Genomic DNA, 56,876 nt, shown 5'->3' with positions numbered 1-56,876 from the left:
CACACCACGGTATTGGTGGTGGCCATCACCAGATGCAGGTCATGCGACACCATCAATACCCCGCAGCCGTAACGGTCGCGCAGCCGGGTAATCAGCTGATAAAGCTCAATCTGACCGTTTACATCCACGCCCTGCACAGGCTCATCCAGCACCAGCAGATCAGGTTCACGCAATAGCGCGCGGGCCAGCAAAATACGCTGCAATTCACCGCCCGATACCTGCTGCAACGGCCGCTCCAACAGATGCTCTGCGCCTACCTCAACCAGTGCCGCGTGGGCCGCGGCTTTCTTCGCACCGGGCGCCAATAGCAGAAAACGTTGCACGGTCAGCGGTAGCGACGCATCAATCTGCAGCTTCTGCGGCATATAACCGATGCGTAACTTCGGCTGTCGGCTGACCTGCCCGGAGGAGGCCTTCAACAGCCCCAGAACAATTCGCACCAAGCTGGTTTTACCGGCGCCGTTGGGGCCGATCAGCGTAACAATCTCACCGCGCTTAACCTGCAAACTAACGCGTTCCAGCACATCGGTGCCGTGTAATCGCAGGCTGACGTCCTGTAGCGACAGCAGTGGTTTACTCACGCTGCCTCCTGGCACTGAGCGCACAGGCCGCTGATTTCGACCGTCTCGCCTTGCACGGTAAAACCGTGGGCATTCGCTTCACCGGCAATCGCCTGGGTAATCGCAGAGGCGTCCAGCTCGATAGCGATGTGACAGTTGAGGCAAATCAGAAACTGGCCTTCGTGCCTGTGTTCCGGGCTGGCGCAGCCAATAAAAGCATTAAGCGATGCAATCCGGTGCACCAGGCCTTGCTCCTGCAAGAAATCCAGCGCCCGGTACACCGTGGGTGGCGCGGCACGGCGGCCATCGTCACGCGAGAGGGTTTCTAAAATATCGTAGGCGCCCAACGGCTTATGGCTTTGCCATACCAGCTCCAAAACCCGTTTGCGCAGCACCGTAAAGCGCGCACCTTCACGTGCGCAGACCTGCTCGGCAGCATCCAGGGCGTGACTCACACAGCGGCTGTGGTCGTGCGGCTGCTGCGCTTCTTGTGGGGAGAGAAACTCGGTCATGGCGTAATCCTGTCTGGCATCACTGCGAAAACGTTAGCTATGCAGCGTCAATTGAGCTGTTATCATATAACACTTTACTGTTCAGAGGTATGTCCCACCATGTCGTCATTTCGCCTGTTTGCTGCCTTGTGCGGGCTGCTGCTCACTTGCACCGCCCACGCCGACCAGGTGCGCGTACTCGCTTCTATCAAGCCAGTACAACAGATTGCCGCCGCCGTACTTGACGGCATAGACACGCCCGCCGCGCTGCTCCCCGCCGGCGCCTCCCCGCATTCCTTTGCGCTACGGCCATCAGACCGGCGTGCTCTGGCCAGTGCCGAGCGCATTTATTGGGTCGGCCCCTCGCTGGAGCTGTTTCTTGAAAGCACACTGCACGATCTGCCTAGCGCGCGGCAGTTGGCCGAGATACCCAGCCTGCCATTGCGTCACTATGACGAAGATAACGAGGTGCACGCAGATGAGCATGGGCACGAAGACCATGATCACGGTCCCGGCAGCATCGACCCACACATCTGGTTATCTCCGGCAAACGCCATCATCATCGCCCGCTGGATGAAAGACGACCTTGCACCGCTATACCCCCAGCAGCAAAGCAAACTGGAAGCGAATCTCGCCGTCTTTGAACAGCGCATCCAAGCGCTTGAGCAACAATTGAATAGCCGCTTCGCACCGCTCAAGAGCAAGCCCTACTTCGTATTTCACGACGGTTACGGCTATCTGGAAAGCTACCTGGGATTGCAGCACAGCGGTGTTTTCAGCCTGGCCCACGAGATTCAACCCGGCGCACGTCACGTCAATGAGTTACGCACCACCCTAAGCGAAGCTGCGCCCGCCTGTGTATTCAGCGAGCCGCAGTTTGCACCCCGCTTGGTCAACAGCTTGACTGTCGACCTGCCAATACAAAGCGCTCAGCTGGACCCCATGGGAGCCGCAGTGCCAGTCGGCCCACGGGGTTACGAACAGCAGCTTACCGCCATGACCGATGTGTGGGCCGGCTGCTTGGAAAAACTCTAATCGCGGCGTATTAAGCAGCAGAGACTAGCGCCTGCCTGCGCCGCCAAAAGCGCAGGCAGGCCCAAGCGCAGATCGAGAGTTCTATTACAAAGGTCCAGTGCGCCATGTAGTTGAGCCACCAAGGCTTGAAGCGCGCAGGCACAGTGACCAGGGCATAACGTTGGTCCACAAAAGGTGCCAGCCACCAGATGTCACCCGCCAGCGTATCCAGAATCACGTGCAGCAAACCGCCCAGACTGAATACCAGCAGCAACCAGCCGACCACCGACGTACGCGCCAACCAACACCAGCCCAGCGACACCGCAGTGAGGCATAGCCACAACAACGGCCAGTGGCTTATGTAGCGGTGATGATGCACCTGCCCATGATCCACAAAGAAGAAATACAGCATGTCGAAATCCGGAGCCACCGCTCCCAGCATGCCGGCGGCAATCACCCACGACGCCTTCACAGGCACATTACGCACTCGCTCCAGCAAGTAGGTAGAGAGAATATAGCCGGAGGGCAGGTGTGCAATCAGCATCGGGATCTAGCGCCTATTCAACAAGGGGGCTTACGGGCAATAAATACTGCCACGTCAGCCTCTGACTACGCCGCTTGGCAGTGGTTCTCAACAGCCAAACAGAAAATGCAGCGCTTACCAACAACCAAGTGATAGGCACAGCAACTAGATTCATAAGCCTTGGATAACAATGGAAGGGGCCACCCGAAGGGCCACTGCGGAGTGCTAAACACTCTCTCCCATACCGGTATCTTTGCCATCCAGACTCCGCAGGTTTTTCTCCGACCAATAAGCTTCCACGCCGTCTTTGCCACGGCCATCGGCCCATTTGGTAAGCGTGTCGCGCTCGGCTTTGAACTCATAGAAGGGCACGGCAAAACCGCAGGAGATTTGCACCAGATCGATATCCAGATCGAACAGCTGTCGTGCACCCGTGTACTGCGGGAACTGTTGAATCAGCTCAGGCCATTTGGGGTGATCAGGGTAAACAACCTCGGCCTTACCATATACCCGCAGAATCAGCGGTTGCTTATCAAACGAGCAAAACATGATGGTCAAACGCGGCAACTCAAGCACATGCGCGGCGGTTTCATTGCCGCTACCCGTCAGGTTTAGCCATACCAACCGGTTAGGCCCCAGCACTCGTAAACTGTCCATCCCCTTGGGCGATACATTGACTAGGCCGTCTGCCGCAGCAGAGCCGACAAAAAACAGATGCTGCTCTGCAATGAAATCCCGATGCTCTGCCTGCAACTCAGCGTATTTCTGTGACACCGCAATCACTCCTGTGCAAATTACTCCGCGCGCTGGCGCCGCGCTTACCGCGCCTTCAGATGCCGCAGTCAGGCACGACCAAAGCCCAAAAACGATTTGAGCTTGGCGCCCCACTTCTTTTCATAGAACGGCGTAGTCTCGTTAATAAAATACTCACTAAGGCCCTCTTCACCGGGCGTAACGCGGCAGAGATCAACCGGCTCTCCCTCGGCAGCCAGATCACCCGCAACATTGCCGGCAGCGTTAATCACTTTCTCGGCATCGCCGTCAGCTTCAACCCCAATAATCAGGTGGGCTTTTTCGTCTACAGAGGGGTCATGCATCAAGGCCAGATACGCACGTTGCACGTTGCTATTAAGGGCAAACAGCTGCGTGAGTGAGTCCACCAGCTTGCTCGGATACTCGGCAGGCTGGCCCAACAGCACCTGAGTCTCCTTTTCGACAACCCGCTGCTCTGGCATGCGGCTAACGCCGTGGTTCAGCAGCTGCTCCACCTCGGCGGGCACGAACTCCTTGCCGTAATCCGATTTGGGGTTAAGCATAAGGGTAGCGCCAAGAGTCATCTCAAACAGCGAACGCACCGGCAGCTCCATATAGGTCTGCTCTTCATCGATGGATTGCTGGAGTACCGCTAGCGAGGTGAAAAAAGGAATCACCGGCGAACCATCAGTCCTCTCCCAATGCTGAATCTGCACCTCGCTGCCGGCCTCGAGATTCACTTGGCCTTCGCCCTCTACCTGCCCGGTCGTACCCAGCAGAAAAACCTGTGCCTCTAGCAACGCGTCACAAAACGCCGGCCGGTGCGCCGGCTCGTCTGCGGCCAGCCGCAAGAGCTCTTCGAGTGGGTTTTCTTCCTGTGCTTGCATTGTTGGCCCTTCCGGTGAAGCTGACTGGAGAGGAAATAATAGCGGTTCTGCGGTCGTAATGGAGCGGCAAGAATCACACAACATCACAAGAAAGCGGCAAACGCCCATGCGCACGACCATCAGCTAAGCGGCAGCGCCGCTCATCAACGCCACAAGCCAGGTTAGCCAAATACCTAAAGCGATCAGTGACACCAAGCCAACCATGGAGACCACGAAATGCGTCAGCAACCCAGCGTCCTCATGCTGGCTGATACTTTCCCGAGGATAAGAGCCCAAGGTCAAAACACGGCAAACGGGCCAGCCCGCATACCAGCCAATCACGTGAACGAACACCTCCCAGATCAGCCAGATAAGCGCGCGAACCACAAAGCCCAGCGTCCGGAGGATTGTTTTTGCGGCGGCTTCTGCTAGCTCTTCCAAGGGGGCCGGTCTCGGGTAAGTATGAATTTCACTCTGAGTAAAAGGTAAATGTTGGTGGCACAAAAATAACGATCGCGCGTTATCTTCCGACAAGGGCCAGCTCGTAATACTTACGATTGAATCTTTGCCGGTGCGGGCTACGTGATGCTGCCCAGACTAATGCGCTGTTTAACGAGGCTGTAGAAAAACTATCAAACCTCTTTACCAAGCTTTCCCTACGAGAAATCTAAGAATATATTTGATGCCGAATGCCTCAAATTTCAAAAATAGACGCTATTTTTAGATCATTTATTGCTCAATTTTAGGTCAGAATTATCTTCTGAGCTTTTTCTACAGCCTCAACGCCTCAATAACCTGCGCAGCCTTGCAGAGTCCGGGGCCGAAGACGCGTAGTTAATTGATTTGTTAGTTGTCGATTTACTCACTTCAAGGTCGACAAGCACCTATTCAATACCTGCTGATTACCAATTATTATCAGTTTTAACTTCTTTCTAGTGCGAGTAATATTCTGGAACAGCATTTTCACTGAGTCATAATAAGTTATTGAGTTATATGTTAATAACCCACTAGAGTCATAAGAAAAATGCTGATCAATAACGACAGCAACATTATCGAACTCCTGACCAATCACTCGGTGAGAATTTTGGCTGCAAACCTGAGAGTATGATTCGTGATGTTCGGTGTTGAATCGAGAAGGGGTTAGCCTAAGAACTTCCCATCCTTCACTTGCAACTAATTCAAGATAGTTTTTAACATTTGAAGAGTCAGTAAAGTACTCAAAATCAATATTTTCACTATTTGAAACTGAAATATTATTTCTCTTGCTATTGAAGAGGATCTTTATGAAATTAGCAATTTCTTTGTTTGTTCTTATTTTTTCTGACAATTTGTATTTTTTTAAACTTCCGATGGCATTAATTTTGGTTCATCACGTATGTCCGGGGAACGCGGCCTTGATCTTCAGGAAGAAGTAATCGGTGTCGCGGTACCCATAGGCCATGCGCTTGATCACTTTGATCTTATTGTTGATCCCCTCAAGCTGGCCGGTATGCATCGGCCAACGCACCCTAGCCAGAATCCCTCTCCAGTAAGGCTTAAGCACTTCAGCGAAGTGCATCAAAGCCGGAATGCCGCTCTCAGCAGCATGGGCATGCCATTGCTGCCACCGTCTTCGCCATTCCCAAGCGTCAGGTGCTGTCCAGAGCGAGCGTAGACTTTCCTTCATCACGTGAACCGTCATGATGGGCTGGTTCGCTTGCAGCACTTCATCAAGCCGAACCTGCTCGCGCTCGTTGAGCGAGGCTGGATTACGAAGCAGCAGCCAGTGAGCCTGCTTCACCACCCGTCGTGCGGGGCGGTCGTGGCGTAGCTGATTGGCGGCGTCCACTCGCACGCGACTGATGACCTCCCGGCCATACTTGGCAATGACATGGAACAGATCGTAAACCACACGTGCGCGGGGGCATCGAGCTCGAACCTCGAGATCGAAAGCGGTATTCATATCCATGGCCACCGCTTCGATACGGGCGCAGCCTTCTGGTCCAAGCTGTTCAAAAAAGGGCCGAATGGCCCGGCGGCTGCGGTCCTGGGCCACGTATAGAACCCGACGTGTATCGGCATCGAGGATCACACTGGCGTAGCGATGCCCCTTAAATAGGGCGAACTCATCCATGATTAGGCGGCGCGGTTGGGCCGTCGGAAGTGATGCCACAAGGGACTGGAGACGCTGATGATCCAGGCGTCTGACCGTGCTCCAATGCAGACCAAACATGTCTGCCACGTGCGCCACCGGTAACCGAGCGCAGCATTCTGCAGCCGCCTGAGCCAGCCGCTTAGTCAGGCGCGCGTGTTTATCAAGCCAGCTCACCTGTTGCAGGCAGTGCCCGCAGTCAGGGCATTCCAGGCGATACAGAATCAGATCGAGAATAACGGGATGACCGAGCATGGGAAGGTCGCGTACGCGACGTCTAACTCGCTCATGTATCTGGCGGCAAGGCTTGGCGCAGCCACCGCAGGTAAGTGATGAGTCATCAGGAGTCAGCGAAACGCAGACGTGGCCGTCGAGAAGTTGTAAATCGAGGACGTAGAAGTCCTTCCAGAACGGCAGCCAATCGGTATGATCAAGCATGAGACGGTGCTCTCGGATTATGGTGTTGGTCGCACAACCATCATGACCGAGATGTCACCGCCTCACCTCATTCCAGAAACGAAAAGTCCGGGTTGCCCCGGACTTCCGTGAAGAACCTTAATTTTACCCTCCACATCCATTTTTGATTCAGATGAATGCAATGTTTGCTGCTTATCATAGGAAAACACACAGTGGGTATTTGTTGATGCCGCCTCCGTAATTAGCTTATCAAGCTGATTAGCATAAATTCTTTGAGTCTCATCAACCAAAACCAAGTCAACAGTAGAGAGATCATAATTCTTAAAATCTCGTATAGCGATGATATTCCAGCCAAACTTTTTTAGTCTCAAATGGCCATCATTGAGCTGCCCGCAATGGACAATTACAGTTCTCAATGAATTTCTGACAGACTTAACGATATCGTATGTTAATAATGTTTTTCCCGTACGGCGTTTTGCAAGGTAGTTGTCGCGTCAGCCGTGTTTTTAAGCTGCTATTTTCACTGCCGGCTGCTCCCTCTCTGGGTTGAGTGTGACGGCGCCGATAGGTTGCCAATTTCGCGTTGCACCTGACCAGCGATGAGGGTGTCTATGACGGGCTTGCTGGTACAGCACATGACGCTTGGCCAGTACTTCTTGATCCTCGCCGCGATGGCGCTGTGCCGGGGTCACGAAGCGGATGCGGCTATGGCGGTGTTCATGGTTGTACCAGCGGATAAAGTCGCGCACCCAGCTGCGTGCGGCTTCCAAATCGGCAAAGCCATCCTGCGGCCATTGCGGGCAGTATTTCAGGGTTCTAAACAGCGATTCCGAGTAGGGATTGTCATTGCTTACACGGGGTCGTCCGCGCGACGGGGTGATGCCAAGGTCGTACAGCTTGCTCAGCAGCGTCACTGATTTCATTGGCGCACCGTTATCCGAGTGCAGCACCAGGGGTTGGCCCGCGCAGCGCTCGCCGAGCACGGTACGCTGCATCAGTCCGGCCGCCCGCTCGCCGCTTTCTTGCTCGTAAACCTCCCAGCCCACGGCCTTGCGGCTGTAGATATCCTCGATCAAGTACAGGTAGTAATACTGCCCGCGCACTGGCGATGGCAGGTAGGTGATGTCCCATGACCAGACCTGATTGCTCTTCGTTGCACTGTGCGTGGTCGGTGCGGCGTGCTTGTGCGGCGCATGACTGCGACCGCGGCGATGCTGCTGATCAGCGGCTTTCAGCACGCGGTAAAAGGTCGCCTCTGAAGCCAGGTAGCGGCCTTGATCGGCCAGCCTTGGCACGATCTGACTCGGCGGCAAGCTGGCAAATGGCGGGCTGTTACAGACCTCCAGGATGGTGCGACGCTCCTCAGCACTCAGGGCATTGCTCGGGCGCGGACGTGGCGTGGTCGTACGCACATCGGCCTGTATAACCGGTGTCAGCGCCCAGCGTTGCAGGCTGCGTAACGACAGGCCGATCTCTGCGCAGGCCACCGCCTTGCGCGCGCCAGAGGCGACGGCGTGGTTAAAGCGTTCAACGAGTTGTTGCCGTTCTGGCAGCGAGGTCAAACGTCCTCGCTGTCGTTTCCCCAGAAGGCATTCATCTTTTTTCTCAGTACCAATATGGCGGCGGTTTCCGCCAGCGCCTTGTCCTTGCGCCGCAACTCGCGCTCCAGTTCGGTAATGCGTTTCTTGTCGGCACGTGCTTGATCTCGCTCTGCCTTGAGCTGCGCTTTAGCGGACATCTGGCCCGTAATGCAGGCTTGACGCCACGCGCTGATTTGCTCGGGGTACAAACCTTTGCTGCGGCAGTATTCGCTGAGCTCGATCTCGCTCAGGGTGGCCGCATGCAATACCGCTGCGAACTTGGCTTCAGCGGGCCAGTCATCGGTGTTGTTCTTGTCTCCAGGCACTACCGCGCCTCCTGCTTTGAGCTTGGTGCGCCAAGCATACAGCGTCGCTTCGGGGACACCTTCTTGGCGAGCGAGCTCAGCTACGGAGTGGTTGAGTGGCGGGAGTAACTTGTTCAGCAGGGCAGCTTTACGCTCAGGTGAATAGCTCGACATTACAGCTCTCTTTGACGCCCCCGATCTATCGTTTTGATAAATCAGCTCAGGCGACAACTAGCCTGACACCGGGGGCGTACCAGGCCCTCCAGTCAATGATATAAAAGCGGATGCACCTGTGCTCATATCTGCCAAAATTGAATTTCTTATACTCTCTTGATTTCCCGTTAGAAAGTATTGATCAGCAATAAACTTAGGTGTGGAGTTGAAAGGTGAAACCAAATAGTCAGATGGATTGAAAAGGGAATCTGGATTTTCTAATTTAGATAAATTTTGGCCAGTTAAAAGTTGCACTAAATAAGTTATGGGTAGAACATCCAAGCCTCCCATGCCATTCAATTGGTACAATTTTTTAGTTTTAGCGACGAAACAAACATTGTGAATAACTTTGTTGATATGGCTAAGGTAGTATTGGTTTCTAATTAGCTGCTTCTTGATCTTATCTTCACTGCTCTCACTCTTAACTTCTATATTAACTATGTAATTAGTACCAAAGCGCAGAAGATCGAACTCTTTACTTATGTGCTGTATTTTATAGCCAACATAAAAGTCATTGAAAATATTAACAAACGAAAACAGGGCGAACATTTCGTCTATCAGTAATTTTAAGCCGCCTACTTCATGGTTATTTAGACCAATTCCATAGTAATCAATAAATAAATTGTATTCACTGGTTCCCAAAGAATTATGCGCTTGAGCTAGCGATAATAAATTTATGCTTTTCATTGATAAAACTCTGCACCAAATTTTGTAATAAAAACCCACCAACTAGACTGAGATGGTCTAGGTGAGATTTGCTAGAAACTAACGCTTGTATAAGCAGCGCCCTGTCAAGGGCGTCCGGTGGAGGCCCGAAGGGCCGGAACGAACTTGATACACTTGTTAGCCATGCTTTAGTACAGATACTTGCGGCGGTATATACCGCTCTGAAGTGATATAGCTCTTGATAAAATCGTCATAGATTTCGTGGATTCCATCTTCACCCCTAGATGAAATGACTGCAAAGCGCACCCTAGAAAGCTTTTCTTTATAAATTGAAGAGCCTTTTAGTAAGTTCAAAAAAGCTAAGCGCTTAGACATCCTCATGCTGTCGAAAGATATAAATGTCTTTAGTACCATTCGACCAGAAGAATTGCTGCTGTCTAATGCCACATAGAACACACCTTGCTCTGTGACAATTCCGATATCTTTAACACCAGACATTAAAAGATCTTCCGCCAAATTTTTCGTATCTAGTCTGACTATCCCAGCCATCACGACCTTAATTAGAATTGAAAAATCAGATTTGGACCTAAAATCATTCCTCTCTAAAAATCTTTCGATGAAATGCTCGGAAATAGACAGCCCTTCAAAGAGCCCAAGATTATCCGTTTGGCTCATTGGGTTCTTTGATTCAACGAACTCCATTCTAGTCACTGCCCAGGTTTTGGTGCGTTCTCGAATATCTTTTTCATACCCGGTCTCATGTGTTACATCCAGAAACCACATTGTTTTTCTTTTGTTTCTAATATCCAAGCCAACAATCATAGGGCCGTAAATATAAGTCATGTTTTCAAATATTAGATTTTTGCTGTTCATTTTAACGCTAGGTGGAAATACTCCAATTTTAGAGGCTTCTGATTTTTCGCGAACCTTGTGAATCCAATCATTCCAATCATTTAGGTTTAACTTAGATGCTTGCGACACCATCATGCCCCCTTCTATGGCTAACAACTTACTGGAACGCCGGCTTTATGATTGCATATCAGCGACTTCCGCATGATCACGCTCCCTGCCGCCGGGCATTAAAGAGAAAACTGATACAAATCAGCCTGTTAACGTAAAGCACCCAAGTACCTAACGTATTCGCGTGACTTCCGCATTTTGTGAATTCAGTCGTACTGGATGAAATGCCAAGCGTCATGCATTCGCCCCCATCGTTACCCCTCAACTGGCGCGAGCGTGCGACTGTCTTGGCTATTAGCTGAATATCGATAGAGGATGCGCATGATGGCCAGCGGTCTGCCGGGATGGCGACACTCTGGTCAATTGCGGTAGGTGTGTGCGCCATCCTTGGGCTCCTGTGAACTGGCGTATTGCCATAGCTCAAAAGTAGCTCCATATCGGGGCGGGGTAAAGCGCAGGTTGTTTATGTGCTCGCGACTACCCCGTAAAGCTCGCCTGTTGCCTGATTTGCACTGCCATAGCGCAAGCCGTCCCACGTTTTGTAGCGATTAATTAGCATTCACTACATTTATTGAATACAAAGCCGCTACATTTTTGTACACAATGTGCGACCTTTTCACGCACTGGGCTTTGTTTAGCCTGGGTTCTAGCCCTGATTTTGGCCTGTAGCGGCCAGTTGGCCGGCGCAGCGAAGGCGGAACAGAACGTGCAAGCGCAACCTGTAGGGCTGTGAGTTTCAGCTCTGCTTGGCAAATCCAACAAGACGCAAGGAACGGCCCATGGCTAACGACGACTTCAAGATTCGCGAAATCGACCCGTCGCTTTACAACGACGATCTCGCACCGCTACCGCCGAGCAAGCGCACCTGGGGCTGGTTCGAGATATTCAATGTGTGGTCCAACGATATTCAGAGCCTGTTTGGCTACACCTTGGCCGCTACGCTATTTATCTCTTACGGCCTGAGTGGTTGGGCAGTACTAGGCGGTATCGTATTGGCAGGGTGTATCGTGATGGGACTGGTGCAATTGACCGGTAAACCCAGCGTTAAGTACGGCATTCCTTTTCCGGTGATGGCGCGCTCCAGCATGGGTGTGCGTGGCGCTAACTTTCCGGCGGTGGTTCGCGGGATTGTGGCTATCTTCTGGTATGGCGTGCAGACCTATTTTGCCTCTACCGCCGTTGCCCTGCTGCTGAACGCGGTGCTGGAGTCGCCGGCAGATGCGGCTACCTTTTTGGGTATGACGCTGATCGGCTGGGTGTCCTACTGCCTGGTGTGTGCCTTTCAGGTTATGTTGTTTGTGCGCGGCATGGCGTGGATCACGCGCTTCCTGAATTGGGCAGGCCCACTGGTATATGTGGTGATGATCGCGCTGATGCTGATCATCTGGTATCAAGCCGGCCCGAGTCTGTGGAACGAGCTAGGCAGCATTTTTAGCGGCAGTGGTGATTACGAGACTGGCCCGGTGGCGGCCTTCTTCGCGGTGGTAGGTACCATGGTCGCGTACTTCGCGGCGGTGGTGATTAACTACGGCGACTTTGCCCGCTTTGTAAAAGACGAGAAGCAGATGACCAAGGGCAACTTTCTTGGTTTGCCAGTCAGCCTGGCAATCTTCTCGCTGATTGCTTTGGTCATTACCGCAGGCACCGTGGTGGTGTTTGGCGAGACCTTGACCAACCCGACCGACATCATCGCGCGCGTCGATAACCTGACGCTAACCATCATCGCGGCGCTGACTTTCTTCGCTGCGACTGTGGGTATTAACCTGGTGGCCAACTTCATTCCACCGGCCTACGACATTGCCAACCTGGCGCCCTCACGCATCAGCGCGCGTACCGGTGGCTTTATCACTGCGGCTATTGCCTTCTTTATTGGTGCGCTCTGGGTGTCGTTTATCAGTCAGGTAGGCATCGCGGCTTTCGTTGACACCTTGGGTGCGATTCTGGCGCCGCTGTACGGCATTATCGTGGCGGACTACTACCTGGTGCGTAAGCAACAGCTGAATCTGCAGGATCTGTTCAGCGCCAAGGCGGGTTCAACCTACTACTTTGATGGCGGCTGGAACCGCAAGGCGATGATCTCGTTCGCCGTGGCCTCGGTGTTCTCGGTCGCCTCGGTTTGGGTGCCTGCCGTTAGCCAGCTGCACGGTTACGCCTGGTTGCTGGGCGCCTTGTTAGGTGCGGTGCTGCATTACGCGCTGATGCACAATGCGGCCGCGTTGCACAAAGCCACGACCGCTGAAAACCAAGGTTAAGTGGTTGCTGCTGCACCTGGCCATGCAGGTTAGGTGCAGCCCTAGCAACGCGCTTGGCTTTGCAACGACCGGTTAAATGCTCCGGAACACGGCACCGATGGAGTCGAATGCCTTGCGTAGCCACACCTTGGTGCGCTGGCGTTCCATCATGCTGAGGTGCGCACCATTACTGCTCTTGACGTTAATGGCAGACCAGAAACCCAGTGACAGTTTGTCGATGCGGTGTAACGTGGCCGTATGCAGTTCCGGAATATCTACTACACCCAGCAGACGAGCCGCACGGCCCTTGGCTAATACGGCGTCAATATCGCTAAAGTCGTTACCGCGGCCGTGGTTTTTCACCACTACGAAGGGCATCACGCCGCCGTATTTCTGCTGGAACTCTTCAAGCAGGCTGATCGAATCACGGCCGCCGTCTACCACGTACCAGAACACCGTCTTGAGCCCTAATTCATCACACATTTCCAGCACGCCGCTGTCTTCCAGCCAACGATCAAGAAAGCGCTGGCTCTGGGACGGCAGGTCGATCAGCAGTTGCTTTTGCTCTTCGTCAGTCGCTATTTCAACGATCTGATCGATACTCTCGAAATCATCCAGCACGATGGGCTGAGTGAATTCGGGGTAATAATGGGTGAGCGTAGCGTGGGATTGATCCGCATCAAAGCCCGCGTACAAAAGGCCGTATTCGAGAAAGTACTGCGATAACACGCGCGAGACGACGGACTTACCAACGCCGCCCTTCTCGCCACCTACAAAGTGAATGGTGCTCATGCAAATATCCTGTGCTGCGCTGAAAAGTGAGGGTAATGCGAAATATAGGCCAATAATGCGAAAAATCTGTGACGCTAATACACAGCTGATGCACCGCGCCTGATGCGAGATTACCAGCAAAACACCCTGCAGCCATTGCTTACGCTTAGACCCATCTTTCAGTCACGCAGTGCCGCCCAAGTTTTCTGACCAACAATACCGTCAGCCAACAAACCCTGTGACAACTGAAAGTTCATCACTGCCAGTTCGGTTGCCGGACCAAAGTCGCGATCAATCGCCAGGGGCACACCATTGGCAGCCAAAAGCTCCTGCAACTCTCCCACTGCATCGCCAAAAGAACCGCGACGTAGCGCAGCGGTGCTGCCACCTTGGCGTTGCGAAACGCCAATGGCTTCAATAGCCGCTATCGCGGTTTTTGCCTTTTGCAGATAATTACGTCGGTCTTCAAGGCCGTTAAGGCCGCCATTGACCAGCCGCGTGGCCTTAATCAGATCATCCCGATCTGCGACCGGGTTAATGTTGCGCATGGCCCAGTACTCGCAAGCGATGCGCAGCGACGTCAGCGGGTCGGCTGCCAGCTCGGGGTTGTCTTCCAACGGCAGCTCAAGGCGCCCCGACATGCTGCGATAGTTCGCCCGCCCGGTCAGCTGGATTAGCCCCCGACCCTTGTAACGTCTGCCGTCACCTCGCTGGGTATTACCCAAGTCTCGCCGGCCTTCATACGCCGCGCCTGAGGCAAACTCCTCAGTGGTACGAAAGCCCGCGCACTCATGCGTTACCTGGCCCATGAAATGCGCAATGCGCAGCCGGGTGTTGATTTGATAATGGTTCAGAGTGGGGGCAAAAGCGGCAGAAATGTCGCCCACGATGCGCATTTGCGCCTGTGCCAACGAGCCGGAAAAACGCGGTGCTACCGCGAGAATGAAATTACCATCGACAGGAATCATGCGGCTAGCCTCGAGAGTTAGACGTGCGGATCAGTGATCTTCAGATCACAAAACGGCACTGCTCTACTACGCCGCGGCTCAGCGCTTAACCGGTAACCAGGAAGCTACCGCCAACCCATTAATAGGAGGTAACCAAGCGCCAAAGAAAGCTTAGCTGGATTGCGCTGGCGCGCCAGTCAACTGGTACAGCCGCCCCGCAACCCGCCCACCAAAACAGCCGCCAATGGAGCCTCTTCAAAACAACACTAAAGCGCCAATGGCAGACCGGTCTGGACGCTCTCGCACTGTTGTAATACCCGCATAAAGTGATCCGGGTCTTTGATCAGTACGCCGCTCTGGCCACTGTGTTGGTCTACCGCCAGTTGGCGAGACAGCCAGAAACGCAGGGCGGCGATTCGCAGCATATTCGGCCAGCATTCATGCTCCGCAGGCGTAAAGGAACGCTGGCTGGCGTAACCGGCGAGCAACGCCTTGGCGCGGCGCGGGTCCAGGCTGGCATCAGGATTAAGGCACCAATCATTAACTGCGATGGCAACGTCGTAAAGCGTCCAGCCGCTGGCGGCGTTGTAGAAGTCGATCACGCCGCTAAGATGGTGGCCATCAAACATGACGTTGTCGCGGAACAGGTCTGCATGCAGCACCGCGCGCGGTAAGCCTGGATCCTCACGCTGCCATTGGGCGAGCAAGCAGAGCATCGCGTCTAACTGCTCTGCTTGAGCACCGCTACTGAGTGCGAGCTGCTGACGCGTTTCGCTAAGCATCCATTCCAGGCCTCGCTCGCTGGGTCGCGCTAATGCCGTGTCGACCGTGGCATTGTGAAGCTGCGCAAGCCAACGACCCAGGGCCTCGCAATGTGCGGGGTCTGGGTGTTCAATATGCTTGCCTGGCAAGCGTGGCTGTATCAACGCCGGCTTACCGTTGAGCTGCTGCAAGCAAATCCCTTGACGGTCGGCGATAGCGTAGGGCACCGAAAGCCCCGCCTGATGCAGGCATTCCAGCAACTCGATAAAGAACGGCAAGGCCTCAACATCGCCGCGCTCAACCAACGTCAGTACATAATCGCCAGAGCTGCAGCTGACGAAGAAGTTACTGTTTTCGCTACCACCGGCAATGCCGGAAAACTCAACCAGCCGGCCCAACTCAAAACCTTGCAGGAAGGCCTCTAGCTGAGCACGACTGACTTCTGTAAATACCGACATAACTCAGCTCACCACTCAAAGATTTTCCAGGACGGGATGCGCAAGCCTTCGGGCTGATCCGAGCGCACATAGTTGCCGTCTTCATCTACCGCAACCAGATAGTAGGGCGCACCGCTCTTGGGAGTGACCTTGATAGCGTAGAGAAAGCCGTTCAAGCGGTACTCTTCAACCGTGCGGTCACCCTCTTCACGGATAGTTACATCAGGCTCGGCGGTGATGGCATCTTGCGCCATTACCGAGAAGCTGCACGCCAGCAGTAGCACGGCCAAGCCACGGCCAAATAGTCGAATCATGGTAGTCTTGTCCTATTGTTTGACGACACATCTATTCTAGCTCCATTACCTCCGGAAATGTTGACCTGACGCATGACTGACACAGCCCCCCTCGTTTTAGTCGATGGCTCCTCCTATCTTTACCGAGCCTTCCACGCACTGCCGCCCTTGATGACATCCAAAGGCCTGCCCACGGGCGCGGTCAAAGGCGTGCTCAACATGCTCAAGAGCCTGCGCAAACAGTATCCGGATAGCCCGATAGCGGTGGTGTTTGACGCCAAAGGCCCGACCTTTCGCGACACCATGTTTGAGGAATACAAATCCCATCGCCCTCCCATGCCTGACGACTTGCGCGTGCAAATCGCGCCGCTGCACGCCAGCGTCAAGGCATTGGGTTTGCCGCTGCTATGCGTCGAGGGCGTCGAAGCCGACGATGTGATTGGCACGCTGGCCTGCGAAAGCGCTGCGAATGGTCGCGCGGTGGTAATTTCTACCGGCGATAAGGACATGGCGCAGCTGGTTGACGGTCACGTCACCTTGGTCAACACCATGACCAATACCGTGATGGACATTGAGGGCGTAAAAGAAAAGTTTGGTATCGGCCCGGAGCTGATTATCGACTATCTGGCCCTCATGGGTGACAAGGTCGATAACATTCCCGGCGTACCGGGCGTAGGCGAGAAGACGGCGCTAGGCCTACTGACCGGGCTCGGCGGCGGGCTGGATGTGATTTACGCCAATCTCGACAAGATCGCTGAGCTGCCGATTCGCGGCGCAAAGAAACTCGCCGAGAAGCTCACCGAGCATAAAGACATGGCTTACATGTCTTACGCGTTGGCGACCATCAAACTGGATGTGGAGCTGGAGATTCGCGCTGATGCCCTGATGCCCACCAAAGCTAACCGCGAAGCGCTGGCCGAGCTGTATCAAGAGCTGGAATTCAGGACCTGGCTGGTCGACCTAGAGCGTGACGCCAAGGCCGAGGCCATCAACGGTGATGCTGCCCCGGTCAGCGAGCCCGAGCAGGAAAATAACTACGAGACTATTACCGAGCAAGCCGACTTCGAGCGCTGGCTGGATAAACTCAAAGCTGCGGATCTGTTCGCCTTTGATACCGAGACCACCAGCATTCATGCGCAACTCGCAGAGCTGGTCGGCGTGTCGCTCGCAGTCAGCCCGCACGAAGCGGCTTACATCCCGGTCGCCCACAGCTACATGGGCGTGCCTGACCAGTTGGACCGCAATGCGGTATTGGCTGCACTCAAGCCCTATCTGGAAGATCCGAAAAAAGCCAAGGTCGCGCAGCACGCCAAGTACGACATCAACGTATTGGCCCACTACGACATTCATGTGCAGGGCGTGGCCTTCGACACCATGCTGGAATCTTACATACTCGACGCCACCGCTACCCGTCACGACATGGACAGCCTGGCGCTCAAGTATCTGGGCCAAGGCACCATCAAGTTTCAGGACATCGCCGGCAAAGGCGCCAAACAGCTGACCTTTGACCAGATTGCGCTGGAGCAGGCCGGGCCTTATGCGGCAGAAGATGCCGACGTAACCCTGCGCCTGCATCAAACCCTGTGGGCCAAACTACAGCCGCAGGAGCGCGTCGCCAAGGTACTGCAAGAGATCGAAATGCCGCTGATGCCGGTGCTGGCGCGTATCGAGCGCTGCGGCGCGCTGGTCGATGCCAAGCTGCTCGGCGAACAAAGCATTGAACTGGGCACCAAAATGGTCGCCTTGGAACGCGAGGCGTTTGCACTGGCCGGACAAGAGTTCAACCTCGGCTCACCCAAACAACTGGGTGCCATTCTGTATGAGAAGCAGGGCTTGCCGGTGCTATCGAAAACCGCCAAGGGCCAGCCATCCACCGCAGAATCGGTACTTGCCGAGCTAGCGGAGCAAGGTTACGAGTTGCCGCAAGTGATCATGCAGTATCGCAGCGTCAGCAAGCTGAAGAGCACATACACCGATCGCCTGCCGGAACAGATCAACCCGCGTACGGGGCGTATCCACACCTCTTACCACCAAGCGGTAACGGCAACCGGGCGTCTCTCATCGTCTGATCCAAACCTGCAGAACATCCCGATTCGCAGCGCGGAAGGCCGTCGCATTCGTCAGGCGTTTATTGCACCTAAGGGCTACAAGCTGCTGGCAGCGGACTATTCCCAGATTGAGCTACGCATCATGGCGCACCTGGCGCAGGACGTGGGTCTGCTGCACGCATTCAAACATAACCTCGACGTGCACAAGGCCACCGCGGCTGAAGTATTCGGGGTAGAGCTTGATGAAGTCACTACCGATCAGCGCCGCAGCGCCAAGGCGATTAACTTTGGTCTGATTTATGGCATGAGCGCGTTTGGCCTGGCCAAGCAGATCGACGTCGACCGCAAACAGGCTCAGGCCTATATCGACCGTTACTTCGCCCGTTACCCCGGCGTATTGGCTTATATGGAGCGCACCCGCGAACAGGCCAGCGAGCAAGGCTATGTTGAGACGCTGTTTGGTCGTCGCCTCTACTTGCCAGAAATTAACGCCAAGAACCCGGCCATGCGCAAGGGCGCCGAGCGCACTGCAATCAACGCCCCTATGCAAGGCACTGCGGCCGATATCATCAAGCGCGCCATGATCAAGGTCGACCAGTGGCTGACCGACAGCAAACTAGACGCCCGCGTGATCATGCAGGTACACGATGAATTGGTACTGGAAGTGCGCGAAGATCAAATAGATGCGGTCAGCAAAGGCTTGCAGGATCGCATGGGGCAAGCCGCTGAACTGGATGTGCCGCTGCTAGTGGAAGTGGGCGTGGGTAATAACTGGGATGAGGCGCACTAAGGCGCGCCTGCTGGCGGCGCGCAGCGGCAAACCTGAAGCTATATCAGCAGGCCTTGCTTGCGCTTGTAGGTTGGCATTCAAGACGGAAACTCCAGCAGCTAAGCGACGGGGTTTTCATAACCAACCGATCTAAATGTTTTTTTGAACTTAGCTGCAACTCACTCGTCAGATATTACATGGACGGCTTAACAGCCATTCATGCTCCTTAGATGTGATTTAGTGTTGGCAGAAAACCGGGCTCTCCCTTTCCTAGCACAGCCCGGTAGTTAGCCCCGAGCCTCCCTCCCCATAGATGCTCGGGGTTTTTTTTGCCTGCGATTTACTGCCGACGATTAGTCAGCAGAATCATCGCCCCACTCGTCATCACTCAGCTCTTCCGGCTCGTCTTCATCCAGATCGTCGCCTACCAGAAGCTCTTCCTCTGGCGGGAACAACCACTGCTCCAAACGCGCGTAGGCTTCGTCTATGCCCTGACGCTTGGGCGCCGAGAACAACTGCACGGTGGACAGTTCGCCGAAGGTTTTGCGCATAGTGGTCTGAATTTTCAGCAGCGCATTTTTTGCCGCGCCGAATGCCAGCTTGTCAGACTTGCTTAACAAGACATGGACAGGAATCTGACTCATTTGCGCCCAATCGAGCATCATGCAGTCAAATTCTGACAGCGGATGCCGAATATCCATCACCAGCACCACACCAGCGAGGCTATTGCGCTGAGTGAGATAAGCATCCAAATGCTTTTTCCAATGCTCTTTTAGTTCCAAAGGCACCTTGGCATAGCCGTAACCCGGCAGATCCACCAAGCGGCGGTCTTCGTCCAGCTGGAAAAAGTTGATCAGCTGAGTACGACCCGGCGTCTTGGACGTGCGCGCCAGACGGGCGTGGGTGAGCGTATTGAGCGCGCTGGACTTACCGGCGTTGGAGCGCCCGGCAAAAGCCACTTCCAAGCCAATATCGGCCGGGCATTGCTCTACCAGGCTAGCGCTCTTAATGAAAGTAGACTGCTGGCAGAGAGATATAAGGGGAGATGTAGACGACATGGGGAACCTTTGATTCCGCCCAACGGGCTGGAAAGCTGATGACATTCACGCTTGCGGCGTGCTTAGTATATAATGCCGCGGTTGTGGGAAGCACTGAACAATTCCCTAGACGTTCATCGTCCAGGCGATTTTTCAGTGTTACTCGCTCAGATTCGTGCACCTGCGGCAGTTCGGCCATTGCGCCGGGCGAAGGCGGCAGCTAGCATGAACGAAATAAAGGCAACCTGTGAAGAAAACGCGGTCATTAAGGCCGGACAACAGGTAAAGCCACCATTTTTCTTTTAGCCGTAATTGGATTAGCTGATGAATAAACTACTCGTTAGTCTGGTATTGACTCTGGGCTTTGCTACCTCTGCGCACGCCGTTTCAGGTGATGCCGAAGCAGGCCAAGCCAATGCAGCCGTTTGTGGAGCTTGTCACGGAGCGGATGGTAACAGCCCCGCGCCCAACTTTCCTAAGCTGGCTGGTCAAGGTGAGCGTTATTTGCTCAAACAGATGACCGATATCAAGGAAGGCCGTCGTAACGTAGTAGAGATGACCGGCATGCTTACAAACCTGAATGAGCAAGACTTGGCTGACCTTGCCGCCTATTTCTCATCGCAAACCCAAGCCATGGGCGCCGCAGACCCAACGCTGGCCGAACGTGGCGAAGCTATCTACCGTGGCGGTGATCTGGCCACTGGCCTGCCATCGTGCACCGGCTGTCACTCTCCTACCGGCAAGGGCAACCCACCTGCGGGCTTCCCGCATCTGGCTGGCCAACATGCTACCTATACCGCCAAGCAGCTGACTGACTTCCGCGAAGGCAATCGTACCAATGACGGCGACGCCGCCATCATGCAAACAGTCGCTAGCCGTCTGAGCAACAAAGACATCGCAGCGGTTGCCGCCTACATTCAAGGCCTGCGTTAATTACCCAGCCCTGCGTTACAAAAAAGGATGGCTTAGGCCATCCTTTTTTTATCCCCATTTTATGCAAAAAAAAGTCTTTGCTAGCAACATAGTGCGACAGCTTTGCATCTAGCAATCAGGGAATCTTTGCTCTACTGTCGGGTCTGAAAATCGACAATCTTTTATTAACTACCTGATTACCTGCTTTGGAGAACTACATGCGCGCGTTGTTAACCGTTGGTCTGATCTGGCTGCTCGGCAGCTTCGGCATGGTTCAGGCGGAGGATGCCCCTTATCAGGCTGGCGTGCATTACGCCGTACTGCCTACACCAGCGCCTACTCTTGATCCGAACAAAATCGAAGTGTCAGAACTCTTCTGGTATGGCTGCCCACACTGCTTCTCCTTCCAGCCGACCCTGCACGAATGGTCAAAGACACTACCTGACGACGTTAACTTCCGTCCGGTGCCTGCTATGTTTGGCGGCGAGTGGAACACCCACGCTCAGTTGTTTTACACCCTGGAAAGCCTAGGCAAGCTGGACGAAACCCACGATGCCGTATTCAACGCTATCCACAAGCAGAACAATCGCCTGAAAGACGAAGATGCAATGGTTGAGTTTCTTGAGCCCTACGGCATCAGCAAAGACGACTTTGTTAAAGCCTGGGATTCATTTGGCGTGAAGAGCAAAATGAACCAAGCAGAGCAACTAGCTCGTGCCTATCGCGCTAGCGGCGTGCCTTGCCTGATCGTGAACGGCAAGTACCGTATTGAAGGCAAGATGGCTGGCAGCTTCGAGAACATGCTGAAAATCGCCGAATATCTGGTTGAGCAGGAACGTCAGGCTCAGTAAACGGGAGCCATCGCATGCTATCGACTGGCAACATTGCGGGTTTCCGCAACACTCGCGGCTCAATGTCGTCAGCCGAGTTGCGCACCAATACCCACTGCCAACCAGCCGAGCAGTCGCTGCCAGATGTGCTGCGACTGCTCAGTTTCAACATTCAGGTAGGCAACAATACTCAGCGATATCACCACTACCTTACGCGCAGCTGGCAGCACTTATTGCCGCACGCCGGTCGTCAGGTACAGCTGGGCAAAGTCGCCCAGCTGCTCGGTGATTTCGACCTGGTGGCACTGCAGGAAGTGGACGGTGGCAGCCTGCGCTCAGGCTTCGTAAACCAGGTTGAACATCTGGCACGCGAAAGCGGCTTTCCTTACTGGTATCAGCAGCTGAATCGCAACCTCGGGCGCTTTGCACAGCACTCCAACGGGCTGCTCAGCCGTTACGCTCCCGATCTGCTGGAAGATCACAAACTGCCGGGCATACTGCCAGGCCGAGGCGCTATTCTCACCCAGTTTGGCCAGGGTGAAGAGTCGCTGCTGGTGGTCATGATGCACCTGGCGCTCAGCCCCAAGGGGCGTGCCAACCAACTGGCTTACATTCGTGAGCGGATTGCCGACCACCGTCACGTGGTGCTGATGGGCGACATGAACACCCACGCCGAAGACCTGCTGGAGAAGTCTCCGTTAAAGGGTAGCGAGCTACACACGGCCACCCTGCCCGGAACCTATCCAAGCTGGAAGCCAGCTAAAGTGTTGGATCATATTCTGATCAGTCCTAGCTTGAGCATTGAGCAAGTAGACGTGCTGCCGCTGGCCGTTTCCGACCATTTACCGGTCGCCATGCATATCCGCCTTCCGGCCACGCTATGTCAGCCACACGGTAAGAGCTAGCCAGAAGCTCAAGTTCACCTATAATCTCTGGAAAAACCTTCTGGAGCCTCCATGTCTGACATTCACCCATTCGCGCCCGATTCTGCGTCATCAAGAGGGCCAAGCGAACAGGAAGAGCTGCTCAAGCGCGGCTTGGTGAGGGTGAGTATCGCGGCAGATGGCATCGACCCATTGCTGGATCGCCGACTGAAGGAGTTGCGTAACGCCCTGCGTAGCGATGCACCACCAAAGATGCTCAGCGCACTATTACCCGATCTGGAGCGCGCCGTACTGGCCGCCGATCAGACGCGTCAGCAGCGTAGCGACGACGTCCGGGCTCTGCTGAAGAAGCTGATCCGTCAATTGCAGGATCAGGAGCCGCCAACAGACACTGACAAGGCGCTGCGTGCCCTCAGCAAACAGTTGGATGCGCCTGAGAATCTAGCTCTGAGCATGCCCCGCCTGCTGCGAGACCTAACGCAGTTGCAAGCAGCTACCTTTAACGGCACCCCGGAAAGAGCCCCAGCCGGACTCTGGTCACGCTTGTTTAACAAGTCGAGCGAAGCAACCGACCCGCCAACCGAGATAAACGAACTGCCTGAGGCCCCGGCAGATTCACCGGCCGAGCAACCAACTGCCGAGGAACCGCCGTTTAACCTGCAGGCGCAACCCGCACAAGCTGATGCCGACATAGCCTGCGAAGCGCCAGCAAAGGTTAGCGGCAATATCAGTGGCGAAGAACAGAGCTACTCCAAAGTCGCTGCGCATATCGAATCTATCCTGCTCAACCTGCTTAGCGAAATCCAATTACTCGATCAACAGGAAGCAGAATCTCAGCGCCTGCGTGATCAGGTTGGAAAAGGCTTGAACTGGTATGAACTAACAGTCGCGCTGGAAGCACTGTCCGCGCTGGTACTGAACGCGCAGCAGAGCCGGCAGGTCGAATTTGAGCGCTACCTGAAACAGCTCAACCAGCGCCTCAGCCAGTTTCAGGGCAATCTTGAGGAGGCTCAAAACTCCTACATTGACTCGCTGGAAGAGGGCCGCTCCCTCGAAGGTGCCATCCGTGGCGAAGTTGAAGTGCTCCACGAAGACGTGCGCGAAGCCGATGACCTGAATACGCTCAAGGCCAACGTCGAGGCCAAGCTGAGTGCGCTATTGAGCAAGGTCGATCAGGCCAGGGAGCTACGCGACAAGCGCGACGATCAAGTATCGGACCGACTGAAAACCATGGTTGAACGCATTCAGGTCATGGAAGTTGAGGCACAAACCTTCCGCTCGCACCTTGAAGAGCAGCGCCAGCAAGCACTCATCGACAGCCTCACCGGACTTCCCAACCGCGCAGGCTTACAAAAGCGCATGAACGAAGAGTATGAACGCTGGCATCGCTACGGCGGACAACTGCTGCTAGTCGTGCTGGATGTGGACCACTTCAAGTCGATCAACGACCGTTTTGGTCATTTGGCTGGCGACAAGGTGTTGCGCCTTATCTCCATGCAAGTATCACGACGCCTGCGTAAAACCGACTACATAGGTCGCTTTGGCGGTGAAGAGTTTGTTGTGCTGATGCCCGGCACAACGCTGGACCAAGGCGCGATTGCTCTTGAAGAGCTGCGCTCAGGCATTGAAGGCAGCCCCTTCCATTTCAAAAATGAACGCGTTCCCGTCACCATCTCCATCGGCTATACCCAGTTCTGCACAGGCGACACCTTGGACAACGTGTTCGAGCGCGCGGATCAAGCCATGTACCAGGCCAAGGAGCAGGGCCGCAACCGCGTAGTGCAGGATACACACACCGCCGTCGCCTGAGCCCATCGTGTTAACCTGCGTTTTTTCGGCCGCAACAGGTATATCTCTGTGAGCTATTGGAAAGGGTTGCTGCCGGCGTTGGCGTTACTCGCTGGTTGTAGTGAACAACTGGTGATCGATGATCGCTACCGCGCCAGCGGGCAGGACAACCGCGTGCAGTACATAGTGCTGCACTACACTTCGTCCGGTTTTGAACGTTCCTTCAATGTGCTGACTCAGGGCGACGTCAGCAGCCACTATTTAATCAGTGACCACGACCCGGTGATTTACCGCCTGGTCGATGAAAACCGTCGCGCTTGGCATGCAGGTGACAGTAGCTGGCAAGGCCGGACCTGGCTCAACGCCAGTTCCATCGGCATTGAAATGGTCAACGACGGTTATGTGGATAACGCCGACTGCCGCCAATGGCAGGCCTGGGATCAACCCCAGATAGATGCTCTGATCAAACTGCTGCGCGATATTCAGCAGCGTCAGGGACTAGGACCGGAGTCCGTTGTGGGTCACAGCGATGTGGCACCGCAACGCAAAGTCGACCCGGGCCCGCTTTTTCCATGGCAGCAGCTGGTCGCTGCCGGGGTCGCCAGCGGGCCTGATGCAGAGCGTGTACGGGTAATGCAAAACTGGCTGGCTGGCCGGACTCCGCCTGTTAGTTGGTTCCAGCGAAGCCTTGCGGCTTGGGGTTATAGCGTGCCGCAGAACGGCGAGCTGGATAAGGCTACCCGCAACGTTATCGCCGCCTTTCAGATGCGCTTCCGACAAACCCATTACGACGGGCAACCGGACAGTGAGACAGCTGCACTGCTCGCTGCACTGGTGCCCGCGCAAGGAAAAGTACTGCTGAATTCACCTACGCCTCAGTGGTACACACCAATCGCGAATCCATCAGCGCAGCCGTCCGGTGCACCGCTGCCTCCTTGTACTGCTCGTCCTCCAGCAAGCTGAGAAAGGCGGCCAGCGACGGAAACTCAAACACTAGCACCTCATCCCACTGCTCGCCCTGCGGCGCAATGAGGGTGTGTAGCACGCGACTCTGCAACCTGATATGCGCGCCTACCGCCGCCATGCTGTCGGCCACCGCACGCAGATACCGGGCGTAGGCATCGCGTCCGGAGCAGGGATGAGCGTCGGTCCCGGAAGGGTATTCGCCGTGCGCGTTGAAGCGCAGCAGATTGAGCATCTGAATTGCGGCATCGGCAGGCACCTTGTCACTCAAGGTCTTAATTTGACTGGCACTGCTGTCAAGACTGGGCATGGCGCTTCCTTTACGGCAAGACTGGACTAACTGTCAGCAAAGCAGGCAAGCTCGGCCTACGCCAGCGGCGCGCGACATAAATGTCGGCATTATTGATCAGCATCACAGGACACCCGCACTACATGCTCAATTGGATCTGGCTTGGATTCTTCCTCAGCGCCTTCGCCGCCGCCCTCTGGCAATGGCTGGGAATGGGTGACGCCGAGGTGTTCAGCCGGCTGGTCAGCGCCTTGTTCGAGATGGCCCGGCTGAGCGTTGAGATCACGCTGGTGCTGGTGGGCACCATGACGCTTTGGCTGGGTTTTCTGAACATCGCCGAGAAAGCCGGGCTGATTAACCTGATGGCACGTTTACTTGATCCGCTGTTTCGCCGGCTGATGCCCGAAGTACCCAGCGGCCATCCGGCGCTCGGGCATATCACCATGAATTTTGCCGCCAACGTGCTAGGGCTGGACAACGCCGCCACGCCCATCGGCATCAAGGCGATGCATTCGCTGCAGACCTTGAACCCGAGCAAGGATACCGCCAGCAACGCGCAGATCCTGTTCATGGTGCTCAACACCTCCTCGCTCACGCTTCTGCCGGTGACGGTATTTATGTATCGCGCGCAACAAGGCGCCAGCGATCCTACTGAGGTCTTCCTGCCTATCCTGCTAGCCACTACCGCTTCCAGCCTGGTGGGCTTGCTCAGCGTTGCGTTGATGCAACGCTTGAAGCTTTGGGACCCGGTAGTGCTGGGGTATCTGGCTGGCGGTGCGGCGCTGCTTGGCCTGCTCTTGACCGCTCTCGCGGGGCTATCCGCCGAGGCGTTAGCAGCCACTTCGACGCTGGTGGGTAATCTGACCCTGTTCGGCATCATCATCACCTTTTTGCTAGTGGCTGCTCTGCGCAAAGTGAACGTTTACGACAGCTTTATTGAAGGCGCCAAGCAGGGCTTCGAAGTCACCATTTCGCTACTGCCGTTTCTCGTCGCCATGCTGGTGGCAGTTGGCGTGCTGCGCGCCAGCGGTGTGCTGGATGCCGGGCTGGACGGCATCCGCTGGCTGGCCGAGACCTTTGGTTGGGATACCCGCTTTGTCGATGCGCTACCCACTGCCTTTATCAAACCGCTATCTGGCAGCGGCTCGCGGGCAATGATGATCGAAACCATGAACACCTTCGGCGTGGACAGTTTTCCGGCGAAAATGGCCGCCACCTTCCAGGCCAGTACCGAGACCACCTTCTATGTGTTGGCTGTGTACTTCGGCGCCATCGGCATCAGTCGTGTACGCCACGCGCTGGGCTGCGCGCTGCTGGCCGACTTGGCAGGCATGTTGACCGCGATTGGGGTTTGCTACTGGTTTTTCGGCTGAGGTCGGAGCCAGCGTAGCGGCATCATCTGCTAAGCTGGCCGCATCTACCGATGGAAGGACCGCATGCCCGCTCCGCGTTTTGAACAACTACACCGCCAGCCCGGCCCCCTGTTTGTCGCCCTCGGCGGTGCCGGGATGTTTGGCGCCAACTTCTATCTCTATGGCTCCGCTGGCGAATGGATTGCGATTGATTGTGGCTTTGCGCTGAACGCTACACCCAGCGGGCGCAACGCCGTGTCAGTTCCTAGTCTGTCGGCGCTCGAACGCCATGACATCAAGCTCTCCGCGATCCTTATCACCCACGGCCACGAAGACCACATTGGCGCGATTCCGCATATCTGGCGCGCCATGGATTGCCCCATTTACGCCAGCCCCTTTGCCGCACGGCTGATTCGCGCCAAGCTCGATCCCGGCCTCACCTGGCCGCGCATCCATGAGATACAACCCCTGGAGCCGATTGGCATCGGTGCCTTTCAGGCCGAATGGATTCCTGTCACACACTCCATCCCTGAATCCCACGCCATCATGCTCGAGGTTGCCGGTAAGCGGCTCTACCACAGCGGTGACTGGAAACTCGACCCAGAGCCCCTGGTCGGTGGTTTAACCGCGCAGGGTCGCTTGCAGGTGCTTGGCCGGCAGGGTGTAGACGTCATCATCGGCGACTCAACCAATGCGCCAGTGGTTGGCGCCAGCCGCTCGGAAGCCGCAGTACAAAATGGTCTGCAGGATGCCATTCGCCCGTGTCGCGAGCGGGTGATTGTCACGTGTTTTGCCAGCAACCTCGCGCGCTTGCACAGCCTGGCCGAGATCGCTTTTGATTGCGGACGCTACGCTGCACTGCTTGGCCGCAGCCTGGTGAACATGCACGGCTTTGGTCGCGCCCAAGGCTACCTGAACAGCCGCCCCGGTTTTATTGGCCCTTGGGAATTGGGCCATCTGCCACGTGAGCAACAAATGTGGATCTGTACCGGCAGCCAAGGCGAGCCCGCCGCTGCGCTGGGTAGACTGGCCAGCGGCAATCACCCACAACTGAGCCTGGAGCCCGGCGACACTGTGGTGTTCTCCTCGCGCCTGATTCCCGGCAACGAAGAGGCGCTCGCGCGCATCAAACAGGGACTGAAAGAACAGGGCGTTGCCATCATCGACGACGACATGGCGCCGATCCACGCCTCTGGCCATCCACCGCAAGAAGACCTGCGCGAGCTTTATGGCTGGTTGAAAGCGCGTTACCTACTGCCGGTACACGGTGAGCTATATCATCAGAAGGCGCACATGCAATTTGGCCGCAGCCTTGGTCTTGGCGGGCTAGTGCCGAATAACGGCGACCTGATCGACCTGAGTGCCCAGCCCTGCAAAGTAGCCGAGCTACCCCACGGGCTGGTCGAGCTGGAGCAGCGCTAAGACCCGCTCCCGCTCTCTTGCTCAAAGCTTACCAAGGCTCGTGAAACGGCCGTACTTCTGCCAGAAAAGACCAGGCATCACGCGCCTGATGCGCCAAATGGAACACCTCATCGGCTATCGACTTGGGATGAATAAAGAAATCATCCGGCGCGTCCGGCAGGCGCTCGCGTTGCCAGGGCACATCAATCACCGCATCGATTATCAAATAGGCGACATGCACGCCCTTGGGGCCTAGGTCCCGCGCCATGGATTCGGCCAGAATCCGCTGCGCCGCTTTGCTCGGCGCGAAACCGGCGAAGTGTGCTTTACCGCGCTGCGCCGAGGTATTGCCGGTCACGATCAACGCCCCTTCACCTGCGGCCACCATCGCCGGCGTGGTCAGGCGCGCCAGGTTCAGCAGCGCCATGGTGTTGATCTCAAAGTTCTGACGCAGCACTTCAGGGTCAATATCCATAAAGCTGCCGAACGCGCCGCCCACTGCGTTATGCACCACCACGTTGGGCGCGCCTACTTGAGCAACGATAGCTTCCAGCGCCTTTACATCAGTCACATCACACGGCAGTGCGATGGCGTCCGGAATTTCTGCCGCCAGCGCTGCCAGACGATCAGCATCACGCGCCAGCATGGCCACCCGATAACCCCCTTCGGCGAAACGACGCACCACGAAAGCACCCGTTCCAGGGCCAACGCCGGTTACCAGCGCGAGCGGTTTGGATTGGTTTTGCATGAGGTCTACTCCGCTTGCAGCGCGAGTTCTTCGCGCAAAAAGTCCATACGGTCATTGCCGAAGAACATCTGCTCCCCGACAAACATGGTGGGGGAACCGAAGATACCCCGCGTGGCTGCTTCGTTAGTGCTGCTCTCAAGCGCGGCCACCACCGCAGGATCATCCATACGCTCGCCAATCGCGTCGGCATCGACACCCGCAGCGGCGATCACCGCCATAATGTCTTGCTTGTTGGTCAGCGGCTTGGCTTCCCCCCAACAGGCGAGGTACAAGGCGCTGGTTATAGTCGCAGCGTCCTTGGCTGAGCTGCCAGCCAGTACCGCACGCAAACAGGCCTCACCGTCGTTTGCCTTCATGTCAGACGGATTCAGCGGTACGCCGTAGCGCTTTGCCCAGCGGCCCAGATCAACCCGCGCGTACTTGGCTTTAACGCCACAGATCAGGGTGGTGGGCACGTTGCCGACCTGCTCCATGACCTGCAACACCACCATCGGCTTCAAAATGATCTCGACATCCATGTTCGAGAGTTGGCTGTACGCCATATAGCTGTAGGGACTACGAAAATCAAAGAAGAACTCAACTGTGTGCTGCATTCGTCAGTACCTTTTCAGGGTTGCACGCCCGGTCTCAACGGCCTTGGACGTTTGTTGCGGGAAGGGGGTTAGTGAGTTTTTTTGCGTCAGCCGTTTGCAAGCCGCTGAACCAACTGCGTCGCCAAACAGCCAAGGCAATCAGCAGGCCGTATACCAGCATGGCCAACGCCAGCGCGTAGAAAACCGCGTTGATTGAATCGCTCAGATAAAGCACCAGCCAGCCACCGCCCAACGCAATACCCAGCCGAATGAAACCGGCAATCAGCGGCCAGCGCAGACGCCCTGCGCCCTGCGAGGCGAAATACAGCGCCAACCCCAGCCCGAAGAACCCGTACGTTGGCCCAACAATGCGCAGATAGCTCGAACCGGTAGCCAGCGCAATCGGATCCGCGGTGAACAGGCGCAGCCAGTGCTCGGGCCAGATGGCGGCGCTCAAGCCAATGGCTTCGGTGGCGATAAACGCGACCAGGCCGCCCATAAGGCCTATCTGCAATGCACGCTCGCGCTGCCCGGCGCCCAGATTGGTACCCACCAACACCACCAGCGGCGCACCTATACCGAAAGCCAGCGGCACCAACAGGTACTCAAGACGTACGCCGGTGCCAAATCCCGCCACCGCCTGCATACCCGCACCAAAAGCGACCAACGCGGTGGCTCCGGCGATGATGATATTGGTCAGTAAAGTAGTCACAGATGAGAGAAAGCCCACACGCAGAATGTCCCGCATGTAGCGCCAGCCAAGGGCGGTACGCGTTAGCCTGACCACGCTCCGACCGGAAAGAATGAACCACAGCATCGCCGCCGCGCCACCCACAAAAAACATCACCATGGCCACGCCGCCGCCAGCAATACCAAGGCCAGGCAGCGGGCCAAAGCCAAAAATCAGCAACGGAGACAAAGGAATGAGCACAACCACACCAGCGCAGGTAACCAGCGCGGGAAACAGCATATTGCCGGTGCCGCGAATCACGCTGGCCAGCGCGTTCATGGCCCAAAGCGCGATATTGCCGGCGAAGACAATGTTGGAATATTGCAAGGCGGCGTCCAGTTCCGGCCCTTCTCCGCCCATCAATCGATACAGCGGTGCACCAAAAAGCAGAAACAACAGCGAGAAAACCAGCCCGATGCTGCAGTTGATCACCAGCGCATGCAGCACCAGCGCGTTGGCGTCGGCACGCCTGCCAGCCCCCAAAGTACGCGCCACCGCAGATGAAATACCGCCTCCCATGGCTCCAGCCGACATCATTTGCATCAGCATTACGCCGGGAAATACCAAGGCCATACCGGCCAGTGCATCCGTGCCCAGCTTGGCCACCCACCAGGTCTCGATCAGCCCCGTGGATGCCTGCGTGCACATAATCAGCACATTCGGCCAAGCGAGCATAAGCAACAACGGCAGTACGGGCGCCTGCAGCAAGCGCGTGGTACGGGTATCGGTTTCGCTCAGCGACGCGGTATTCGACTTCATGCTGGATTACTCGAAAGGTGATTAGCCATATTAGATGTCAATCGACATATAAAGCAAACGCCTTAATGATTACTGTGCGAAATCAGTCTACAAACCATTGTTCCGTTTTAACTCGAAACTGCTTACCCAAGGCCGGCGCGAGCAAGAATCTGGCTAGGAAAAAGAGACGTACCTTGGAGTAAATGCGGATGCATATTACGGAATCAAAAAAGGGCAGCCCTGCGCTAGCGGCTGCCCTTTTTCGACGACCGTTTCGGGCTGCTAAAACAGCTCTTTGGTCTGTTCCCACAACATGCCCATCGCCAGCAGCGGTGCACGGAACCGCTGCCCGCCGGGGAACGCCATGTGCGGCACCTTGGCAAACAGATCAAACCCGCTACTGGCCTGACCGCTGATAGCCTCGGCAAGCAACCTGGCAGACAAGTGTGTGGCGTTTACGCCATGGCCGGAATAGGCCTGCGCGTAAAATACATTGGGTTGATCCGGCAGCTTGCCAATCTGCGGCAGGCGGTTAGCGCCGATGCCGATCATGCCGCCCCACTGATAGTCGATCTTTACGCCAGCCAGCTGCGGGAACACCTTCAGCATTTTGGGCTGCATATAGGCGGCAATATCTGCCGGATCACGGCCCGAGTAATGACAGGCGCCGCCAAACAGCAGCCGGTGGTCGGCAGAAAGCCGATAGTAATCCAGCGCCACCCGTTGATCGCAGAGCGCCATATTTTGCGGAATCAACGCACGTGCCCGCTCTTCACCCAGCGGTTCGGTGGCGATCACATAGCTGCCTGCCGGGATTACGCTGCCACTCAATTTGGGATTCAGGCGACCCAGATACGCATTGCAGCCGATCACCAGTTGCTTGGCTTTAACCTTGCCGGTTGAGGTGTGCACAGTGAGGTTGGGGCCGTAATCAATCTGCGTTACCGCTGAATGCTCGAACAGGCGTGCACCCAGTTGCTGCGCGGCGGCGGCTTCACCCAGCGCTAGATTCAGCGGATGCAGATGACCTGAACCCATGTCAGTCATACCGCCGATATAGCGATCGGAGTTGACTACCGTATGCAGCTGATCGCGTTCAATCATGCGCATTTCGTGGCTGTAACCGAGCGATTCCAGATCTGCTTTGTCAGCCAGAAAGCTTTCCATATGCGCCGGCTTATTCGCCAGATCGCAGTAGCCCATGGTCAGGTCGCAATCGATACCGAATTCGGTAACACGCCGTTTGACGATATCCACGGCTTCGATGCCCATCAGCTTGAGATTACGTACGCCTTCTGCGCCAATCTGCTTCTCAAACTGATCCACATCATGACCAACACCGCGAATGATCTGCCCGCCGTTGCGGCCGCTAGCGCCCCAGCCAATTTGATGCGCTTCCAACAACACCACCGACATACCTTTCTGCGCCAGTTCTATTGCGGTATTGAGCCCAGTAAAGCCGCCGCCGATGATGCACACATCGGCCTGTTCTTCACCTTGCAGGACCGGCAGGGATAGCTGACGATTGGCGCTGGCCGCGTAATAAGAAGGAGCATGCTCATGGGTATGCGTGGCGCTGGCTGACATGGGATATCCGTTTGAAATAGGCGCATTAGTGTCAATAAAAATTTACAGCAGCATAAACACTAAACTTCGGCAGAACAACGCCAGGCGTCAATCCGGCTCCGGGATCGGAATGGCGAGCGTCTCTTTTAATTCTTCCATCACAATATAGCTCTTGGATTCCCGCACCCCCGGCAACCGTAAAAGAATGTCGCCGAGCAGCTTGCGATATGACGCCATCTCGGAAATGCGCGCCTTGATCAGATAATCGAAGTCTCCGGATACCAAATGGCACTCCAATACGTGCGGCAACTTGGTGGCGGCACGGCGAAAATCGTCAAAGATGTCGGCCGATTTGGAATACAGACTGATCTCGACGAACACCAGCAAATTGGCCTGCAGTTTTTGTGGGTTCAAACGCGCGCCGTAGCTGAGGATAAATTTCTCCCGCTCCAGCCGCTTTACTCGCTCCATGCAAGGCGTAGTAGAGAGGCCGACCCTGTCTCCCAGTTCGACATAGGACATGCGCCCTTCATCCTGCAGCAATTGCAGAATGTGGCGATCAATCTTGTCCAGCTCGCGGCTGGAGGCTTTTTTGGTTTTCATAAAAAACCTCTGAATATTTAATATCGAGAAGAATCTTTCGTCATTAAATACAAAATAAACGAAAAATTAGACCAGATCACTTGCCATAGAATAGTGATATCGCCCATAGGGCAATATTCTACTTCTGTGGAGCAGTGCCATGCAGGTTCTTATTCTTGGTAGCGGCGTCATCGGCATCACCAGCGCCTGGTATCTAGCCAAGGCTGGACATCAAGTGACCGTGGTCGATCGCCAAAGCGGCCCAGCGCTGGAAACCAGCTTCGGCAACGCGGGCATGATCTCCCCAGGCTACTCTGCGCCTTGGGCTGCACCCGGCGTGCCGTTCAAAGCGGTCAAATGGATGATAGCCAAGCACGCACCGCTGGCTATCAAACCTACGACCGATCCACTGCAATATCGCTGGATGGTGCAAATGCTCCGTAACTGCACTGCAGCCCGTTACGCGGTCAACAAGGAGCGCATGATGCGCCTGGCCGAGTACAGCCGCGACTGCCTGATGGCACTGCGCACCGACAGCGGCGTGGATTATGAGCACCGCGAGCTTGGTACCTTGCAACTGTTTCGCACTCAACAGCAGATGGACGCTGCCGCGAAAGATATCGCTGTATTGGAACGTTGCGGCGTGCCCTATGAGCTGCTCGACCGGGCAGGCTGCGTTGCCGCCGAACCGGGCCTGGCACCGAGCGCGCACAAGATTGTTGGCGGTCTGCGACTGCCCAATGACGAAACTGGCGACTGTCATCTGTTCACCACCCGCTTGGCCGACAAGGCTGCCGAGTTGGGCGTGCAGTTCCGCTTCAATTGCGAGATCGACGAGTTGCTCAGTGATGGCGCCCAAATCACCGGCGTAAAGCTGGCCAACGGCGAAACCCTGCAAGCCGACCGCTACGTGCTGGCGCTCGGTAGCTTCTCACCCAAGCTCGCCCGACCGCTGGGTATGGAGCTGCCGATCTATCCGATCAAGGGCTATTCGCTAACCCTGCCAGTAACCAACGATGCGATGGCACCGGTTTCGACCATCATGGACGAGACCTATAAGGTCGCCATGACGCGCTTTGCCGATCGTATCCGCGTGGGCGGCATGGCTGAACTGACAGGCTTTGACAATAGCCTTAGTGAGAAGCGTCGCGCCACCCTGGAGATGGTCGTTTCCGACCTGTTCCCGAAGGCAGGTGCGGTTAGCGAGGCAACGTTCTGGACCGGCTTCCGCCCCAATACACCGGATGGCACGCCCATTATTGGCGCCAGCAAGTTACGCAATTTGTATTTTAATACCGGTCACGGCACGCTGGGCTGGACTATGTCCTGCGGTTCCAGCCAACTGCTGGCAGACCTGATTGATGGCAAAAAAACCGCCATCGACGCCGGCGACTACAATCTCAACCGTTACGATCAACACAAGGAATCCGCGCACCATGGCCATCCAGCGACTGCTCACTAATGAGCGCATGAGTCAGATTGTGATTCATCAAAATACCGTCTACCTGTCAGGTCAAGTGGCCGCTGATGAGGATCTGGATAAGGACGCGGCAACGCAGACGCGCAGTACTCTTAACGAAATCGAAACGCTGCTGGCCCAAGCGGGCAGCGATAAGACGCGGATCCTCTCGGTCACTATCTATCTGAAAGACATCGATGCGGATTTCGCCGCCATGAACAGCGTGTGGGATCAGTGGTTACCCGCTGGCACCGCACCGGCACGCGCGACCGTGGAAGCCAAGCTGTGCGAGCCCGAGATTCTGGTCGAGATGTCAGTGGTCGCTGCAATTTAAACCTACCCCCTCATCAGTCGCGCATTCCCGCCAAGGAACCGCGTCTGATAATCTTGGGACGTGCTGAGCAATTCCACAGACTCTCTGCACGCTTGAGCGCTCGGCCTTCAGGCCAGAGGTTGCGGAATTGTTCAGCACGTCCCTTAGCTTAGCGGGGCATTCAGCCCGCATTTTTTCAAGACCCTATTCATGCGCCCAGCCCACGCCCTGATTGACCTCAACGCTTTGCGCCAGAACTATTTTCTGGCTAAATCCCTGTCCGGCCAGCGCGCGTTGGCGGTGATCAAGGCCAACGCCTATGGGCATGGCGCGGTGCAATGCGCCGAAGCGTTGGCAGACATAGCCGATGGTTTTGCCGTCGCTTGTATAGAAGAAGCGCTGGAGCTGCGCGCCGCTGGCGTCAGCAAGCCGATTTTGCTGCTGGAAGGCTGGTTTGAAGCCGATGAGTTGCCGCTACTGGCGGAGCACAACCTCTGGGCCGTACTGCATCATGCGGAACAATTAAATCAGCTGGAGCAGACCGAACTAGCCGCGCCGCTGCACATCTGGCTCAAGTTGGATACCGGCATGCATCGCGTCGGCTTTAGCCCCACCGAGTACGCCGATACGTGGCGCAGGCTGGAGCGCAACAACAAGGTCGCCAGCTTGACCAAGATGACTCACTTCGCCCGAGCGGACGAGCCCGATACGGGCCGCACGGAAGAGCAACTCGCCGTATTTGCCCAGGCGACTGAAGGGCTCAATGGCCCCGCTAGCCTATGCAACTCGCCGGGCATATTGGCCTGGCCTAGCGCCCACGGTGATTGGCTGCGCCCCGGCATCATGCTGTACGGCGCCACACCCTTCAGCTTCGTTCAACCACAGGCTGAGCAGCTGCAGCCGGTGATGCAGTTGGAATCGAAGATCATCGCGGTACGCGAATTGCCGGCTGGCGAGCCAGTTGGCTACGGCTCGCGCTTTATCACCCAGCGCCCCACCCGCGTCGGCGTGGTCGCCATGGGCTATGCCGATGGTTATCCGCGTCACGCCAAAGATGGCACCCCGGTACTGGTCGACGGTCAGCGCAGCCAATTGATTGGCCGCGTCTCCATGGACATGCTCACGGTTGATTTGAGCGACCTGCCCAGCAGCGGTATGGACAGTACAATCCGGCTCTGGGGCACAGGCCTCAACGCCAGTGAAGTCGCAGCCTGGGCAGACAGCATTCCCTATCAGCTGTTCTGCAACCTGAACCGCGTACCGCGCCGATATCTAGGCTAAGCGACACAACGCACAGAGCGGACTGTTCATTCCGTGATCTGTTGAAAATTCTGAACGCCCGTGCAATGATTCGCCTCATTGTGCACACCTGCCTGTGTAACCTGTCTGACTATTCCCTGGAGGAATCTGCCTTTGGACGTTGGTGCTCGCCTAAAAACCATCCGTAAGCTCAAGGCTTTATCACAACGAGAACTGGCCAAAAGAGCCGGCGTTACCAACAGCACCATCTCGATGATCGAGAAAAACAGCGTCAGCCCCTCGGTCAGCTCGCTGAAGAAAGTGCTCTCCGGCATTCCGATTTCACTGGTCGATTTCTTTTCGTTGGAAGTAGAGGAAGACGCCCAACGTAAAGTGATCTACCGCGCTGACGAACTGCTGGATATCGGCACCAGTGGCGTAACAATGAAGCTAGTCGGCAAGGGCCACCCCAACCGCGCTTTTTCCTTCCTGAATGAAACTTACCCACCCGGCACTGATACCGGTCCGGATATGCTCAACCATGAAGGCGAAGAAGCCGGCACCGTAGTCAAAGGTCAGCTGGAAGTCACCGTGGGCAACGAGGTTTACATTCTGGCCAGCGGCGACAGCTATTACTTCGACAGCAACCAGCCACACCGTTTCCGCAATCCGTCCGACAAAGAAGACTGCCTGCTGATCAGCGCCACCACCCCAGCTAATTTCTGAGGCGGCGGCGCAACTTCAGCGTCGCGCCAGCGCCGGGCTTTCTTCTGCCGGCGCTCCCGCTATGGCCTGATAAACCGACACCATAGCCACCGCCGATTCAATGCGGCTTTGCACCAGATCACTGCGCACCGCCGTTAACGCCTGCTCGGCATCGAGCACCTCAAAATACTCAATGTAACCCTGCTCATAGCGCAGGCGCGCTTGCTCAACAGCCTGCTCGGCAGCCTCACTGGCGCTTTGCAGCCAACCGCTACGCCGCTGTGACTGGCGCACATTAACCAGCCCATTTTCGGTTTCTTCCAGTGCGCTTAATACCGCCTGCTGATATTGCGCCAAACCTTCCGCACCGCGTGCATCTGCGGCAGCAATACGCGCACGCACACCTTCAACGTCCAGAAAGGTCCAATCAATACCCAGCGTGACGCTGCGTGACTCTGCGCCCGCACTGAACAGGTCGCTGCCGTTGCCAGCAACGGAGCCCAACAAACCGCCCAGGGTAAACCGTGGGAACAGATCGGCAGTCGCCACCCCGATGCGCGCAGTGGCGGCAGCCAGTCGGCGCTCTGCTGCCTGAATATCCGGACGACGACGCAGCACATCAGCGGGCGTACCCACGGGTATTTCAGCGACTACCGACGGCATTGGCTTAGCCTCACTCAACAGCGCATTCAACGCCGCCGGTGGCTGCCCGGTAAGTACCGCCAAACGGTGCATGCTCAACTGCAGGGCGGCCTTGCGCTGCGGCACCAGGGCGCGCAATGAATCCAGTTCAGCCTGTGCTCGCAACTGATCGAATTGGGTGCCGCGCCCGGCCTCAAGCCGCGCGCTAACGATGTCCAGCGATTCTTGCTGCAAAGCCACGTTCTGCTCAGCGACTGCCAGCAATTGTTGCTGGCCTCGTAACGAGAAGTAGCTACTCGCCAGTTGCCCGGTTAGTGCCACCTGCAACGCCTGAAAATCCGCAGCGGAGGCCTGTAGCTCTGCCTCGCTAGCTTCCACTCCGCGTGCCAGCCGACCGTACAGATCAAGCTCCCAGCTGGCGACCAGCCCAGCGGAATACTGCTCAACCCGCTCCTGGCCTGGCGTAATGCGTTCGACCTCAGCCAGGTGCTGTTTTGATGCGCCACCCTCAGCGCGCAAGCTAGGCCAGCGATCCCTGCGGGCACCGCGCAACAGTGCCTCAGAACCCTGATAACGCGCTAACAAAGTTTGCAGATCGAGGTTTCCAGACAGAGTCCGCTCAACCAATCGCTCCAATACCGGATCATTGAAGCCAGCCCAAAAGCGCTGCTCGGCTGCCTCATCAAAGCGGCTATTGGCGGCTTGGCTGAAGCTATCTACTTGCACTGGTTGCGGAGCCTTATAGTCCGGCCCTACCGCGCAGGCGGTCACCAGCAGACTCAGCGCAAAGGGTGCTAGCTTATGCAGTGGCCTAAACATGGGAATTCTCCTCTTGCTGCGCCGCATTGCTCGGTTGTGGCGCCAGCGATTTACCTGACAGCTTGCGCAGGGATACATAGAAGACTGGCGTGAGCAGCAAGCCGAACAAGGTCACCCCGAGCATCCCGGTAAATACCGTAATCCCCATGGCGTTGCGTACTTCACTGCCCGCACCTGTGGCCAACACCAGGGGCACTACGCCGGCAATGAAAGCCACCGAGGTCATTATGATCGGACGCAACCGCAGGCGACTCGATTCCAATGCTGCTTTCACGGTGTCCATGCCATCCATTTCCAACTCGCGGGCAAACTCGACAATCAGGATCGCGTTCTTGCAGGCCAAGCCCATCAACACCACTAAACCTACCTGCACGAAGACGTTGTTATCGCCGCCGCTGAGCCAAACGCCAAACAGGGCAGCAAGCAAACACATTGGCACGATCAGGATTACCGCCAGCGGCATTACCCAACTTTCATAGAGGGCAGCCAGCACCAAAAATACCAACAGCAGCGCTAGCGGAAACACCACCATCGCGGCGTTGCCCTGAGTGATCTGCTGAAAGCTGAGATCGGTCCATTCCACACTCATACCTGCCGGCAAGGTCTGCCCGGCTACTTTGGCAACCGTCGCCAGGGTTTCACCGGACGACAGCATGCTCGGATCGGACTGGCCGATCAGGTCCGACGCGGGGTAACCGTTGTAACGGATCACCGGGTCCGGGCCGAAGCTCGGTTTCAGGCTGACCATGGTATTCAGCGGCACCATGTCACCGCTGGCGTTACGCGTGTAAAGGTGGTCGATGTCGCTGGCTTCATCACGGAACTGTGAATCCGCCTGCGCTTTGACCTGATAAGTGCGGCCGAACAGGTTGAAGTCGTTGATGTACTGCGAGCCAAAGTACATTTGTAACGTGCCGAACAGATCATCCAGCCGCACGCCTTGCGCCTTGGCCTGCAGGCGATCTACCTCGGCATCCAGCTGCGGCACATTGGCCTGATAAGACGTGATCGGAAAGCCCAGCCCCGGTGTTTGACTCAGCGCCATGGCCAGGCTGTCGGTAGATTGCTGCAGCGCGCCATAACCCGCGCCACTGCGATCCTGAATGTACAGCGAGTAACCGGAGCCAGCACCCAAGCCGAAAACCGGCGGCGGCATAAAGGTAATCGCAAAGCCTTCATTGATACCGCCCAGCTTGCCGTTCAGCTCATCGGCAATTTCCTGCGCGGTACGATCACGAATAGCAAAGTCGTCGAACAACACAAACACTGTGGCAATATTCGGGGTATTGGTGCCCTGTAGCGCATTGAAGCCAACAAAGGCGGCGGCGTTCGCCACCCCTTCGGTGTTCAGCGCCAGTTCACTAACCTGCCGCGCAACGGCTTCGGTGCGGTCCAGGGTCGAGCCTTCGGGCAGGCGGATGCTACCAATCAGATAGGTCTTATCCTGAGTGGGAATAAAGCCGCCCGGCACCTTGTTGAACATGAACGCGGTGCCCGCCAACAACACCAGATAGACGCCCAGTACCAAACCACGACGACTAAAACTGCGACCCACAAACCGCTCATAACGCAACGCATTGCGCTGAAAGAACCGATTGAACGGGCGGAACAGCCAGCCAAAACCACGATCCAGCAACCGAGCTGGAAGGTCTGGCGCAGCGCCATGCGGCTTAAGTAGCGTGGCAGCCAACGCAGGCGACAGAGTCAGCGAGTTGATCGCAGAGATCACGGTAGTAATCGCGATGGTGACCGCGAACTGCCGATAGAACTGGCCAGTAATGCCATCCAGAAACGCCATTGGTACGAAGACCGCACAGAGCACCAGACTGATCGCAATGATCGGCCCGCTCACTTCGCGCATCGCCTGATGGGCCGCCGCCAAGGGCGCCAATCCCGCCTCGATGTTGCGCTCGACGTTCTCCACCACCACGATGGCGTCATCCACCACGATGCCAATCGCCAATACCATGGCGAACAACGTCAGGGTATTGATAGAAAAGCCCAGCAGCAGCAAGACCGCAAAGCTGCCGACAATCGATACTGGTACCGCCAGCAATGGAATCAGTGAGGCGCGCCAGGTCTGCAGGAACAGAATCACCACCAGCACCACCAGTGCCACCGCTTCCAGCAGGGTAGTGATCACCGAGCTGATGGATGTACTAACAAACACCGTGGGGTCGTAGGCGACCTCCCACTTCAAGCCTTTCGGGAAGCTGTCATCCAGCTCATCCATTTTGGCGCGAACCGCTGCCGACACATCCAGTGCGTTAGAGCCCGGCGCCTGAAAGATGGGTAATGCCACCGCCTGACGCCCATTAAGCAGCGCTCGCAGGGAATCCTCTTGAGCCGCTAGCTCAATGCGCGCGACATCACTCAGCCGGGTAATCTGACCGTTACTGCCTGTCTTCAATACGATATCGCCGAAGGCTTCTTTGCTATCCAGCCGCCCTTTGGCATTAATCGAAATCAGCAGGTCTGAGCCGTTTGGCATCGGCGGCGCGCCAATCTGCCCAGCCGAAACCTGCACGTTTTGCTCTTGCACCGCGGCAGTAATGTCGCCGGCGGTTACCCCCAGCGCGGCAGCACGCTGTGGGTCAATCCACAAACGCATGGCGTAGTCGCCCGAGCCGAACAGCCCGGCCTGACCTACGCCGGGAATCCGCGCGAGTTCATCACGAATATGCAGCACCGCATAATTGCGAATATAGGTCGCATCCAGGCTGTCATCCGGCGAAATAAGGTGCACCGCCATCATCAGGTTGGGCGACTGCTTCTGGGTGGTTACACCGAGGCGGCGCACATCCTCAGGCAAGCGCGGCAACGCCTGGGATACCCGGTTCTGCACCTGCACCTGCGCCTGATCCGGATCAGTACCCAGAGCAAAGGTCACGGTTAGCGCCAGACTGCCGTCGCTACCGGCCACCGACTTCATGTAGATCATGTCTTCCACGCCATTGATGGCTTCTTCCAATGGTGTGGCGACGGTTTCGGAAATAGTTTTGGGGTTGGCACCGGGGTAACTGGCGCTGATTAGCACGCTGGGCGGCACCACCTCGGGATATTCACTGACCGGCAACAGCGGAATGCTGATCAGGCCTACAGCAAAAATAATGATCGACAGTACCGAAGCAAAAATCGGTCTATCGATAAAGAAACGTGAAATATTCACGGCAAGACTCTCCCTGCGGCGCGCTCAACTGAGCGCGCCCCTGGCAATAATGATTGGGTTATAGGTTGGGTAAGGCCGACGGCTAGAAGCTGTTCTGCGCCACCGCGATCTGTCGATCCGCACTGGCCATCGCCACTAGCTGCGGTACTACTTGCATGCCGGGAAAGAGGATCTTCTGCAGCCCGTTGACGACCAAACGCTCGCCACCGCTCAATCCTTTGTTGATAACCAGCAAACCATCGACCCGGCGGCCAGTTTCCACAAAGTGTCGAGTAGCGTGGTTCTGCTCATCCAGCAGGTACACATAGCGGCGATCCTGGTCTGTAAGCACGGCTTTTTGGTCAATCAGAATCGCTTTGCTAGCCGCCGCTACCGGCATCTGCACCCGCGCAAACTGACCGGGACGCAGACTACCTTGTGGGTTGGCGATCACTGCGCGGTACTGCAACGTGCCGGTCGCCGCATTGAACTGGTTATCAACAAAATCGAGCTGGCCTTCGTGCGGATAATCCTCACTGTTAGCCAAACCTACCCGCACCGGGACAACGGCATGCTCTGCCGTCGCATAGGGGTTGTTATCGGCCGTCTGCTGATCACTTTCAAAGTACACATACATGGGATCAACCGAGACCAACGTGGCCAGTAAAGTGTTATCCGCCGTCGCCAGGTTGCCACGGGTAATCTCCGCTCGGCCCATGCGACCGCCCACCGGTGCCTTGACCTCGGTGTAGGCCAGGTCCAGCTTGGCGTTATCCAACGATGCCTGCGCGGAATCTACACCAGCTTGCGCGATAGCACGCGCTGCGCTGCGTTGATCCAGCTCTTCGCGGGAGATAGCCCGGCGCTCCCACAGCTGCTCGGCGCGTTGTGCTTCACGATTGCTCAGCAACCGCTGGCTGCGGGCGCGTTCCAACTCGGCTTTGGCCATCTGCAAGCGGGCTTGATAGGGCCGTTGATCAATTACAAAAAGCACATCGCCCTGTTTGACCAGCTCACCCTCGGTAAAGGCTACCTTGTCGATATAGCCACTGACACGCGGCCGCAGCGCGACGGTTTCGGGCGCCGCGATACGTCCGGTGAAAGTATCCCAAAGAGTGACATCACGGGTGCTTACAGTAGCCACTTCCACCTCGGGTGGCGGTGGTGCAGCCGCCGTCTCTTGGCCGCTGGCATCACAACCCGCGAGCACTGCAAGCAGCAGACCCGCAACGCTGAGCTGTTTGATTTTATGAAAGGTGAATGTGTTCATCTGATCTTTGCTCCCTCTGAACAAAATGGCCCGGCAATAGAACAAGCACCCGTTCGTATCAACAGAACTTTGGAAGGCGCCGGCGCGGGAACCAAGCCGCTATAAGCAGCGTTGGCAATGCAGAAGGCTTTCAAAGGACTGCAGAACAAACCGGTCGAACTGGGTTCTGGTATGGGAGAGAAAGATACGCGTGCGGATAGTAGGGTAGGTATCCTTGTTCTGCGCAAGAATTGCCTAATTCTGTTTATTCCGTAGAAAAAGGCAATCGGCAAAAGGTGCACTTATAGGGCAGGGAAGTGGCTTATACGCACCCATTAACAACAAAACGGCACTCGCCAGCCTTTGATTTGCGCGATCCTGCAAGCTTATTGCCTTATCCTGCAATTTACATCAGGCTGTAATCAGCGCCTAACTCTTCCTGCGTATACTATCGCGAAACTCCAGAACGAGGTGTTAACGCATGATCGACATCAATGCCCAGCTTGCGCAACCTGAAGCGCCCATGTGTCGCCGCTTGGCGGAGCTCGTGGTGAAGCACACCTCGGAAGAAGGTGTTCAAGACACCTGCATACCCGGCTTACAGGTTTTTCGCGCCGATCATCCGACCAGCGTCAGCTCCTCGGTATACGAGCCTTCTCTTTGCGTCATGGCGCAGGGCAGCAAAACAGTGCAGCTGGGCGACAAGGAGATTATTTACGGCCCGCTGACCTATATGATCTCTGCGGTAGAGCTGCCCGTGGTGGGCTGCGTGGTGGATGCCTCACCAGAAACACCTTACCTGGCGGTAAAGCTGGCGATAGACCCTCAGGAGGTGGCAGAAATGGTGCTCGAGTTAGGCGACACCCTACCGCCACTGGACCAGCAACGGGATTGCCCAGCTGCCTCCTGCGGACTGTGTGTGGCTCCGGTAGATGTGGGTATTCTGGAGGCCATGACGCGACTGGTATCTTTACTCGAGTCACCCGCAGACTGTCGCATTCTGGCGCCGCTGGCACGCCGCGAGATAATCTACCGCGCGCTGATCGGCGAGATGGGCTGGCGCATGCGCGACTTTGTCTCTACTGACAGTCAGGCGCACCGCATTTCCAAGGTCATTGCGGTGCTCAAGGACAGGTTCGCCGAACCCTTGCGGGTGAGGGATCTGGCTGATGATGTGAACATGAGCGAATCCACCCTGTTCCATAGTTTCAAGCAGGTGACGCGGATGTCACCGGTGCAATTCCAGAAGAAGTTGCGCTTACACGAAGCGCGCAGACTGATGCTAAGTGAGGGGCTGGAAGCCGCGACTGCCAGTTATCGCGTGGGTTACGAAAGCCCTTCACATTTTAGCCGCGAGTACCGGCGTATGTTTGGCGCGCCACCCAGAGCGGATGTGATCAAGCTGCGCGGCGAGCAACCCATGCTCGCCAGCATGTAGAGAGCAGCAACCCCCGCCGACTCAGTTCGGCGGGAAGCTGCCCAGAATCTTACCAACCAAACGGTTGATCTGTTCTTCACGCTTGGCTGGGGTCTGCGGACGCTCACTCATGGATTCACTTTCACTGCCACGCCACACCAACTTGCCATCGCTGCTGTCGAGCATATCGATCTGCAGAATCAACTCTTTATAGTCAACACTCTGGGTTTGAATCGATGGACCACCCCAGAAACCGCCCCAACCCGTACCCCAGTAACCACCGAAGCTAGTGCTCACGTTGTCCTGACGATTCTCGATCATGAGATAGGCCTTCACCTTCAGGTCAGCGCTTTGACCTGCCGCCGGTGGACGCAAGCCACGCAACTCCATCTGATTGCTCACCGAGTCCTTCACGCGTTCACTGGTCAGCTCGCCGGTCAGCCGTGGATCATTTTCCGGGCGAGATGAAACGGCGGGGTCGTCGAACTGCCAGGTGCGGTAATCACCAAAGTTACGGGAAACATCGTAATCAGGCTGCACCGCAGCACCCTGACAGGCAGCAATCAATAGAACAGCAGGCAACAGCAAGAATAAACGACGCATGTTAAGACTCCACAGAGTGATCAATAACCAATTGGACAATACCGCCCATCACCGGTTTCGAGCAGCACACACCACAATGCAAGGTACCGCCCAGCAACATTTAACTCAGTGTAACCCGAGCCAGTCACCATTGCCGACCAAGGCAAACGATGATTACCGGTCCGGCCCTTGCAATTTGCACGACAAAAACAGCGGCGTCGTGCAAAGCGCAAGCGAGACACCCCCAAACGAAAAACATAACTGATTGTTTTTAATGTATTTATATAAAAACAAAAAGCTGGCACAGCCCCTGCAATAGTAATTACATCGGCAGGCAAAACAACGCCGGATACGGACAAAAAACGATTTACAGGAGAAACACCCATGTTCAAGTTGAAAACAATCGCACTTGCTACCGCTACCGCCAGCCTGATGGGCATTATGCCCCTGGCTGCCCACGCAGACGACGGCGACATGGCAGAAGCCCGCCAAGAAGGTTCAGTCTGGACAGCGATTGCCTTGAATCGCCACCTGAACCCCTTCGAAATTGATGTTGACGTTGAAAACGGCGTCGCCAAGTTGACCGGTGAAGTTGAAAACGACGTTGACCGTGATCTGGCCGAAGAAGTTGCCATGAGCATCGATGGCGTCACTAAAGTAGACAACCAGCTGGCGGTTAATCCTGACGTTGAAACCAAGCAGAGCGCAGATGGCGAACAAACGCTGTCACAGAGCTTCAGCAGCGCGACTACTACAGCCACCATCAAGTCCAAACTATTGTGGAACAGCAACACCGAAGGTCTGGACGTTAACGTCACCACCAAAAACGGTGTAGTTAACCTGAGTGGTACTGCGCAATCTGAAGCAGCTAAGGATCTGGCTGGCATGCTTGCCAAGGACACCGATGGCGTACGCCGCGTTGACAACGAAATCCGCGTCAATGCCGATGCTACTGCGGCTGCCAAGGCACAGAACACAGCCGATGACGCTGGTGAGGCAATCAGCGATGCCTGGATTACCAGCAAGATCAAATCCAGTTATTTGCTGAGCAGCAACCTGAGTGGTTTGGATATCTCGGTTGACACCAAAAATGGCGTAGTTGCATTGAGCGGTACCGCCATGTCTAGCGCTGAGAAAGACCTGGCTATCCGTACTGCCAAGAACATCAAAGGCGTTAACGAAGTGACTGCAGAGAATCTGCGCACTGCCAACTGATCGAATGGCCGGCCCACAAGGCCGGCCACTTTATTCTCTACAATTGACCTAATTGAAAGGAAGGATATAGATCATGAGCGACAAAACATCCGAACTGAACGAGCTAATTGAAATCACCCGCGACGGTAAAGTTTTTTATGAGCACGCGCGTGACGAAGTAAAAGATGTACAGCTGAAGTCCCTGTTTACCGACATGGCCCAAGCCAAAACTGAAGTTATCGCTGCATTGCAAAGCAAAGTCGTGGCGAATCATGACAAACCTGCCACTGGCGGCACCCTTGCCGGCAAAGCACGTCAGGTTTACGCAGACACCAAGGCTGCTCTGTCCAGCGATGAAGGCGCTACCTACATCGCACAGTTGGAAGAAGCCGAGGACCGGATTCTGCACGCCTTTGAAGAAGCGATGGACGGCCACGAACCTGATCTACGCGCCGAACTCGCAACCCAGATGCCAAAGGTACGCGCTTGCCATGACCGCATGCGTGACCTGAAGAAAGCGCAGAAGAAGTAAGTAAAAACGCCAAGCAGTAAATCATCATCGACGGCAGGGCAAGAGCCCTGCCGCGATAAACGAAGTAAGAGCCAGCGCGCCTAACCTCATACGGAAGCGTCGAACGGCTTGCCACCAAGGAGAAACACCATGATTAGTTGGGCTATTACATTCCTGATCATCGCCATCATCGCTGCGGTTCTAGGCTTCGGTGGTATCGCCGGCACAGCTACGGGTATCGCCAAGATTCTGTTCCTGGTCTTTATCGTGCTGTTCATTGTGTCGTTCATTATGGGGCGTCGTCCAAAGCTCTAGGCTTAGACGCAAACGCTTAACACCCGCTCAGGCGGGTGTTTTTGTATCTGCTATGTACAAGAATGTACCCGAAAATAATTTATTGAGGGAACATCCCAGGATCGGAAAACGCCTGACGCAGATGCTCATAAACCAAACGCACGCGAGCTGAAATAGGGCCACGTTGCGGACGATAAATATAGAGCTGCGCAGGCTCGGGCGAGTAGTCTTCCAGCAGCGGTATCAGTCGGCCATCTTGCACATAGGGTAGTGCCAGGTAGGTGGGTATTTGGCCTATCGCAAGGCCAGCAAGCACCGCATCCAGCTCCGCCTCAGCGTCGTCACAACTAAAGGCTGGGCGGGGAACCAGCAGATTATCCCTATCGCGAAACATCCACGGCCAGGGCTTACCAGTGCGCCGGTCGATCACCACCGACAGGGGTAGCACCAACAACTCTTCAGGCCGAGCGGGTATTGAGACCTGCTCCAACAGCGCAGGGCTGGCCACCACCATAAAACCAATGGGTGCCACCGCGCGGGCAATGTAACTGCGGTCTTGCATACCACCGATGCGCACTCCCACATCTATCTGCGCACCGACAACATCCGTTGGTTCATCATCCAAGCGAATATCCAGCTGCAGGCCCGGGTGCTCCCTCAGCAAGGGCAGCAAAAGCGTCAGCAAAAACCGCCGCCCAACCGCATGTGGCGCGGCTATGCCGACCCGGCCCACAGTGTCTGCGGCCTGAGCCGCGTGCCGATTACGAGCGAACAGACCATCCACGGTCGCCAGCGCCTCACGCGCCTGCAATGCCATGCTTTCACCAAAACCAGTGATATGGATCTGCCGGGTGTTGCGATGAAACAAGGGCTCGCCGAGCAGCTCTTCAAGCTCCTGCACTGCGCGGGTAACGGTTTGCGGAGACGTACCCAGGCGGCTGGCCGCCTCCCGGAAGCTGGGAGCTTCGGCGGCACTGCAGAAAATACGGAGTAACTGAATTCGATTATGCATGGGCCTTTTTATTCCATTTTTTGGAATAGTTCAATCCAAAGCATTTCATTCAAAGCCAAGCTGCTGGCTCCCATACTCTCCAACAAGGTCAGGCAACCAGCCGTGCCGACACTCATATTTCTGGAGTTTTTCATGCAAAACAATATAGCCAACAAGGTCGTCGTTATTACCGGCGCCAGCAGCGGTCTCGGTGAAGCCACCGCACGTCATCTTTCTGCCCTCGGTGCTATCGTGGTGTTAGCCGCTCGCCGCAAGGATCGTCTGGATCAACTGGTAGAAGAGCTCACCACCGCCGGAGGCAAGGCCGTCGCGTTTGAAACCGACGTGACTCGACAGCAAGATGTGCAAGCCTTGATCGAGGGTGCTGTTAAGCACTTTGGTCGCATCGACGTATTGATCAACAACGCTGGCCTGATGGCCATCGCTCCGCTATCCGAAACCAAGGTGGATGAGTGGGACCGTATGATCGACATCAACATCAAGGGCGTGCTCTACGGTATCGCAGCCGCGCTGCCTGTTTTCCAGCAGCAGAACAGCGGTCACTTTATTAACATCTCATCGGTAGCCGGTATCAAAGTATTTAGCCCCGGCGGCACGGTTTATAGCGGCACCAAGTACGCGGTTAGCGCTATTACCGAAGGTCTACGTCACGAAGTCGGCGGCGCGATTCGTGCTACCACTATCCTGCCTGGCGCAGTGGACTCCGAACTTAAGTTTGGCAGTTCGCATGAACAAAGCGCCAACAACGTGAAGGACTTTTATCAACAGGCCATCTCATCGGACTCAGTCGCACGCGCCATTGCTTACGCCATTGAGCAGCCCGCGGATGTGGATATCAACGAGATAGTGCTACGCCCCACCGTGCAAGATTTCTAAGGCGTTTCAGCACCTCCTAAAAAGCCCCGCCCGGCAACTTGCTGGCGGGGCTTTTTAGCACGCATTGCTCCAAGATTCAGGCCGCGACAGGAACAAGAATGGCATCGCCAACGGCGAACAATTTGCGCTGCTCATCGCCCAGCGCGTAGATTTCCGCCGCCGCAAATATTTGCTGACGTCCTGGCTTTACTACCCAACCGCGCACGACAAAGGTCTCGGCAACTGCAGGTCGCAAACAGCGCACTGCGTATTGCGACGCCAACAACCGCTCTGTTTGCGTACCCGCTGCAAACCCGCAGGCCGTGTCGATCAACGCCCCGATGATGCCCGCGTGCAGGAAACCACTGTATTGGCCAAAATCGCTTCGCCAGGGCAAATGCAGCTCTACTGCGCCCGGCTCAGCGCTGACCACCTCTAAGCCCAACCACTGATTGAATGCCGCCAGCTTTGATACTGCACTGAGCTTCTCAAGCACATTATTATCCGATTGCATGGTGACCACTCCACTATTGAGAAAGGCGACTCGCGCCTGAGTTAACGAGGCTGAACGACCTTGAACACACCCCGAGCGACCGCACACAAGGTGTCATCGGCATAGATCTCGGTTGACGCGAAGCACAAGGATTTACCGGCCTTCAATACCTTGGCACGCACCTCCAGCCATTGGCCCTGGCGCGCAACATCCAGATAGTCGAGCGTCATGCTGACCGTCACCAAGCCGCCGATATTCTCCAGCTGACCGGCGCAACTCAGCCCCATAGAGTTATCCGCCAAGGCAGAAATCAAACCACCATGCACAAAGTGACGGCTGTTCACGTGGGCTGTGCCAGCGCGCAACCCCAAGCTCAAACCATCGGCATGCGCGCGTTGATAGATCGGCTGCCAAGGTTCGGTCAAACCACTGCGGCGGTCGTGTAGTTGGAATCCTTCGGGAATATCGGTTTCGCTCATAGCGATCTCTGGCTTATTTTTGATATAGACCAGTCTATATAATATGAGAGCCAAGTCAAACCGCTGCTAAGTAAAACGCCAATAGGGCTGTGAGGGATGAAGCGCGAGCGAGCGGCAGACTCAACTATTTTCAAGCAAATCCGCTAGGTCGTCGCAGGCCTGAACGATGGGTTGGCTACTGGCCTCCACGCGCGCCATCAGCATCGCGCCTTCCACCGTGATCAGTATCAGCTGCGCTAGCCGTTGCGCACGCTCGGCCGGCACACCGTCTGCCTGCAGCTGCTCAATAAACGGCTGACGCCAGTTAGCAAATGCCAGTTGCCCTGCTTTGGCCAGCGACTGGGATTGCGGCGTGGTTTCCAGCAACGTCGTGGCGATAGGACAACCTTCACGGTACTCCGCCTGCGCCATCCAGCCTGCGAGTAGCCGGCCATAGCCGCGGAGCATATCTGCAGCGCTGGTTTTCTCGGCGCGCAGCTCATCCAGCGTCTTGGCAACCACCGCACCAGCAACCGTGACGGCTTCTTCGCCCAGCTGCTCTTTTCCGCCAGGGAAGTAGTGATAGAGCGAGCCTTTAGGTGCGCCACTGTCTTTGAGAATATCGTTCAGGCCAGTGGCTGCATAACCGCGCTGGCGGAACAGACGTATGGCCGACGTGATAATGCTATTGCGGTGCTTGGCGGCTGCTGCCATGACGTTACCTGCTGGAAAAGTGGCCGATATTTATACAGACCAGTCTATCTGATCGCAGAGAACAGGCACACTGGCGGCGGCTCGACTGTTAGAATTCAGCCTTTATCAGCTGTCTGGACTCGCCATGAAACGCTTCATCCTGCTTGATACCGCACCTATTCCTGGTACCGCAGATGCACTCTGCTTGTTTGAATATGGCGATGACTTTGTCATCAAGATTCAAGGCGGCAAGGGCGGGCAGTTGATGAATACCCGCACCCACGGATCAGAGGATGCCCTGGCGGCCATTCCCTGTCGCAGCCTGACCAGCAAGCCCGGTGCTCGGGTTTTGATTGGCGGCTTGGGTATGGGCTTTACCCTGGCCTCTGCGCTGCAGCATCTTGGCGCTGACGCCGAGGCTATTGTCGCCGAACTGGTGCCAGGTGTGATCGAGTGGAACAAGGGCGCACTAGGAGCCAAATCGGGTTACCCGCTGAGCGATGCGCGTACCCACGTGGTCAATCAGGACGTGGCCGAACTGCTCAAGGCCGAAGCAGCCGGTTTTGACGCCATCATGCTGGATGTGGATAACGGGCCAGAAGGGCTAACCCAGAAGTCCAACAGCTGGCTGTATTCGCCCGGCGGGCTGGAGGCTTGCGCCCGCGCGCTGCGACCCAAGGGCACGCTGGCCGTCTGGTCAGCCAGTGCGGATCGGGCCTTTTCCCAACGCCTGAGCAAAGCGGGTTTCAAAGCACGTGAAGAGCAGGTCTACGCACATGGCAATACCGGGACCCGCCACACGATCTGGATCGCACAACGCAAATAACCCGCATAAACGACACATAGGAGAGAACGTCATGAGCAACAGCAAACTGGAAGGCGTACAGGTTCGCCGCGAAGTCATGGGCGATGTGTTTGTTGATCGCGCGCTGAACAACGCCACCGAATTCAGCCAGCCGCTACAGGAATTCGTCAACGAACACGCCTGGGGCGGTGTCTGGAACCGCGAAGGGCTGGATCGCAAAACGCGCAGCCTGATCACCCTGGCCGCGCTGACCGCACTGAAATGCCCACAGGAACTCAAAGGCCATGTACGCGGCGCGCTGAACAATGGCTGCACGGTTGAGGAAATCCGCGAGGCGCTGCTGCATTGCGCTGTTTACGCTGGCGTACCGGCGGCCATTGATGCCTTCCGCGCTGCGCAGGAAGTGATCGACAGCTACCAGAGCGCCTGACCTGCAATGGATATAAGCCTGGCACGAACCTTTCTGGAAATAGTGCGCAGCGGCAGTTTGATTGCCGCGTCCGAGCAATTGCACGTGACCCAGGCAGCAATCACAGCGCGGGTGCAGAGCCTGGAAAGCCAGCTCAACTGCACCCTGTTCGTGCGCAACCGCGCCGGCGCCAGACTAACCGCCGACGGCGAAGCCTTTGTTGCCTATGCCAATCAGATGGTGCAGCTATGGGAGGCGGCGCAACGCGATCTACCGCTGCTCAAGGGCTTCGATAACGTACTACACGTGGGCGGTGAAACCAGCCTGTACAATCCGTTGATTCTGCATTGGGTACGCAAACTGCGTAGCCAAATAAGCAGCCACGCAATTCGTACCGAAGTGGGTGATGGCGCGGTCCTGCTACGCAAGCTCGAACAAGGCACGCTGGACGCCGCACTGGTATTTCAACCGGCTTACTGGCCCGGCTTGCAGGTAGAAGAGCTATTGGAAGAAAAGCTAATTCAGGTTTACCTGCCGCAGAACCCGGAACCCTATATCTATATCGACTGGGGCGAAGGCTTCCGGCGCCAACATGACGCTGCGCTGCCCGACAAAGCCAAGGCAGAACTCAGCTTCAATCTCGGCCCCCTGGCGCTGCAATACCTGCTGGAATGTGGCGGATCGGGCTACTTTCGCACGCGGGTAGTACAAAGCTATCTCGACAGCGGTGTATTGCAACGCGTGCCAATGGCGCCGGAATTCAGCTTCCCTACTTATCTGGTTTACTCCCGCGAGCGCGACACCCCGGTACTGCAACAGGCCATCGGCTTGCTGCGTGAAGCGGCAAGAGATAGCACCGATTGGTCACAGCGCTGGAATCCTGCGCTCTAGCCGCCATCCGGCTAATTCAGATGCATCAGCAGATCCCGATGCAGCGCAGCAATCAGATCGGTTTGCGTAATCAGACCAACCAGCTGCCCCTGCTCAAGCACCGGCAGACAATGCAGCCCTTGGCTCGACAGCATGGGCACCAGATCAACAATGTGGCAATGGCGATCGACTGCCACCACCGGTGAACTCATGACCTCGCTGAGCGGCGTTTTCTGACCGCCGCCACGACGCAAAAAGCGACGACCACCCGCGCGGCCCGCGAAATCAGACAGATCCACCAGGCTGACAATACCCACCAGTTTCAGCTCAGCATCCAGCACCGGCAGCACGCGCAGACGGTGATGCTGCAACAACTGCAAAGCTTCGCGCACACTGGTCTCGGGCGTTGCCCAGCGCAGATCGCGGGACATGATATCGCCGGCCCGAATCTCGCCCATACTGCGGCGCAGCGCCGACCCCTCAGTTTTGCGGATAATCAGTGCCAGATCCTCGCGGGTAATATCCACAAACTCGCCAAACTCATCCAGTGCCGCGTCCATATCCGCATCGGTAATGCCCACTCGCAATTCTGGCGAGCGATCATTGGTGTGGTGCAGGTCAATCGCTGGCGCCGGGCGTTTGGGATATGGCACGCCGGTCAGATTGTTATAGAGCAGCGCGCTGGCCAGCAACGCAAAAGCATTCAGCATGACCGGCAAGATCGCCATCTCACCCAGCGCCTGCAACGCCGGGCCAGCGAGGACCACACCGAGCGCGACCGCGCCGCCCGGCGGGTGCACGCAGCGCAGCACAAACATGCACACCAGTGTGACGCCCGTCGCCAGCGCCGCCATGTCCAATGTATGGCCGCCATAATGAGCAACCGCGGTAGCGACTACCGACGCCAAAAAATAGCTGCCCAGAATCGACCAAGGCTGCGCTAGGGCACCCGAGGGCACAGCGAATAATAAAATGGCAGAAGCGCCCAGCGGGCCAATCAACAGCAACGCAACGGGCAGGCCGAATAACTGCTGGCACAGCCAAACGCTGAACAGAATACCCAGAGAAGCACCCACCGAGGCACGCAGCCATTCCCGTGGGCGGGTATTGGTCAGTGTGGGGATAATCCCGGTGATACGACGCGATAAACTCAAAAACATATCACTCATGCAAGATTGCCAGACGCCTTAAGTAAAAGACCCTCAGGCTTGAAACAGGTCGCCGGAACGGCCTTGTGAATCGGCTTGCGGCTCTTCAATAAACGGCAGCGCTGCTGCCTCTTCCAACTCACTGCCGACCAAGCGGCGCTGACTTAATGAAACCCCCAGCCAAAACACGGCGACAGCCAGTAGCAAGAGATAGAGGCTCACGCGCTAGCTCCCGCGTGGGTAGCGTCAACGGCTGAACGCTTGGGTGCGGCACGCAAGGTGCGCCATACGTTATAAGCCATCAACAACATGCCACTGGCAAACATACCGCCACCGATCAATCGCACAACATAGCCGGGGTGGCTGGCTTCCAACGCTTCGACAAACGAATAGGTGGCCGTGCCGTCGACGTTAACTGCGCGCCACATCAAGCCTTGGGTAATACCGTTGACCCACATCGCAACGATGTAGAGAACCGTGCCGATGGTAGCCAGCCAGAAGTGCGCGTTGATCAGCACGGTGCTGTACATTTGCTCGCGGCCCCACAGTTTAGGCACCATATGGTAGAGAGTGCCAATACTGATCATCGCCACCCAACCGAGCGCACCGGCGTGGACGTGGCCGATGGTCCAATCGGTGTAATGCGATAACGCGTTCACCGTCTTGATGGCCATCATTGGACCTTCAAAAGTAGACATACCGTAGAACGCCAGCGCCACCACCAAGAAACGCAGAATCGGATCGGTGCGCAACTTATGCCAAGCACCCGAAAGCGTCATCATGCCGTTGATCATACCGCCCCAGCTGGGCGCCAACAGGATGATCGACATCACCATGCCGAGTGACTGGGCCCAGTCCGGCAGGGCGGTGTAATGCAGGTGATGCGGGCCAGCCCAGATATACAAAGAGATGATTGCCCAAAAGTGTACGATCGACAGTCGATACGAATAGATGGGCCGTTCCGCCTGCTTGGGCACGAAGTAATACATCATGCCAAGAAAACCAACCGACAGAATGAAGCCCACCACACTGTGCCCGTACCACCACTGGATCATCGCGTCCGTGGCGCCGGCATATACCGGATATGACTGCAGCAGGCTGATAGGCACGGAAATGTGATTAACCACATGGACCAAGCCAGTCACCACGATAAAAGCGCCGTAGAACCAGTTACCCACATAGATGTGCGAAACTTTGCGCCTGGCAATGGTGGCGAAGAACAGGTAGCTATAGGCAATCCAGACCACGGTTACCCAGGTTGCAATCGGCCAGATCATTTCTGCGTATTCTTTGCTGGTGGTATAACCCAGCGCATAACTAATGATGATCGCCACAATGCTGGCCTGCCAGCCCCAGAATACAAAGCTGGCGAGCTTATCGGATACCAGCCGCACGCGGCTGGTGCGTTGCACGACGTACAACGACGTAGCGAACAAAGCGCCGCCGCCAAAAGCAAAGATAACCAGGTTGGTATGAATAGGGCGCAAGCGTCCAAAAGCGCTCCAAGGCTGGTTTAGCGTCAGTTCAGGCCAGACCAGCTGAGCAGCAAGTAACACGCCCATACCCATACCCAAGACGCCCCAAACCAGTGTCATCAGAGTGAACTTGCGGACCACGTCGTAGTTATACAACGGCGCTGTTGGATTGGCGGAGGTGGGTGTATTAAGGGTCATTAAGGATCCGTTGCACTCTAAAATTTATCGGGCAGAACTGAAGGCCGCGCTAGTCTGCCGACAAATTTAAGTAACAACAAATCAATAATAATTGAATTTAAATAAGATATTTTTGAATAAAAGAACGCAGACGAGATTGCCCGTCTGCGTAAATCCATAGCGCATGGTGTGTAGGTCAGGCGCTCATGTCTTCCAAAGGTCCAAAGAACTCGTAGCGCAGGTTGGCCGCAGGCACTCCCAGAGTCGGCAGCACTTGATAACAGTTACGCATAAAGGGCTTAGGGCCAAGGAAGTACACATCCAGATCACGCTCCGCCGGCAACAGCTGGTCCAGCTTGGCGGCATCAAAAAAACCGTGTGGCTGGTCCGCGTCCTGCGGCAGCGGGTTGCTGTAGGCGTAGCTCACTTTAAGGTTGCTGTACTGCTGTTTCAGCGCCTGAACTTGAGCGCGGAATGCGTGGTGTTCGCTGTTCAGCGCGGCATGCAGAAAGTGCACTTCACGGCCGCTGTCCAATGCCGGTTTGAGCATACTTAAGGTCGGCGTAATACCCACTCCGCCACTCAACAGCACCAGCGGACGCATGTTGTCGTTCAGCACGAAGTCGCCGCTTGGCGCGGTCAACAACAACTCATCGCCTTCATTCAGCTGATCGTGCAGATGAGGTGAAACTACACCGCCGGTTTCGCGCTTGACGCTGATGCGCAGGTGCTGCTGGCCGGGGCAATCCGACAGCGAATAGTTGCGGCGTACGGTCTGCCCATCGATCTGCAGAATCAAGCAAACATACTGCCCCGGCTTGAACTCGGGCAGCGCGCCGCCGTCACTGGGCACCAGATAAAAAGACGTAATCACCTCGCTCTCACGTACCTTGCGCTGCAGGGTAAAACTACGCTCGCCGCGCCATCCACCGGGCATTAGCGCGTTCAACTGGTAGTTTTGCTCTTCAGCACCAATCAACAGATCGGCCAGCTGACCGTAAGCCTCGCCCCAAGCGGCCAGCACCTCGTCGCTCGCCGCTTCGCCGAGCACCTCACGGATGGCCGCCAGCAAACACTCGCCGACAATCGGATAATGTTCCGGCTGAATGCCCAGCGACACGTGTTTTTGGACAATCAAAGAGACCGCGTCGCCGAGCACTTCCAGACGATCCAGGTTGCTGGCGTAAGCAACGACGGCATTCGCCAGCGCCTGACGCTGCGTACCCTGTTGCTGATGCGCCTGATTGAAGTAGGCTTTCACTTGCGGATAGCGCTCGAACATCAACGGGTAGAAGACGCCGGTAATATCAGTAGCGTGGATTTTGACCGCAGGCAGGGTAGCGGCAATGATGTCTTTGCTGTGTTGCGAGAGCATGGTGATTCCTCATGGCATTTGCTTACTCAAATACAGAGCACAGCGCGTGCCAAGCCAGAAACCAGCATCTTTACTGGCCTTCAGCTCAGCATGAGTCATAATGACAACAGCAATATTGCTGTCTTTATGACTACATGGTGTCTTTATGACAACATCAACCACCGCTGACGTGTTTCTTGCCATCACCACCGACCTATCGCGCGAGCTACCGCCCCAGCAGCGACTGCAAAATCTACTGCAGGGTTTACGGCAAGTATTTCCCTGCGATGCCACTGCGCTGTTACAGCTGCGCGGCTCAGTACTGGTGCCGCTGGCCATTGATGGCCTTAGTACCGACACGCTGGGTCGCCGCTTCGAGGTGGAAGCGCAGCCTCGGTTAGCGAAAATTCTGCTCAGCCGTGAGCC

Annotated in this window: 57 protein-coding genes (2 of these 57 running past the window's edge); 23 read left to right on the top strand and 34 right to left on the bottom strand. The window is 56.1% G+C overall.

Annotated elements, in window-relative coordinates; genetic code table 11:
• Both znuC and AC1XYH_RS18060 read right to left on the bottom strand, forming a co-directional pair.
• Window positions 1-581, bottom strand: the 5' portion of a protein-coding gene (znuC, locus tag AC1XYH_RS18065) for a zinc ABC transporter ATP-binding protein ZnuC (protein WP_483324502.1). 190 nt of this gene lie to the left of the window's left edge; the window shows 581 of its 771 coding nt (coding positions 1-581); the start codon lies at window positions 579-581; the stop codon falls past the left edge of the window.
• On the bottom strand, window positions 578-1,072 hold the full coding sequence (locus AC1XYH_RS18060; protein WP_483324501.1) for a Fur family transcriptional regulator: 495 nt from the start codon (window positions 1,070-1,072) through the stop codon (window positions 578-580). Before AC1XYH_RS18060 ends, znuC begins: the two co-directional genes overlap by 4 nt.
• A 99-nt stretch (window positions 1,073-1,171) precedes the next feature.
• Between AC1XYH_RS18060 and AC1XYH_RS18055 the strand changes: the two genes are divergently transcribed.
• Window positions 1,172-2,086 (top strand): zinc ABC transporter substrate-binding protein, encoded by a 915-nt coding sequence (locus tag AC1XYH_RS18055; protein WP_483324500.1) that lies wholly within the window; start codon window positions 1,172-1,174, stop codon window positions 2,084-2,086.
• A 10-nt stretch (window positions 2,087-2,096) separates the two neighbouring features.
• Here AC1XYH_RS18055 and AC1XYH_RS18050 read toward each other — a convergent pair whose 3' ends face one another.
• From AC1XYH_RS18050 to AC1XYH_RS18010, 9 genes are all read right to left on the bottom strand, one after another.
• On the bottom strand, window positions 2,097-2,609 hold the full coding sequence (locus AC1XYH_RS18050) for a metal-dependent hydrolase (protein WP_483324499.1): 513 nt from the start codon (window positions 2,607-2,609) through the stop codon (window positions 2,097-2,099).
• A 204-nt stretch (window positions 2,610-2,813) separates the two neighbouring features.
• Complete coding sequence (locus tag AC1XYH_RS18045) at window positions 2,814-3,362, bottom strand: pyridoxamine 5'-phosphate oxidase family protein (protein WP_483324498.1); 549 nt, start codon at window positions 3,360-3,362, stop codon at window positions 2,814-2,816.
• Window positions 3,363-3,430: 68 nt separating this feature from the next.
• On the bottom strand, window positions 3,431-4,228 hold the full coding sequence (gene sseB, locus AC1XYH_RS18040; protein ID WP_483324497.1) for an enhanced serine sensitivity protein SseB: 798 nt from the start codon (window positions 4,226-4,228) through the stop codon (window positions 3,431-3,433).
• Between the two features lie 123 nt (window positions 4,229-4,351).
• On the bottom strand, window positions 4,352-4,648 hold the full coding sequence (locus AC1XYH_RS18035) for a hypothetical protein (protein WP_483324496.1): 297 nt from the start codon (window positions 4,646-4,648) through the stop codon (window positions 4,352-4,354).
• A 928-nt stretch (window positions 4,649-5,576) separates the two neighbouring features.
• A complete protein-coding gene (locus tag AC1XYH_RS18030) occupies window positions 5,577-6,776 on the bottom strand; it encodes an ISL3 family transposase (RefSeq protein ID WP_182250114.1) in 1,200 nt (399 codons plus the stop codon).
• Window positions 6,777-6,838: 62 nt separating this feature from the next.
• Entirely contained in the window at window positions 6,839-7,171 is a 333-nt protein-coding gene (locus AC1XYH_RS18025) for a hypothetical protein (protein ID WP_483324495.1), read from the bottom strand.
• Window positions 7,172-7,261: 90 nt separating this feature from the next.
• Window positions 7,262-8,814 (bottom strand): IS3 family transposase gene (locus tag AC1XYH_RS18020; protein ID WP_169850854.1). Its coding sequence is split into 2 segments (ribosomal slippage): window positions 7,262-8,352 and window positions 8,352-8,814, totalling 1,554 coding nucleotides; the frame shifts between segments, so codons are not numbered across the junction.
• Window positions 8,815-8,871: 57 nt separating this feature from the next.
• Complete coding sequence (locus AC1XYH_RS18015; protein ID WP_483324494.1) at window positions 8,872-9,540, bottom strand: hypothetical protein; 669 nt, start codon at window positions 9,538-9,540, stop codon at window positions 8,872-8,874.
• 156 nt (window positions 9,541-9,696) lie between these two features.
• Window positions 9,697-10,506, bottom strand: coding sequence for a hypothetical protein (locus tag AC1XYH_RS18010; protein WP_483324493.1), 810 nt, complete (start codon window positions 10,504-10,506; stop codon window positions 9,697-9,699).
• A gap of 752 nt (window positions 10,507-11,258) precedes the next feature.
• On the opposite strand from AC1XYH_RS18010, the gene AC1XYH_RS18005 reads away from it, so the two are divergent.
• Entirely contained in the window at window positions 11,259-12,731 is a 1,473-nt protein-coding gene (locus tag AC1XYH_RS18005) for an NCS1 family nucleobase:cation symporter-1 (RefSeq protein WP_483324492.1), read from the top strand.
• Window positions 12,732-12,803: 72 nt separating this feature from the next.
• Here the strand turns inward: AC1XYH_RS18005 and AC1XYH_RS18000 are convergent, their stop codons facing one another.
• The 4 genes from AC1XYH_RS18000 to AC1XYH_RS17985 form a co-directional block, all read right to left on the bottom strand.
• Entirely contained in the window at window positions 12,804-13,502 is a 699-nt protein-coding gene (locus AC1XYH_RS18000; protein WP_483324491.1) for a P-loop NTPase family protein, read from the bottom strand.
• 158 nt (window positions 13,503-13,660) lie between these two features.
• Window positions 13,661-14,449 (bottom strand): peptidoglycan-binding protein, encoded by a 789-nt coding sequence (locus AC1XYH_RS17995; RefSeq protein WP_483324490.1) that lies wholly within the window; start codon window positions 14,447-14,449, stop codon window positions 13,661-13,663.
• Between the two features lie 245 nt (window positions 14,450-14,694).
• Entirely contained in the window at window positions 14,695-15,648 is a 954-nt protein-coding gene (locus AC1XYH_RS17990; RefSeq protein WP_483324489.1) for a homoserine kinase, read from the bottom strand.
• 8 nt (window positions 15,649-15,656) lie between these two features.
• Entirely contained in the window at window positions 15,657-15,941 is a 285-nt protein-coding gene (locus AC1XYH_RS17985) for a DUF2782 domain-containing protein (RefSeq protein ID WP_483324488.1), read from the bottom strand.
• Window positions 15,942-16,013: 72 nt separating this feature from the next.
• Here AC1XYH_RS17985 and polA point away from each other — a divergent pair, with 72 nt between their 5' ends.
• On the top strand, window positions 16,014-18,758 hold the full coding sequence (gene polA, locus AC1XYH_RS17980) for a DNA polymerase I (RefSeq protein WP_483324487.1): 2,745 nt from the start codon (window positions 16,014-16,016) through the stop codon (window positions 18,756-18,758).
• A 332-nt stretch (window positions 18,759-19,090) separates the two neighbouring features.
• Here the strand turns inward: polA and yihA are convergent, their stop codons facing one another.
• Window positions 19,091-19,795 (bottom strand): ribosome biogenesis GTP-binding protein YihA/YsxC, encoded by a 705-nt coding sequence (gene yihA, locus AC1XYH_RS17975; RefSeq protein WP_483324486.1) that lies wholly within the window; start codon window positions 19,793-19,795, stop codon window positions 19,091-19,093.
• 303 nt (window positions 19,796-20,098) lie between these two features.
• Between yihA and AC1XYH_RS17970 the strand changes: the two genes are divergently transcribed.
• From AC1XYH_RS17970 to AC1XYH_RS17950, 5 genes are all read left to right on the top strand, one after another.
• The gene (locus tag AC1XYH_RS17970) at window positions 20,099-20,707 is read left to right on the top strand and encodes a c-type cytochrome (RefSeq protein WP_483324485.1); all 609 of its coding nucleotides are present in this window, start codon (window positions 20,099-20,101) and stop codon (window positions 20,705-20,707) included.
• A gap of 197 nt (window positions 20,708-20,904) precedes the next feature.
• Window positions 20,905-21,537, top strand: coding sequence for a thiol:disulfide interchange protein DsbA/DsbL (locus AC1XYH_RS17965; RefSeq protein WP_483324484.1), 633 nt, complete (start codon window positions 20,905-20,907; stop codon window positions 21,535-21,537).
• A 62-nt stretch (window positions 21,538-21,599) separates the two neighbouring features.
• Complete coding sequence (locus AC1XYH_RS17960; RefSeq protein ID WP_483326412.1) at window positions 21,600-22,421, top strand: endonuclease/exonuclease/phosphatase family protein; 822 nt, start codon at window positions 21,600-21,602, stop codon at window positions 22,419-22,421.
• Between the two features lie 51 nt (window positions 22,422-22,472).
• Complete coding sequence (locus tag AC1XYH_RS17955) at window positions 22,473-24,209, top strand: GGDEF domain-containing protein (RefSeq protein WP_483324483.1); 1,737 nt, start codon at window positions 22,473-22,475, stop codon at window positions 24,207-24,209.
• Window positions 24,210-24,257: 48 nt separating this feature from the next.
• Window positions 24,258-25,151 (top strand): N-acetylmuramoyl-L-alanine amidase, encoded by an 894-nt coding sequence (locus AC1XYH_RS17950; protein WP_483324482.1) that lies wholly within the window; start codon window positions 24,258-24,260, stop codon window positions 25,149-25,151.
• Here AC1XYH_RS17950 and AC1XYH_RS17945 read toward each other — a convergent pair.
• Window positions 25,057-25,461, bottom strand: a complete 405-nt coding sequence (locus AC1XYH_RS17945) for a DUF1330 domain-containing protein (RefSeq protein WP_483324481.1) — start codon at window positions 25,459-25,461, stop codon at window positions 25,057-25,059. The genes AC1XYH_RS17950 and AC1XYH_RS17945 overlap by 95 nt on opposite strands.
• A 122-nt stretch (window positions 25,462-25,583) precedes the next feature.
• On the opposite strand from AC1XYH_RS17945, the gene AC1XYH_RS17940 reads away from it, so the two are divergent.
• Together AC1XYH_RS17940 and AC1XYH_RS17935 are read left to right on the top strand one after the other, a co-directional pair.
• Complete coding sequence (locus AC1XYH_RS17940; RefSeq protein ID WP_483324480.1) at window positions 25,584-26,813, top strand: nucleoside recognition domain-containing protein; 1,230 nt, start codon at window positions 25,584-25,586, stop codon at window positions 26,811-26,813.
• A gap of 63 nt (window positions 26,814-26,876) precedes the next feature.
• Window positions 26,877-28,214 (top strand): ribonuclease J, encoded by a 1,338-nt coding sequence (locus tag AC1XYH_RS17935; protein ID WP_483324479.1) that lies wholly within the window; start codon window positions 26,877-26,879, stop codon window positions 28,212-28,214.
• Between the two features lie 28 nt (window positions 28,215-28,242).
• Here AC1XYH_RS17935 and AC1XYH_RS17930 read toward each other — a convergent pair whose 3' ends face one another.
• The 5 genes from AC1XYH_RS17930 to AC1XYH_RS17910 all read right to left on the bottom strand — a co-directional run bounded on the left by AC1XYH_RS17930 (window position 28,243) and on the right by AC1XYH_RS17910 (window position 33,150).
• Window positions 28,243-28,941 carry an SDR family NAD(P)-dependent oxidoreductase gene (locus AC1XYH_RS17930; protein WP_483324478.1) on the bottom strand — a complete coding sequence of 233 codons (699 nt, stop codon included), beginning with the start codon at window positions 28,939-28,941 and terminating at the stop codon, window positions 28,243-28,245.
• Between the two features lie 5 nt (window positions 28,942-28,946).
• A complete protein-coding gene (locus AC1XYH_RS17925; protein WP_483324477.1) occupies window positions 28,947-29,534 on the bottom strand; it encodes a 2-hydroxychromene-2-carboxylate isomerase in 588 nt (195 codons plus the stop codon).
• 34 nt (window positions 29,535-29,568) lie between these two features.
• On the bottom strand, window positions 29,569-31,002 hold the full coding sequence (locus AC1XYH_RS17920) for an MATE family efflux transporter (RefSeq protein ID WP_483324476.1): 1,434 nt from the start codon (window positions 31,000-31,002) through the stop codon (window positions 29,569-29,571).
• A 261-nt stretch (window positions 31,003-31,263) separates the two neighbouring features.
• A complete protein-coding gene (locus AC1XYH_RS17915; RefSeq protein WP_483324475.1) occupies window positions 31,264-32,568 on the bottom strand; it encodes an NAD(P)/FAD-dependent oxidoreductase in 1,305 nt (434 codons plus the stop codon).
• Between the two features lie 87 nt (window positions 32,569-32,655).
• Window positions 32,656-33,150: an Lrp/AsnC ligand binding domain-containing protein gene (locus tag AC1XYH_RS17910; protein ID WP_483324474.1), complete on the bottom strand. Its 495-nt coding sequence runs from the start codon at window positions 33,148-33,150 to the stop codon at window positions 32,656-32,658.
• Between the two features lie 139 nt (window positions 33,151-33,289).
• On the opposite strand from AC1XYH_RS17910, the gene AC1XYH_RS17905 reads away from it, so the two are divergent.
• From AC1XYH_RS17905 to AC1XYH_RS17890, 4 genes are all read left to right on the top strand, one after another.
• Entirely contained in the window at window positions 33,290-34,591 is a 1,302-nt protein-coding gene (locus AC1XYH_RS17905) for a D-amino acid dehydrogenase (RefSeq protein ID WP_483324473.1), read from the top strand.
• Window positions 34,566-34,922: a RidA family protein gene (locus AC1XYH_RS17900; protein WP_483324472.1), complete on the top strand. Its 357-nt coding sequence runs from the start codon at window positions 34,566-34,568 to the stop codon at window positions 34,920-34,922. Before AC1XYH_RS17905 ends, AC1XYH_RS17900 begins: the two co-directional genes overlap by 26 nt.
• A 189-nt stretch (window positions 34,923-35,111) precedes the next feature.
• Window positions 35,112-36,182, top strand: coding sequence for an alanine racemase (gene alr / locus AC1XYH_RS17895; protein WP_483324471.1), 1,071 nt, complete (start codon window positions 35,112-35,114; stop codon window positions 36,180-36,182).
• Between the two features lie 132 nt (window positions 36,183-36,314).
• Window positions 36,315-36,866, top strand: a complete 552-nt coding sequence (locus tag AC1XYH_RS17890) for a cupin domain-containing protein (protein WP_483324470.1) — start codon at window positions 36,315-36,317, stop codon at window positions 36,864-36,866.
• A 15-nt stretch (window positions 36,867-36,881) separates the two neighbouring features.
• Here the strand turns inward: AC1XYH_RS17890 and AC1XYH_RS17885 are convergent, their stop codons facing one another.
• The 3 genes from AC1XYH_RS17885 to AC1XYH_RS17875 all read right to left on the bottom strand — a co-directional run bounded on the left by AC1XYH_RS17885 (window position 36,882) and on the right by AC1XYH_RS17875 (window position 42,724).
• Complete coding sequence (locus AC1XYH_RS17885) at window positions 36,882-38,306, bottom strand: efflux transporter outer membrane subunit (protein WP_483324469.1); 1,425 nt, start codon at window positions 38,304-38,306, stop codon at window positions 36,882-36,884.
• Window positions 38,299-41,475 (bottom strand): efflux RND transporter permease subunit, encoded by a 3,177-nt coding sequence (locus tag AC1XYH_RS17880; RefSeq protein WP_483324468.1) that lies wholly within the window; start codon window positions 41,473-41,475, stop codon window positions 38,299-38,301. Before AC1XYH_RS17880 ends, AC1XYH_RS17885 begins: the two co-directional genes overlap by 8 nt.
• 82 nt (window positions 41,476-41,557) lie before the next feature.
• Window positions 41,558-42,724: an efflux RND transporter periplasmic adaptor subunit gene (locus AC1XYH_RS17875; protein ID WP_483324467.1), complete on the bottom strand. Its 1,167-nt coding sequence runs from the start codon at window positions 42,722-42,724 to the stop codon at window positions 41,558-41,560.
• A gap of 460 nt (window positions 42,725-43,184) precedes the next feature.
• Between AC1XYH_RS17875 and AC1XYH_RS17870 the strand changes: the two genes are divergently transcribed.
• Window positions 43,185-44,141, top strand: coding sequence for an AraC family transcriptional regulator (locus AC1XYH_RS17870; protein WP_483324466.1), 957 nt, complete (start codon window positions 43,185-43,187; stop codon window positions 44,139-44,141).
• A 21-nt stretch (window positions 44,142-44,162) separates the two neighbouring features.
• Here AC1XYH_RS17870 and AC1XYH_RS17865 read toward each other — a convergent pair whose 3' ends face one another.
• Window positions 44,163-44,723, bottom strand: coding sequence for a DUF4136 domain-containing protein (locus AC1XYH_RS17865; protein WP_483324465.1), 561 nt, complete (start codon window positions 44,721-44,723; stop codon window positions 44,163-44,165).
• A 363-nt stretch (window positions 44,724-45,086) separates the two neighbouring features.
• Here AC1XYH_RS17865 and AC1XYH_RS17860 point away from each other — a divergent pair, with 363 nt between their 5' ends.
• The 3 genes from AC1XYH_RS17860 to AC1XYH_RS17850 all read left to right on the top strand — a co-directional run bounded on the left by AC1XYH_RS17860 (window position 45,087) and on the right by AC1XYH_RS17850 (window position 46,722).
• Window positions 45,087-45,917, top strand: a complete 831-nt coding sequence (locus tag AC1XYH_RS17860; RefSeq protein ID WP_483324464.1) for a BON domain-containing protein — start codon at window positions 45,087-45,089, stop codon at window positions 45,915-45,917.
• Between the two features lie 73 nt (window positions 45,918-45,990).
• Entirely contained in the window at window positions 45,991-46,428 is a 438-nt protein-coding gene (locus tag AC1XYH_RS17855; RefSeq protein WP_483324463.1) for a ferritin-like domain-containing protein, read from the top strand.
• A gap of 129 nt (window positions 46,429-46,557) precedes the next feature.
• The gene (locus AC1XYH_RS17850; protein ID WP_483324462.1) at window positions 46,558-46,722 is read left to right on the top strand and encodes a DUF1328 domain-containing protein; all 165 of its coding nucleotides are present in this window, start codon (window positions 46,558-46,560) and stop codon (window positions 46,720-46,722) included.
• Between the two features lie 79 nt (window positions 46,723-46,801).
• On the opposite strand, the gene AC1XYH_RS17845 is transcribed toward AC1XYH_RS17850, so the two are convergent.
• Window positions 46,802-47,713: a LysR family transcriptional regulator gene (locus AC1XYH_RS17845; RefSeq protein WP_483324461.1), complete on the bottom strand. Its 912-nt coding sequence runs from the start codon at window positions 47,711-47,713 to the stop codon at window positions 46,802-46,804.
• Window positions 47,714-47,845: 132 nt separating this feature from the next.
• On the opposite strand from AC1XYH_RS17845, the gene AC1XYH_RS17840 reads away from it, so the two are divergent.
• Window positions 47,846-48,589 carry an SDR family oxidoreductase gene (locus AC1XYH_RS17840; protein WP_483324460.1) on the top strand — a complete coding sequence of 248 codons (744 nt, stop codon included), beginning with the start codon at window positions 47,846-47,848 and terminating at the stop codon, window positions 48,587-48,589.
• Window positions 48,590-48,665: 76 nt separating this feature from the next.
• Here the strand turns inward: AC1XYH_RS17840 and AC1XYH_RS17835 are convergent, their stop codons facing one another.
• The 3 genes from AC1XYH_RS17835 to AC1XYH_RS17825 all read right to left on the bottom strand — a co-directional run bounded on the left by AC1XYH_RS17835 (window position 48,666) and on the right by AC1XYH_RS17825 (window position 50,233).
• Entirely contained in the window at window positions 48,666-49,082 is a 417-nt protein-coding gene (locus AC1XYH_RS17835) for a PaaI family thioesterase (protein WP_483324459.1), read from the bottom strand.
• Window positions 49,083-49,123: 41 nt separating this feature from the next.
• Entirely contained in the window at window positions 49,124-49,540 is a 417-nt protein-coding gene (locus AC1XYH_RS17830; protein WP_483324458.1) for a PaaI family thioesterase, read from the bottom strand.
• Between the two features lie 120 nt (window positions 49,541-49,660).
• Window positions 49,661-50,233, bottom strand: a complete 573-nt coding sequence (locus AC1XYH_RS17825) for a TetR/AcrR family transcriptional regulator (protein ID WP_483324457.1) — start codon at window positions 50,231-50,233, stop codon at window positions 49,661-49,663.
• Between the two features lie 124 nt (window positions 50,234-50,357).
• Between AC1XYH_RS17825 and AC1XYH_RS17820 the strand changes: the two genes are divergently transcribed.
• From AC1XYH_RS17820 to AC1XYH_RS17810, 3 genes are read left to right on the top strand one after another with little or no spacing between them, the layout of a single operon-like run.
• The gene (locus AC1XYH_RS17820; RefSeq protein ID WP_483324456.1) at window positions 50,358-51,038 is read left to right on the top strand and encodes a spermidine synthase; all 681 of its coding nucleotides are present in this window, start codon (window positions 50,358-50,360) and stop codon (window positions 51,036-51,038) included.
• A 31-nt stretch (window positions 51,039-51,069) separates the two neighbouring features.
• Window positions 51,070-51,447, top strand: coding sequence for a carboxymuconolactone decarboxylase family protein (locus AC1XYH_RS17815; protein WP_483324455.1), 378 nt, complete (start codon window positions 51,070-51,072; stop codon window positions 51,445-51,447).
• A gap of 6 nt (window positions 51,448-51,453) precedes the next feature.
• Window positions 51,454-52,317 (top strand): LysR family transcriptional regulator, encoded by an 864-nt coding sequence (locus AC1XYH_RS17810; RefSeq protein WP_483324454.1) that lies wholly within the window; start codon window positions 51,454-51,456, stop codon window positions 52,315-52,317.
• Window positions 52,318-52,328: 11 nt separating this feature from the next.
• On the opposite strand, the gene AC1XYH_RS17805 is transcribed toward AC1XYH_RS17810, so the two are convergent.
• From AC1XYH_RS17805 to hmpA, 4 genes are all read right to left on the bottom strand, one after another.
• Window positions 52,329-53,456: an HPP family protein gene (locus AC1XYH_RS17805; protein WP_483326411.1), complete on the bottom strand. Its 1,128-nt coding sequence runs from the start codon at window positions 53,454-53,456 to the stop codon at window positions 52,329-52,331.
• 42 nt (window positions 53,457-53,498) lie between these two features.
• Window positions 53,499-53,666 (bottom strand): hypothetical protein, encoded by a 168-nt coding sequence (locus AC1XYH_RS17800; RefSeq protein WP_483324453.1) that lies wholly within the window; start codon window positions 53,664-53,666, stop codon window positions 53,499-53,501.
• Window positions 53,663-55,117: a cytochrome-c oxidase, cbb3-type subunit I gene (ccoN, locus tag AC1XYH_RS17795; protein WP_483324452.1), complete on the bottom strand. Its 1,455-nt coding sequence runs from the start codon at window positions 55,115-55,117 to the stop codon at window positions 53,663-53,665. The genes AC1XYH_RS17800 and ccoN overlap by 4 nt, the downstream gene beginning before the upstream one ends.
• Before the next feature lie 175 nt (window positions 55,118-55,292).
• Entirely contained in the window at window positions 55,293-56,471 is a 1,179-nt protein-coding gene (gene hmpA, locus AC1XYH_RS17790; protein WP_483324451.1) for an NO-inducible flavohemoprotein, read from the bottom strand.
• Window positions 56,472-56,616: 145 nt separating this feature from the next.
• Between hmpA and norR the strand changes: the two genes are divergently transcribed.
• Window positions 56,617-56,876 carry the 5' portion of a nitric oxide reductase transcriptional regulator NorR gene (gene norR, locus AC1XYH_RS17785; protein WP_483324450.1) on the top strand. Its footprint extends 1,282 nt past the window's final position, so 260 of the gene's 1,542 nt are visible here — the first part of the coding sequence; it begins with the start codon at window positions 56,617-56,619; its stop codon lies off the right edge, out of view.

This window comes from Pseudomonas sp. GW-45 (assembly GCF_056896675.1).
Note: the sequence above shows the minus strand (reverse complement) of the source record. Positions and strands in the feature narration are given on the sequence as shown.

Coding starts and splice junctions, on each gene's coding strand:
- AC1XYH_RS18015 (WP_483324494.1), bottom strand. CDS start 9,540: ATGAAAAGCATAAATTTATTATCGCTAGCTCAAGCGCATAATTCTTTG.
- AC1XYH_RS17995 (WP_483324490.1), bottom strand. CDS start 14,449: ATGATTCCTGTCGATGGTAATTTCATTCTCGCGGTAGCACCGCGTTTT.
- AC1XYH_RS17925 (WP_483324477.1), bottom strand. CDS start 29,534: ATGCAGCACACAGTTGAGTTCTTCTTTGATTTTCGTAGTCCCTACAGC.
- AC1XYH_RS17940 (WP_483324480.1), top strand. CDS start 25,584: ATGCTCAATTGGATCTGGCTTGGATTCTTCCTCAGCGCCTTCGCCGCC.
- AC1XYH_RS17970 (WP_483324485.1), top strand. CDS start 20,099: ATGAATAAACTACTCGTTAGTCTGGTATTGACTCTGGGCTTTGCTACC.
- AC1XYH_RS17965 (WP_483324484.1), top strand. CDS start 20,905: ATGCGCGCGTTGTTAACCGTTGGTCTGATCTGGCTGCTCGGCAGCTTC.
- AC1XYH_RS17900 (WP_483324472.1), top strand. CDS start 34,566: ATGGCCATCCAGCGACTGCTCACTAATGAGCGCATGAGTCAGATTGTG.
- AC1XYH_RS17935 (WP_483324479.1), top strand. CDS start 26,877: ATGCCCGCTCCGCGTTTTGAACAACTACACCGCCAGCCCGGCCCCCTG.
- polA (WP_483324487.1), top strand. CDS start 16,014: ATGACTGACACAGCCCCCCTCGTTTTAGTCGATGGCTCCTCCTATCTT.
- AC1XYH_RS17915 (WP_483324475.1), bottom strand. CDS start 32,568: ATGTCAGCCAGCGCCACGCATACCCATGAGCATGCTCCTTCTTATTAC.
- alr (WP_483324471.1), top strand. CDS start 35,112: ATGCGCCCAGCCCACGCCCTGATTGACCTCAACGCTTTGCGCCAGAAC.
- AC1XYH_RS17985 (WP_483324488.1), bottom strand. CDS start 15,941: ATGATTCGACTATTTGGCCGTGGCTTGGCCGTGCTACTGCTGGCGTGC.
- AC1XYH_RS18005 (WP_483324492.1), top strand. CDS start 11,259: ATGGCTAACGACGACTTCAAGATTCGCGAAATCGACCCGTCGCTTTAC.
- AC1XYH_RS17990 (WP_483324489.1), bottom strand. CDS start 15,648: ATGTCGGTATTTACAGAAGTCAGTCGTGCTCAGCTAGAGGCCTTCCTG.
- sseB (WP_483324497.1), bottom strand. CDS start 4,228: ATGCAAGCACAGGAAGAAAACCCACTCGAAGAGCTCTTGCGGCTGGCC.
- AC1XYH_RS17865 (WP_483324465.1), bottom strand. CDS start 44,723: ATGCGTCGTTTATTCTTGCTGTTGCCTGCTGTTCTATTGATTGCTGCC.
- AC1XYH_RS18060 (WP_483324501.1), bottom strand. CDS start 1,072: ATGACCGAGTTTCTCTCCCCACAAGAAGCGCAGCAGCCGCACGACCAC.
- AC1XYH_RS17885 (WP_483324469.1), bottom strand. CDS start 38,306: ATGTTTAGGCCACTGCATAAGCTAGCACCCTTTGCGCTGAGTCTGCTG.
- AC1XYH_RS18000 (WP_483324491.1), bottom strand. CDS start 13,502: ATGAGCACCATTCACTTTGTAGGTGGCGAGAAGGGCGGCGTTGGTAAG.
- AC1XYH_RS17815 (WP_483324455.1), top strand. CDS start 51,070: ATGAGCAACAGCAAACTGGAAGGCGTACAGGTTCGCCGCGAAGTCATG.
- AC1XYH_RS17855 (WP_483324463.1), top strand. CDS start 45,991: ATGAGCGACAAAACATCCGAACTGAACGAGCTAATTGAAATCACCCGC.
- AC1XYH_RS17870 (WP_483324466.1), top strand. CDS start 43,185: ATGATCGACATCAATGCCCAGCTTGCGCAACCTGAAGCGCCCATGTGT.
- AC1XYH_RS17835 (WP_483324459.1), bottom strand. CDS start 49,082: ATGCAATCGGATAATAATGTGCTTGAGAAGCTCAGTGCAGTATCAAAG.
- AC1XYH_RS17875 (WP_483324467.1), bottom strand. CDS start 42,724: ATGAACACATTCACCTTTCATAAAATCAAACAGCTCAGCGTTGCGGGT.
- AC1XYH_RS17920 (WP_483324476.1), bottom strand. CDS start 31,002: ATGAAGTCGAATACCGCGTCGCTGAGCGAAACCGATACCCGTACCACG.
- AC1XYH_RS17810 (WP_483324454.1), top strand. CDS start 51,454: ATGGATATAAGCCTGGCACGAACCTTTCTGGAAATAGTGCGCAGCGGC.
- AC1XYH_RS18050 (WP_483324499.1), bottom strand. CDS start 2,609: ATGCTGATTGCACACCTGCCCTCCGGCTATATTCTCTCTACCTACTTG.
- AC1XYH_RS17905 (WP_483324473.1), top strand. CDS start 33,290: ATGCAGGTTCTTATTCTTGGTAGCGGCGTCATCGGCATCACCAGCGCC.
- AC1XYH_RS17830 (WP_483324458.1), bottom strand. CDS start 49,540: ATGAGCGAAACCGATATTCCCGAAGGATTCCAACTACACGACCGCCGC.
- AC1XYH_RS17945 (WP_483324481.1), bottom strand. CDS start 25,461: ATGCCCAGTCTTGACAGCAGTGCCAGTCAAATTAAGACCTTGAGTGAC.
- AC1XYH_RS18030 (WP_182250114.1), bottom strand. CDS start 6,776: ATGCTTGATCATACCGATTGGCTGCCGTTCTGGAAGGACTTCTACGTC.
- AC1XYH_RS17805 (WP_483326411.1), bottom strand. CDS start 53,456: ATGTTTTTGAGTTTATCGCGTCGTATCACCGGGATTATCCCCACACTG.
- AC1XYH_RS17960 (WP_483326412.1), top strand. CDS start 21,600: ATGTCGTCAGCCGAGTTGCGCACCAATACCCACTGCCAACCAGCCGAG.
- AC1XYH_RS17860 (WP_483324464.1), top strand. CDS start 45,087: ATGTTCAAGTTGAAAACAATCGCACTTGCTACCGCTACCGCCAGCCTG.
- AC1XYH_RS17820 (WP_483324456.1), top strand. CDS start 50,358: ATGAAACGCTTCATCCTGCTTGATACCGCACCTATTCCTGGTACCGCA.
- AC1XYH_RS17910 (WP_483324474.1), bottom strand. CDS start 33,150: ATGAAAACCAAAAAAGCCTCCAGCCGCGAGCTGGACAAGATTGATCGC.
- AC1XYH_RS18010 (WP_483324493.1), bottom strand. CDS start 10,506: ATGATGGTGTCGCAAGCATCTAAGTTAAACCTAAATGATTGGAATGAT.
- yihA (WP_483324486.1), bottom strand. CDS start 19,795: ATGTCGTCTACATCTCCCCTTATATCTCTCTGCCAGCAGTCTACTTTC.
- AC1XYH_RS17840 (WP_483324460.1), top strand. CDS start 47,846: ATGCAAAACAATATAGCCAACAAGGTCGTCGTTATTACCGGCGCCAGC.
- hmpA (WP_483324451.1), bottom strand. CDS start 56,471: ATGCTCTCGCAACACAGCAAAGACATCATTGCCGCTACCCTGCCTGCG.
- AC1XYH_RS17930 (WP_483324478.1), bottom strand. CDS start 28,941: ATGCAAAACCAATCCAAACCGCTCGCGCTGGTAACCGGCGTTGGCCCT.
- AC1XYH_RS18055 (WP_483324500.1), top strand. CDS start 1,172: ATGTCGTCATTTCGCCTGTTTGCTGCCTTGTGCGGGCTGCTGCTCACT.
- AC1XYH_RS17955 (WP_483324483.1), top strand. CDS start 22,473: ATGTCTGACATTCACCCATTCGCGCCCGATTCTGCGTCATCAAGAGGG.
- AC1XYH_RS17850 (WP_483324462.1), top strand. CDS start 46,558: ATGATTAGTTGGGCTATTACATTCCTGATCATCGCCATCATCGCTGCG.
- ccoN (WP_483324452.1), bottom strand. CDS start 55,117: ATGACCCTTAATACACCCACCTCCGCCAATCCAACAGCGCCGTTGTAT.
- AC1XYH_RS17845 (WP_483324461.1), bottom strand. CDS start 47,713: ATGCATAATCGAATTCAGTTACTCCGTATTTTCTGCAGTGCCGCCGAA.
- AC1XYH_RS17825 (WP_483324457.1), bottom strand. CDS start 50,233: ATGGCAGCAGCCGCCAAGCACCGCAATAGCATTATCACGTCGGCCATA.